This is a genomic window from Streptomyces sp. NPDC046379 (genome assembly GCF_055587785.1).
Map to the genome: position 1 here is coordinate 1 of NZ_JBVJFP010000010.1, position 57,671 is coordinate 57,671.

42 protein-coding genes (1 of these 42 running past the window's edge) are annotated in these 57,671 nt (G+C 72.5%); 9 read left to right on the forward strand and 33 right to left on the reverse strand.

The window, feature by feature from the left end:
- Nucleotides 1-301: 301 nt before the first annotated feature.
- The 3 genes from ACZ6KF_RS18490 to thyX form a co-directional block, all read right to left on the reverse strand.
- Nucleotides 302-1,987 carry a ribonuclease J gene (locus tag ACZ6KF_RS18490; RefSeq protein ID WP_356629880.1) on the reverse strand — a complete coding sequence of 562 codons (1,686 nt, stop codon included), beginning with the start codon at nucleotides 1,985-1,987 and terminating at the stop codon, nucleotides 302-304.
- Nucleotides 1,988-2,138: 151 nt separating this feature from the next.
- Nucleotides 2,139-3,038, reverse strand: coding sequence for a 4-hydroxy-tetrahydrodipicolinate synthase (gene dapA, locus ACZ6KF_RS18495; protein WP_469177249.1), 900 nt, complete (start codon nucleotides 3,036-3,038; stop codon nucleotides 2,139-2,141).
- 180 nt (nucleotides 3,039-3,218) lie between these two features.
- Complete coding sequence (thyX, locus tag ACZ6KF_RS18500; protein WP_356629884.1) at nucleotides 3,219-3,977, reverse strand: FAD-dependent thymidylate synthase; 759 nt, start codon at nucleotides 3,975-3,977, stop codon at nucleotides 3,219-3,221.
- Nucleotides 3,978-4,225: 248 nt separating this feature from the next.
- On the opposite strand from thyX, the gene ACZ6KF_RS18505 reads away from it, so the two are divergent.
- Entirely contained in the window at nucleotides 4,226-4,771 is a 546-nt protein-coding gene (locus tag ACZ6KF_RS18505) for a hypothetical protein (protein ID WP_356629886.1), read from the forward strand.
- A gap of 55 nt (nucleotides 4,772-4,826) precedes the next feature.
- Here ACZ6KF_RS18505 and ACZ6KF_RS18510 read toward each other — a convergent pair whose 3' ends face one another.
- From ACZ6KF_RS18510 to rpsO, 5 genes are all read right to left on the reverse strand, one after another.
- Nucleotides 4,827-5,282 carry a DUF485 domain-containing protein gene (locus tag ACZ6KF_RS18510; protein WP_356629888.1) on the reverse strand — a complete coding sequence of 152 codons (456 nt, stop codon included), beginning with the start codon at nucleotides 5,280-5,282 and terminating at the stop codon, nucleotides 4,827-4,829.
- Between the two features lie 7 nt (nucleotides 5,283-5,289).
- The gene (dapB, locus tag ACZ6KF_RS18515; RefSeq protein ID WP_356629890.1) at nucleotides 5,290-6,042 is read right to left on the reverse strand and encodes a 4-hydroxy-tetrahydrodipicolinate reductase; all 753 of its coding nucleotides are present in this window, start codon (nucleotides 6,040-6,042) and stop codon (nucleotides 5,290-5,292) included.
- Nucleotides 6,043-6,087: 45 nt separating this feature from the next.
- Nucleotides 6,088-7,467: a M16 family metallopeptidase gene (locus ACZ6KF_RS18520; RefSeq protein ID WP_356629892.1), complete on the reverse strand. Its 1,380-nt coding sequence runs from the start codon at nucleotides 7,465-7,467 to the stop codon at nucleotides 6,088-6,090.
- Nucleotides 7,464-9,683, reverse strand: a complete 2,220-nt coding sequence (locus tag ACZ6KF_RS18525) for a polyribonucleotide nucleotidyltransferase (protein WP_356629894.1) — start codon at nucleotides 9,681-9,683, stop codon at nucleotides 7,464-7,466. The genes ACZ6KF_RS18520 and ACZ6KF_RS18525 overlap by 4 nt, the downstream gene beginning before the upstream one ends.
- A gap of 410 nt (nucleotides 9,684-10,093) precedes the next feature.
- Complete coding sequence (rpsO, locus tag ACZ6KF_RS18530; RefSeq protein WP_004924725.1) at nucleotides 10,094-10,381, reverse strand: 30S ribosomal protein S15; 288 nt, start codon at nucleotides 10,379-10,381, stop codon at nucleotides 10,094-10,096.
- A 328-nt stretch (nucleotides 10,382-10,709) separates the two neighbouring features.
- Here rpsO and ACZ6KF_RS18535 point away from each other — a divergent pair, with 328 nt between their 5' ends.
- Nucleotides 10,710-11,003: a DUF397 domain-containing protein gene (locus ACZ6KF_RS18535; RefSeq protein ID WP_356629897.1), complete on the forward strand. Its 294-nt coding sequence runs from the start codon at nucleotides 10,710-10,712 to the stop codon at nucleotides 11,001-11,003.
- A gap of 115 nt (nucleotides 11,004-11,118) precedes the next feature.
- On the opposite strand, the gene ACZ6KF_RS18540 is transcribed toward ACZ6KF_RS18535, so the two are convergent.
- The gene (locus ACZ6KF_RS18540; protein WP_469239236.1) at nucleotides 11,119-12,666 is read right to left on the reverse strand and encodes an outer membrane protein assembly factor BamB family protein; all 1,548 of its coding nucleotides are present in this window, start codon (nucleotides 12,664-12,666) and stop codon (nucleotides 11,119-11,121) included.
- A 690-nt stretch (nucleotides 12,667-13,356) separates the two neighbouring features.
- Here ACZ6KF_RS18540 and ACZ6KF_RS18545 point away from each other — a divergent pair.
- Nucleotides 13,357-16,566: an SCO5717 family growth-regulating ATPase gene (locus ACZ6KF_RS18545; RefSeq protein WP_469239238.1), complete on the forward strand. Its 3,210-nt coding sequence runs from the start codon at nucleotides 13,357-13,359 to the stop codon at nucleotides 16,564-16,566.
- A 140-nt stretch (nucleotides 16,567-16,706) separates the two neighbouring features.
- On the opposite strand, the gene ACZ6KF_RS18550 is transcribed toward ACZ6KF_RS18545, so the two are convergent.
- From ACZ6KF_RS18550 to rimP, 9 genes are all read right to left on the reverse strand, one after another.
- Nucleotides 16,707-17,666: a bifunctional riboflavin kinase/FAD synthetase gene (locus ACZ6KF_RS18550; protein WP_356629903.1), complete on the reverse strand. Its 960-nt coding sequence runs from the start codon at nucleotides 17,664-17,666 to the stop codon at nucleotides 16,707-16,709.
- A 56-nt stretch (nucleotides 17,667-17,722) separates the two neighbouring features.
- Entirely contained in the window at nucleotides 17,723-21,001 is a 3,279-nt protein-coding gene (locus tag ACZ6KF_RS18555) for a trypsin-like peptidase domain-containing protein (protein ID WP_469239240.1), read from the reverse strand.
- A gap of 644 nt (nucleotides 21,002-21,645) precedes the next feature.
- Nucleotides 21,646-22,551, reverse strand: coding sequence for a tRNA pseudouridine(55) synthase TruB (gene truB, locus ACZ6KF_RS18560; RefSeq protein WP_356629907.1), 906 nt, complete (start codon nucleotides 22,549-22,551; stop codon nucleotides 21,646-21,648).
- Nucleotides 22,548-22,994: a 30S ribosome-binding factor RbfA gene (gene rbfA / locus ACZ6KF_RS18565; protein ID WP_356629909.1), complete on the reverse strand. Its 447-nt coding sequence runs from the start codon at nucleotides 22,992-22,994 to the stop codon at nucleotides 22,548-22,550. Before rbfA ends, truB begins: the two co-directional genes overlap by 4 nt.
- Before the next feature lie 35 nt (nucleotides 22,995-23,029).
- Entirely contained in the window at nucleotides 23,030-23,323 is a 294-nt protein-coding gene (locus tag ACZ6KF_RS18570) for a DUF503 domain-containing protein (RefSeq protein WP_356629911.1), read from the reverse strand.
- Between the two features lie 155 nt (nucleotides 23,324-23,478).
- Complete coding sequence (gene infB, locus ACZ6KF_RS18575; RefSeq protein ID WP_356629913.1) at nucleotides 23,479-26,562, reverse strand: translation initiation factor IF-2; 3,084 nt, start codon at nucleotides 26,560-26,562, stop codon at nucleotides 23,479-23,481.
- A gap of 148 nt (nucleotides 26,563-26,710) precedes the next feature.
- Nucleotides 26,711-27,007 (reverse strand): YlxR family protein, encoded by a 297-nt coding sequence (locus ACZ6KF_RS18580; protein ID WP_356629915.1) that lies wholly within the window; start codon nucleotides 27,005-27,007, stop codon nucleotides 26,711-26,713.
- Between the two features lie 182 nt (nucleotides 27,008-27,189).
- Complete coding sequence (nusA, locus tag ACZ6KF_RS18585; protein WP_356629917.1) at nucleotides 27,190-28,188, reverse strand: transcription termination factor NusA; 999 nt, start codon at nucleotides 28,186-28,188, stop codon at nucleotides 27,190-27,192.
- Nucleotides 28,189-28,190: 2 nt separating this feature from the next.
- On the reverse strand, nucleotides 28,191-28,688 hold the full coding sequence (gene rimP / locus ACZ6KF_RS18590) for a ribosome maturation factor RimP (RefSeq protein WP_356629919.1): 498 nt from the start codon (nucleotides 28,686-28,688) through the stop codon (nucleotides 28,191-28,193).
- A gap of 231 nt (nucleotides 28,689-28,919) precedes the next feature.
- Here rimP and ACZ6KF_RS18595 point away from each other — a divergent pair, with 231 nt between their 5' ends.
- The 3 genes from ACZ6KF_RS18595 (at nucleotide 28,920) to ACZ6KF_RS18605 (ending at nucleotide 31,110) form a co-directional block, all read left to right on the forward strand.
- Nucleotides 28,920-29,450 (forward strand): hypothetical protein, encoded by a 531-nt coding sequence (locus tag ACZ6KF_RS18595; RefSeq protein WP_469159054.1) that lies wholly within the window; start codon nucleotides 28,920-28,922, stop codon nucleotides 29,448-29,450.
- A gap of 244 nt (nucleotides 29,451-29,694) precedes the next feature.
- Nucleotides 29,695-30,192, forward strand: a complete 498-nt coding sequence (locus ACZ6KF_RS18600; RefSeq protein WP_469239242.1) for a ferritin-like domain-containing protein — start codon at nucleotides 29,695-29,697, stop codon at nucleotides 30,190-30,192.
- Between the two features lie 18 nt (nucleotides 30,193-30,210).
- Entirely contained in the window at nucleotides 30,211-31,110 is a 900-nt protein-coding gene (locus ACZ6KF_RS18605) for an aminoglycoside phosphotransferase family protein (protein ID WP_469177239.1), read from the forward strand.
- 94 nt (nucleotides 31,111-31,204) lie between these two features.
- Here ACZ6KF_RS18605 and ACZ6KF_RS18610 read toward each other — a convergent pair whose 3' ends face one another.
- From ACZ6KF_RS18610 to ACZ6KF_RS18640, 7 genes are all read right to left on the reverse strand, one after another.
- Nucleotides 31,205-32,905, reverse strand: a complete 1,701-nt coding sequence (locus ACZ6KF_RS18610) for a proline--tRNA ligase (protein ID WP_356629927.1) — start codon at nucleotides 32,903-32,905, stop codon at nucleotides 31,205-31,207.
- Between the two features lie 108 nt (nucleotides 32,906-33,013).
- Entirely contained in the window at nucleotides 33,014-33,544 is a 531-nt protein-coding gene (locus ACZ6KF_RS18615; RefSeq protein WP_356629929.1) for a GNAT family N-acetyltransferase, read from the reverse strand.
- Nucleotides 33,545-33,577: 33 nt separating this feature from the next.
- Nucleotides 33,578-34,426 carry a GNAT family N-acetyltransferase gene (locus ACZ6KF_RS18620; RefSeq protein ID WP_356629931.1) on the reverse strand — a complete coding sequence of 283 codons (849 nt, stop codon included), beginning with the start codon at nucleotides 34,424-34,426 and terminating at the stop codon, nucleotides 33,578-33,580.
- 305 nt (nucleotides 34,427-34,731) lie between these two features.
- Entirely contained in the window at nucleotides 34,732-35,889 is a 1,158-nt protein-coding gene (ispG, locus tag ACZ6KF_RS18625; protein WP_356629933.1) for a flavodoxin-dependent (E)-4-hydroxy-3-methylbut-2-enyl-diphosphate synthase, read from the reverse strand.
- A gap of 169 nt (nucleotides 35,890-36,058) precedes the next feature.
- Nucleotides 36,059-37,351: a M50 family metallopeptidase gene (locus ACZ6KF_RS18630; protein ID WP_469159069.1), complete on the reverse strand. Its 1,293-nt coding sequence runs from the start codon at nucleotides 37,349-37,351 to the stop codon at nucleotides 36,059-36,061.
- A gap of 8 nt (nucleotides 37,352-37,359) precedes the next feature.
- On the reverse strand, nucleotides 37,360-38,622 hold the full coding sequence (dxr, locus tag ACZ6KF_RS18635) for a 1-deoxy-D-xylulose-5-phosphate reductoisomerase (protein WP_469239245.1): 1,263 nt from the start codon (nucleotides 38,620-38,622) through the stop codon (nucleotides 37,360-37,362).
- Between the two features lie 160 nt (nucleotides 38,623-38,782).
- Nucleotides 38,783-40,726: an acyl-CoA dehydrogenase family protein gene (locus ACZ6KF_RS18640; RefSeq protein WP_356629937.1), complete on the reverse strand. Its 1,944-nt coding sequence runs from the start codon at nucleotides 40,724-40,726 to the stop codon at nucleotides 38,783-38,785.
- A gap of 514 nt (nucleotides 40,727-41,240) precedes the next feature.
- Here ACZ6KF_RS18640 and ACZ6KF_RS18645 point away from each other — a divergent pair.
- A complete protein-coding gene (locus ACZ6KF_RS18645) occupies nucleotides 41,241-42,254 on the forward strand; it encodes a LacI family DNA-binding transcriptional regulator (RefSeq protein WP_356629939.1) in 1,014 nt (337 codons plus the stop codon).
- A 67-nt stretch (nucleotides 42,255-42,321) separates the two neighbouring features.
- Entirely contained in the window at nucleotides 42,322-44,508 is a 2,187-nt protein-coding gene (locus ACZ6KF_RS18650) for a glycoside hydrolase family 31 protein (RefSeq protein WP_356629941.1), read from the forward strand.
- A 97-nt stretch (nucleotides 44,509-44,605) separates the two neighbouring features.
- Here the strand turns inward: ACZ6KF_RS18650 and ACZ6KF_RS18655 are convergent, their stop codons facing one another.
- The 8 genes from ACZ6KF_RS18655 to ACZ6KF_RS18690 form a co-directional block, all read right to left on the reverse strand.
- A complete protein-coding gene (locus tag ACZ6KF_RS18655; RefSeq protein ID WP_469177235.1) occupies nucleotides 44,606-45,427 on the reverse strand; it encodes a dioxygenase family protein in 822 nt (273 codons plus the stop codon).
- Between the two features lie 107 nt (nucleotides 45,428-45,534).
- Nucleotides 45,535-46,248 carry a glycoside hydrolase family 12 protein gene (locus ACZ6KF_RS18660; RefSeq protein ID WP_356629946.1) on the reverse strand — a complete coding sequence of 238 codons (714 nt, stop codon included), beginning with the start codon at nucleotides 46,246-46,248 and terminating at the stop codon, nucleotides 45,535-45,537.
- A 47-nt stretch (nucleotides 46,249-46,295) separates the two neighbouring features.
- Nucleotides 46,296-48,566 (reverse strand): glycosyl hydrolase family 95 catalytic domain-containing protein, encoded by a 2,271-nt coding sequence (locus ACZ6KF_RS18665; RefSeq protein WP_469239247.1) that lies wholly within the window; start codon nucleotides 48,564-48,566, stop codon nucleotides 46,296-46,298.
- Nucleotides 48,563-50,539 (reverse strand): beta-galactosidase, encoded by a 1,977-nt coding sequence (locus tag ACZ6KF_RS18670; RefSeq protein ID WP_469239249.1) that lies wholly within the window; start codon nucleotides 50,537-50,539, stop codon nucleotides 48,563-48,565. Before ACZ6KF_RS18670 ends, ACZ6KF_RS18665 begins: the two co-directional genes overlap by 4 nt.
- A complete protein-coding gene (locus tag ACZ6KF_RS18675) occupies nucleotides 50,536-52,722 on the reverse strand; it encodes a 1,4-beta-glucanase (protein ID WP_469239252.1) in 2,187 nt (728 codons plus the stop codon). The genes ACZ6KF_RS18670 and ACZ6KF_RS18675 overlap by 4 nt, the downstream gene beginning before the upstream one ends.
- 76 nt (nucleotides 52,723-52,798) lie before the next feature.
- Nucleotides 52,799-53,728 carry a carbohydrate ABC transporter permease gene (locus ACZ6KF_RS18680; RefSeq protein WP_356629954.1) on the reverse strand — a complete coding sequence of 310 codons (930 nt, stop codon included), beginning with the start codon at nucleotides 53,726-53,728 and terminating at the stop codon, nucleotides 52,799-52,801.
- The gene (locus ACZ6KF_RS18685; protein ID WP_469239254.1) at nucleotides 53,725-54,762 is read right to left on the reverse strand and encodes an ABC transporter permease; all 1,038 of its coding nucleotides are present in this window, start codon (nucleotides 54,760-54,762) and stop codon (nucleotides 53,725-53,727) included. The genes ACZ6KF_RS18680 and ACZ6KF_RS18685 overlap by 4 nt, the downstream gene beginning before the upstream one ends.
- A 26-nt stretch (nucleotides 54,763-54,788) precedes the next feature.
- The gene (locus tag ACZ6KF_RS18690) at nucleotides 54,789-56,477 is read right to left on the reverse strand and encodes an extracellular solute-binding protein (RefSeq protein ID WP_469159047.1); all 1,689 of its coding nucleotides are present in this window, start codon (nucleotides 56,475-56,477) and stop codon (nucleotides 54,789-54,791) included.
- Between the two features lie 358 nt (nucleotides 56,478-56,835).
- Here ACZ6KF_RS18690 and ACZ6KF_RS18695 point away from each other — a divergent pair, with 358 nt between their 5' ends.
- A protein-coding gene (locus ACZ6KF_RS18695) for a glycoside hydrolase family 3 C-terminal domain-containing protein (RefSeq protein WP_469159046.1) crosses the window boundary here: on the forward strand, nucleotides 56,836-57,671 show its 5' end (the start). The gene runs 1,984 nt beyond the window's last position; 836 of the gene's 2,820 nt are visible here — the first part of the coding sequence; its start codon is at nucleotides 56,836-56,838; the stop codon falls past the right edge of the window.

A 57,671-nucleotide genomic window follows, 5' to 3' on the forward strand; every position in this document is an offset into this window, starting at 1 on the left:
AGTTCTCAAGGAACGGCCGCTTCCTTTGTACTCACCCTCTCGGGCTTTCCTCCGGGCGCTTCCCTTCGGTCTTGCGTTTCCGACTCTATCAGATCTTTCCGATCCGATTTCCTCGGCGCTTTCCAGGTTCCCGCTTCCGCGTTTCCCTTTCCGGCGGTTCCGACTTTATCAGAAGTTCTGGGTCGGAATTCCACCCCGCTCGGGCGGGGCACGAGGCACCCGGGTTCCCTGCGAGGCGAGCCGTAAACGTACTGGAGCGGAGCGCCCCGATGCAAATCGAGGGGCCCCGCTCCGTCGGACCTCAGACCTCCACGACCACCGGGAGGATCATGGGCCTGCGACGGTAGGTGTCGGAGACCCACTTGCCCAGGGTGCGGCGGATGAGCTGCTGCAGCTGGTGAGGTTCGACCACGCCGTCCTGGGCCGAGCGTTCCAGGGTCTCCGTGATCTTCGGCAGGACCACGTCGAAGGCGGAGTCCTCGATGCCGGAGCCGCGGGCCTGGACGTGCGGGCCGCCCGTGATCTTGCCGGTGGACGAGTCCACGACGACGAAGACCGAGATGATGCCCTCCTCGCCGAGGATCTTGCGGTCCTTGAGCGCCGGCTCGCCGACGTCACCGACCGAGAGGCCGTCGACGTACACATAGCCCGCCTGGACCTTGCCGGAGATCTTCGCCCTGCCCTCGACGAGGTCGACGGCGACTCCGTCCTCGGCGATCACGATGCGGTCGTGCGGGACGCCGGTGAGGGCTCCCAGCTCGGCGTTGGCCCGCAGGTGGCGCCACTCTCCGTGGACCGGCATCAGGTTGCGCGGCCGGCAGATGTTGTAGAAGTACAGCAGCTCGCCCGCCGAGGCGTGACCGGAGACGTGGACTTTGGCGTTGCCTTTGTGGATGACGTTGGCGCCCCAGCGGGTCAGGCCGTTGATCACGCGGTAGACCGCGTTCTCATTGCCGGGGATCAGGGACGACGCGAGGATCACGGTGTCGCCGGAGACGATACGGATCTGGTGATCCCGGTTGGCCATCCGCGACAGTGCCGCCATGGGCTCGCCCTGGGAGCCCGTGCAGACCAGGACCACCTCGTGGTCGGGCAGGTCGTCGAGGGTTCTGACGTCCACCACCAGGCCGGGCGGGACCCGGAGGTAGCCCAGGTCGCGGGCGATGCCCATGTTGCGGACCATGGAGCGGCCGACGAACGCCACGCGCCGGCCGTACTCGTGCGCCGCGTCCAGAATCTGCTGGATGCGGTGGACATGACTGGCGAAGCTCGCCACGATGATCCGCTTGCGGGCGCTGCCGAAGACCTGGCGCAGGACGTTGGAGATGTCGCGCTCGTGCGGCGTGAAGCCGGGGACCTCGGCGTTCGTGGAGTCGGAGAGGAGAAGGTCGATGCCTTCCTCGCTCAGCCGTGCGAAGGCGTGGAGGTCCGTGAGGCGGTTGTCCAGCGGCAGCTGGTCCATCTTGAAGTCGCCGGTGTGGACGACCATGCCGGCGGGGGTGCGGATGGCGACCGCCAGCGCGTCCGGGATGGAGTGGTTGACGGCGACGAATTCGCAGTCGAAGGGGCCGATGCGCTCGCGGTGGCCCTCGGCGACCTCGAGCGTGTACGGGCGGATGCGGTGCTCCTGGAGCTTCGCCTCGATGAGCGCGAGGGTCAGCTTGGAGCCGATCAGCGGGATGTCCTGTTTCTCCTTGAGGAGGAAGGGGACACCCCCGATGTGGTCCTCGTGGCCGTGGGTGAGGACGATGCCCTCGATGTCGTCGAGGCGGTCCCGGATGGACGTGAAGTCCGGCAGGATCAGGTCGATTCCGGGCTGCTCCTCCTCCGGGAAGAGCACTCCGCAGTCGACGATCAGCAGGCGGCCGCCGTACTCGAAGACCGTCATGTTTCGGCCGATCTCGCCGAGGCCGCCGAGCGGGGTGACCCGCAGGCCGCCTGCGGGGAGCGGCGGGGGCGGGCCGAGTTCAGGATGCGGATGACTCAAAAGACTCTCCTCACCACGCGCGCCACGTACCGGTGGGCACGTGGCGCGCGTGACGTTCGTGCATGAGCAGTTGTCAGTGATGGATGCGGACACCGGTGGCCCGCGTATTCAGTTGTGAAGTGTTCACGCCCGGTCGGGCGAAAGTCCGATGTCAGAGCTGTACCCCGCCCGCAGCAAGATCGATCTTGAGTTGCTCGACCTCCTGGGGCGTCAGTTCGACCATGGGCAGGCGCAGCGGGCCGCCGGGCAGGCCCTGGAGGGCGAGCGCGGCCTTGGTGGTCATGACGCCCTGGGTGCGGAACATGCCGGTGTACACCGGGAGCAGCTTCTGGTGGATCTCGGTGGCCTTCTGGACGTCGCCCGTGGTGTACGCCTCGACCAGCTGGCGCAGCTCGGGGGTGACGACGTGGCCGACGACGGAGACGAAACCGATCGCGCCGACGGAGAGCAGCGGCAGGTTGAGCATGTCGTCGCCGGAGTACCAGGCGAGCCCCGACTGCGCGATGGCCCAGCTCGCGCGGCCCAGGTCGCCCTTGGCGTCCTTGTTGGCGACGATCCGCGGGTGCTCGGCCAGGCGGACCAGCGTCTCGGTGTTGATGGGCACGCCGCTGCGCCCGGGGATGTCGTACAGCATGACCGGCAGGCCGGTGGCGTCGGCGACGGCGGTGAAGTGCCGGTACAGACCCTCCTGCGGGGGCTTGTTGTAGTACGGCGTGACGACGAGCAGGCCGTGCGCGCCGGTGCGTTCGGCGGCGCGGGCGAGTTCGATGCTGTGGTGGGTGTCGTTGGTGCCGACGCCGGCGACGACGTGGGCCCGGTCGCCGACCGCCTCCAGGACCGCTCGTACGAGGTCCGATTTCTCCGCGTCGCTGGTGGTGGGCGACTCGCCGGTGGTTCCGTTGACGATCAGGCCGTCGTTGCCTGCGTCCACCAGGTGGGCGGCGAGCCGCTGCGCGCCGTCGAGGTCGAGTGCGCCGTCCGCCGTGAAGGGCGTGACCATGGCGGTGAGGACCCGCCCGAAGGGGGTCTGCGGAGTGGAGGTCGGAGCCATGGGTTACACGCTACTCGTTGCTCAGGGCCTGGTCTTCCCTCGGGGTGCGGGGAAAGTCCTGACATATGCGGAGCCCGGCACTGCCTGCTCGGGGGTTCAAGCAGTGCCGGGTCCGTTTGATCAGGCTAGATGAACTTCTACAAATGCCGCAATACGGACACTTCGTCGGCCCGGCGTGCGCTACGGCGCCACGCGGCCGTTGGCGTTGAAGGCGGCGTGGGTGAGCGGCATGAGCCCGGCCCACTCGGCCTCCATCCGTTCGCCGACCATCTCGATCTCGCGCTGCGGGAAGGACGGCACCTTGGCCAGCTCGTGCTGGGTGCGCAGACCGAGGAAGTGCATCAGCGAACGGGCGTTGCAGGTGGCGTACATCGACGAGTACAGGCCGACGGGAAGGACCGAGCGGGCGACCTCGCGGGCGACCCCGGCCGTGAGCATCTCCTGGTAGGCCGCGTAGGCCTGGCGGTAGGAGTCCTCCATCGTGCGGGTGACCAGCTCGTGCTGCTCCTCGCTGCCCTCGACGAAGACGTACTTGCCGGGGCGGCCCTGCTGGACGAGCTTGCGGGAGGGGTCCGGCACGTAGAAAACCGGCTGGAGCTCCCGGTAGCGGCCCGACTCCTCGTTGTAGGACCAGCCGACGCGGTGCCGCATGAACTCGCGGAACACGAAGATCGGGGCGCTGATGAGGAAGGTCATCGAGTTGTGCTCGAAAGGGCTGCCGTGCCGGTCCCGCATCAGGTAATTGATCAGGCCCTTGGAACGTTCCGGGTCCTTCTTCAGCTCGTCCAGGGACTGCTCTCCGACGGTGGAGACCCGGGCCGCGAACAGTACGTCGGTGTCGGACGCGGCGTGCTTGACCAGCTCGACGGAGACGTCGCTGCGGAGCTCGATCTTGAACTCGTCGGGGGTGGGGGTCACGGTTCGGAGGGTCCTTCCCATCTCGTCGGTCGGACGTCACTCTACGTCCCCGCCCTCGCGCGACCCGACCACCCCTGCGGTTGGGCGAGCGTGCGACGCAGTCGCCCCCGCCCGGAGCTGACGCGCCCAGCGGCGGGCCCGGCGTACCCAGGCATCCATTGAGCGGTGAGCGGGGCGAACCCGGACGGACCCCCGAGGGTGGTGAGCCGGGGCGGGGCTCGGTAGCCTCACCGGGCACAGCCCATGCGTGGATTGAGTGAGGACCCGCCGTGCCCCTGCCTTTCCTGACGGCCGACCGAGCCTTCGACGCGGCGGACGACGTCGCGCTGCCGTTCGACGACCGTGACCGCTGGCGGCGGCCCTACCGCCCGGGTCCCTGGCGGGTGGGCGCCGCCGCGATCTGCCTGCTGCTCGCCTCCTACGTGCTGTTCGCCGCAGTGATCATCGCGCTGACCGGGACCGTGTCGTCCGCCGGTGTGGTGTTCGGGATCGCGCTCCTGGCCATCGTGTGCGCCCTGCGGCTGCTGCGGATGGGCGTGTGGGTGAGCGCGGCCGGGCTGCGTCAGGTGCGTTTCCTGAGCACGCGCACGGCGCCGTGGCAGCGGGTCGGCTCGGTGCGCACGGTGCAGCAGCCGGTGCGCTGGCTGGGGCTGCCCCGCGCGGTGCAGGGGCAGGCGCTGATCCACGTACGGGGGCAGGACACCACCATGCTGCTGACCACTCATAACGCGGATTTCCTGGCGCGGCCCGGGGCGTTCGACCGGGCGGCGGATTCGGTGGAGGCGTGGGCCGAGGAGTACCGGCGGCAGGGCTGAGCCGGTCGACGGCGACACGAGAGGGGCCGGTCCGTGGACCGGCCCCTCTCGTGCGTCACGCGTCGGCGGGCTCCCTGCCGTCGTGCAGGGCGATCGCCCGCTGCATCGCCTTGCGGGCGCGCGGGGTGTCGCGGGCGTCGTGGTAGGCGACGGCGAGCCGGAACCAGGTGCGCCAGTCGTCCGGGGCCGCCTCCGTCTCGGCCTTGCGGCGGGCGAAGACCTCGTCTGCCGACTCGCGGTCGATCCGGCCGCTGGGCAGGCGCTTCAGCTCGTCGACGGGCAGGCCGCCCTCCGCCTCCAGCTCCGCGGCGAGACGGTTGGCCCTGCGGACGAACTGGGTGTTCTTCCACAGGAACCACAGGCCGATCGCCGGCAGGATCAGCACCGAGACGCCGAGGGCGACCGTCAGCGGGGTGCCGGCCTCGATGAGCAGGATGCCTCGGCTGCCGACCAGGAGGAAATAGAAGACCAGGACGGCGGCCGTGAGGGCGTAGGTGAGCTTGGCGCGCATGACGGTGTCAGCCCAGGTCCAGGAAGTGTTCCAGGCCGAAGGTCAGGCCCGGGGTCGTCACCACGCGGCGCGCGCCCAGCAGGATGCCCGGCATGAAGCTGCTGTGGTGCAGCGAGTCGTGCCGGACGGTCAGGGTCTCGCCCTCGCCGCCCAGCAGGACCTCTTGGTGCGCGAGGAGCCCGCGCAGGCGCACCGCGTGCACCGGGACCCCGTCGACGTTCGCGCCGCGCGCTCCGTCCAGGGCCGTCACCGTGGCGTCCGGCGCCGGCGCCGTGCCGGCCTCGCGGCGGGCGGCGGCGATGAGCTGGGCGGTGCGGGTGGCGGTGCCGCTGGGGGCGTCGACCTTGTTCGGGTGGTGCAGTTCGACGACCTCGACGGACTCGAAGTAGGGCGCGGCGAGCTGCGCGAACCGCATGGTGAGCACGGCCCCGATGGAGAAGTTGGGCGCGATGAGCACGCCCGTCTCCGGGGACTGGGCCAGCCAGCCCTCCAGCTGCGCGAGGCGCTCGTCGGTCCACCCCGTGGTGCCGACGACGGCGTGGATGCCGTGCCGTACGCAGAAGTCGAGGTTGCCCATGACCGAGGCCGGGGTGGTCAGCTCGACGGCGACCTGGGCGCCGTTCTCGGCGAGGGTCTCCAGCTTGTCGCCCCGGCCGAGGGCGGCGACCAGCTCCATGTCGTCGGCGGCCTCGACCGCCCGTACCGCCTCGGAGCCGATGCGGCCCTGGGCGCCGAGGACCGCCACGCGCAGCTTGCTCATGTTCGTTGCTTCCTTACCGGGTGGGTTGGACCGACGGCGTCACGGTCATGCGACGGCGTCGTGCAGCCGGGCGGCCTGCTTGTCCTTGAGGGGGCCGATGACCGACAGGGAGGGCCGGTGTCCCAGGATGTCGCGGGCGACCGCGCGGACGTCGTCCGGGGTGACCGAGGCTATCCGGGCCAGCATGTCGTCGACGGACATCTGCTCGCCCCAGCACAGCTCGCTCTTGCCGATACGGTTCATCAGCGCGCCGGTGTCCTCCAGGCCGAGGACGGTGGAGCCGCGGAGCTGGCCGATGGCGCGGCCGATCTCGTCGTCGGACAGTCCGTGCTCGGCGACGTGGTCGAGTTCGTCGCGGCAGATCCGGAGCACGTCGTGGACCTGCGACGGCCGGCAGCCGGCGTAGACGCCGAACAGCCCGCAGTCGGCGAAGCCGGAGGTGTACGAGTACACGCTGTACGCCAGCCCGCGCTTCTCCCGGACCTCCTGGAAGAGCCGGGAGGACATGCCGCCGCCGAGGGCGGTGTTGAGCACGCCGAGGGCCCAGCGGCGCTCGTCGGTGCGGGCGAGGCCGGGCATGCCGAGGACGACGTGGGCCTGCTCGGTCTTGCGGCCGACCAGTTCCACCCGGCCGGCGGTGCGCAGGGCGCGTCGGCCGCCGCGCGGGGCGACGGGCACGGCGCTCGGGTCGGTGAGGGCGCCGGCCTTCTCGAAGGCTGCGCGGACCTGCCGTACGACCTTGTTGTGGTCGATGTTGCCGGCGCAGGCGACGACCAGGTGGGTGGGGTCGTAGTGCTTCTTGTAGAAGCGGCGGATGCGGTCGGCGGTGAGGGCGTTGACCGTGTCGACGGTGCCGAGGACCGGGCGGCCGAGCGGGTTGTCGCCGAACATGGTGTGCGCGAACAGGTCGTGCACGCAGTCGCCGGGGTCGTCCTCCGTCATGGCGATCTCTTCGAGGATGGCGCCGCGCTCGACGTCGACGTCGTCCTCGCGGATCAGCGAGCCGGTCAGCATGTCGCAGACCACGTCTATGGCGAGCGGCAGGTCGGCGTCGAGCACGCGCGCGTAGTAGCACGTGTACTCCTTGGCCGTGAAGGCGTTCATCTCGCCGCCGACCGCGTCGATGGCGGAGGAGATGTCCAGGGCGGAGCGGCGGTCGGTGCCCTTGAAGAGGAGGTGTTCCAGGTAGTGCGTGGCGCCGTTGAGCGACGGCGTCTCGTCGCGGGAGCCGACGTGCGCCCAGATGCCGAAGGTGGCGGAGCGCACGGAGGGCAGGGTCTCGGTGACGACGCGCAGGCCGCCCGGGAGGGTGGTCTTGCGGACGGTGCCGATGCCGTTCGTCCCCTTGATGAGGGTTTGGGTACGGGCGACGGCCCGCGCCTCCGAGGAGGGGCGGGCCGTCGCCGTGGAGCTGCGGGACGTCACTGGTCGGCGTCGTCCTTCTGGTCGTCGGCGGCGTCTTCGCCCTCGATCACGGGGATGAGGGAGAGCTTGCCGCGGGAGTCGATCTCGGCGATCTCGACCTGGACCTTGGCGCCCACGCCGAGGACGTCCTCGACGTTCTCCACGCGCTTGCCGCCGGCCAGCTTGCGGATCTGCGAGATGTGCAGCAGGCCGTCCTTGCCGGGGAGCAGGGAGACGAACGCGCCGAACGTCGTCGTCTTCACGACCGTACCGAGGTAGCGCTCGCCGACCTCGGGCATCGTCGGGTTGGCGATGCCGTTGATCGTGGCGCGGGCGGCCTCGGCGGAGGGGCCGTCGGCGGCGCCGATGTAGATCGTGCCGTCGTCCTCGATGGTGATCTCGGCGCCGGTGTCCTCCTGGATCTGGTTGATCATCTTGCCCTTGGGGCCGATGACCTCGCCGATCTTGTCGACCGGGATCTTCACGGTGATGATCCGCGGCGCGTTGGGGGACATCTCGTCCGGGGTGTCGATCGCTTCCATCATCACGTCGAGGATGTGGAGGCGGGCGTCGCGGGCCTGCTTGAGGGCCGCGGCCAGGACGGAGGCGGGGATGCCGTCCAGCTTGGTGTCGAGCTGGAGGGCGGTCACGAAGTCCTTGGTGCCGGCGACCTTGAAGTCCATGTCGCCGAAGGCGTCCTCGGCACCGAGGATGTCGGTGAGGGTGACGTAGTGCGTCTCGCCCTCGATCTCCTGGGAGATCAGGCCCATGGCGATGCCGGCGACGGGGGCCTTCAGCGGCACACCGGCGTTCAGCAGCGACATGGTGGAGGCGCAGACCGAGCCCATGGACGTCGAGCCGTTGGAGCTGAGCGCCTCGGACACCTGGCGGATCGCGTAGGGGAACTCCTCGCGCGTCGGCAGGACCGGGATCAGGGCGCGCTCGGCGAGGGCGCCGTGGCCGATCTCGCGGCGCTTCGGGGAGCCGACGCGGCCGGTCTCGCCGGTGGAGTACGGCGGGAAGTTGTAGTTGTGCATGTAGCGCTTGCGGGTCACCGGGGAGAGGGTGTCCAGCTGCTGCTCCATGCGGAGCATGTTGAGGGTGGTGACGCCCAGGATCTGGGTCTCGCCACGCTCGAACACGGCGGATCCGTGAACCCGCGGGATGGCCTCGACCTCGGCGGCCAGGGTGCGGATGTCCGTCAGCCCGCGGCCGTCGATGCGCTTCTTCTCCTTGATCACGCGCTCGCGGACCAGCTGCTTGGTGAGCGAGCGGTACGCGGCGGAGATCTCCTTCTCGCGGCCCTCGAACTCCGGCAGGAGCTTCTCGGCGGCGAGGGTCTTGACGCGGTCCAGCTCGGCCTCGCGCTCCTGCTTGCCGGCGATGGTGAGCGCCTGGGCCAGCTCGGGCTTGACGGCGGCGGTGAGCGCCTCGAGCACGTCGTCCTGGTAGTCCAGGAAGATCGGGAACTCGGCGGTCGGCTTGGCGGCCTTGGCGGCGAGGTCCGACTGGGCCTTGCAGAGGACCTTGATGTAGGGCTTCGCGGCCTCGAGACCGGCGGCGACGACCTCCTCGGTGGGGGCCTCGGCGCCGCCCTCGACGAGCTTGATGGTCTTCTCGGTGGCCTCGGCCTCGACCATCATGATCGCGACGTCGCCGTCCTCCAGGACGCGGCCCGCGACCACCATGTCGAAGACGGCGTCCTCCAGCTCGGTGTGCGTCGGGAACGCCACCCACTGGCCGCGGATCAGCGCGACGCGGACGCCGCCGATCGGGCCGGAGAAGGGCAGGCCGGCCAGCTGAGTGGACGCGGAGGCGGCGTTGATCGCCACGACGTCGTACAGGTGGTCGGGGTTGAGCGCCATGATCGTCGCGACGACCTGGATCTCGTTGCGCAGGCCCTTCTTGAAGGACGGGCGCAGCGGGCGGTCGATGAGGCGGCAGGTGAGGATGGCGTCCTCGGAGGGCCGGCCCTCGCGGCGGAAGAAGCTGCCGGGGATCTTGCCGGCGGCGTACATCCGCTCCTCGACGTCCACCGTCAGGGGGAAAAAGTCGAGCTGGTCCTTGGGGTTCTTGGAGGCGGTGGTGGCCGACAGCACCATGGTGTCGTCGTCCAGGTAGGCCACGGCGGAGCCTGCGGCCTGCTTGGCCAGGCGGCCCGTCTCGAAGCGGATGGTGCGGGTGCCGAACGCGCCGTTGTCGATGACGGCCTCGGCGTAGTGGGTCTCGTTCTCCACTAGTGTTTTCTCCTCGTCTTCGTCCCTCCGTGCCCGTGTGGCCGGGGGACGGTTGCGGAGAAGCGCTCCGTCTGGTGCGGGCCGGTCTTCGATCGAAGCACCCGGGGCTCGCTTCCCCCCGGGGGCCACTACCGAGGACCGGCGGCGGCGAGGTGCGCTTCTCCTCATTCGGTGTACGTGATGTAGGCGTACCCCCGTGGGGCGGGCCTCATCACGTTGTGTCGTGCGTTGTGGTCGTGCGTCGTGCTCTGTACTGGGTCGTGCTCTGTACTGGGTCGTGCTCTGTACTGGGTCGTGCGTCGTGCTGGGTCGTGCGTTGTGCTACCACACTACAAAGGGGCGGTGACAGTGCGCACGTACAGCAAAGGGAGCGGTCCCCGATCGTTGGGAACCGCTCCCTTCGCGGCGTCTTACTTGGCGCCCGCCGCACCGCGGCGGATGCCGAGGCGGTCGACCAGCGCACGGAAGCGCTGGATGTCCTTCTTGGCGAGGTACTGCAGCAGCCGGCGGCGCTGGCCGACCAGGATCAGCAGACCACGACGGGAGTGGTGGTCGTGCTTGTGGGTCTTGAGGTGCTCCGTCAGGTCGGAGATCCGACGGGACAGCAGGGCCACCTGGACCTCGGGGGAGCCGGTGTCGCCCTCCTTGGTACCGAACTCGGAGATGATCTGCTTCTTCACTGCGGCGTCGAGCGACACGCGTACTCCTCATGGTCTGAGACGGGCCACCGAGTGCCCCCGGTCTGCATCGCGGGGGAGCTTCCGTTACTCGGGAGGCGGGGATCCGCTGGGCGCGGCCTCCAGAGCGGCGCTCCGGGGGTGCGTACACAAACGGCCGTCACTCAGGGTACCAGCAGGTGGCGGACGTCCCGACCGCGGCCCGGTAACCGCTCGATGGAGCCGCACGCGGCCACTAGGGTGAGCCCCGTTCATCGCGTCCATGGGAGCGCTCGTGGTGTCCGAGGCTGCTCGAGCCGTTCGTCGTGGGCACGCACGGAGCGCAACGTCGGGAAGGGGTCGCTGCGGCATGGCGGAGACGGAAGCGGAGATGAAGGCGCGCAAGGAGCGGGAGCGGGACGAGCTCTACGCGCTCGACATCTCGGGTGTCGAGTGGCACTGCGCGCCGGGCACGGAGGAGCACGAGGAGCGGGTGGAGATCGCCTACCTGCCCGGCGGCGCCGTGGCCATGCGCTCGTCGCTCGACCCCGGCACCGTGCTGCGGTACACGGAGGCGGAGTGGCGCGCCTTCGTGCTGGGCGCGCGGGACGGCGAGTTCGACCTGGAGCCGGCGCCGCACAACGGAGGGCTGGAGGCCCAGTAGCCGACGGGGGCGGGACCCCCGGTGGTCGGCAGGGGAGCGGGAGCCCCGCGTGGTCGGCGGTTGTTGGCACCCCGGCGGCCGAGGGGCCCCGTCCGGCTGGATGCGGCGCCAGCGGCTACTTCTTCCGCGGGACGTCGCTCTCGATGCCGAGGGCGAGCCAGGTCCACGCCTTGCCGTCCTCCTCGGACGGCCCGTCCGCGGCCTTCGCGCCGAAGAAGATCCGTCCGTTCTGGACGACGGCGTCGGCCAGGGTCACCGAGGTGAGGTTCCACGCCTCGGAGGGCAGGTCGAAGTAGAGGTACGGGGTCTCCGCCCCGGTCTTCGGATCCAGGGCGACCAGGCCCATGGGCGTGATGTGGTCGCTGCTCTCGCGCAGGGCGAGGAGGCGATCGCCGCTCATGCGCAGCGGGCGGAGCAGGGAGTTGCGGCCGGATTCGAACTTCTTGACGGTCCTGCCGGTCGCCAGGTCGAAGCCGACGACCCAGTTGGCGTTGTTGACGAGGTCGCCCTGCTCCTTGCTGGTGAGGAACACCTGGCCGGCGCCGGCGACGATGGTGGGGCAGTCGTCGGCGGCCACGTGGTCGACCTCGTCGGCGCACTCGGCGACGTACGCGCCGTTCTCCAGGCGGACGGTGGCGCGGCGCTTGCCGTCACCGTCCAGGGAGAGGATCTCGGTGATGCCGACGTCGCCGGCGGCGGTGGCGAGGGCGACCGGGTCGGTGGAGACGATCCGGACGTCGCGGACGCCCTTGGCGGGTTCGTACGTCCACCGGGTCGCGCCGGTCTCCGGGTCGAGGGCGCGGATCTTGTACGTCAGCGCCTCGGACGAACCGAGCGGCGCGTCGGGGTCCGGGCAGGAGTACCGCACGAGCAGGGCGGGGCCGCCGCCCGCGCCGTCCGACCCGCACGCGCCCGCGTCCTCGCCCTCCACGCGCCAGCGCCGCTTGCCGGTGTCCATGCTGTACGCGTCCGTGCCGCCGCCCCAGGTCACCGCGACGGTGCCGGAGATCAGCGTGACGCCGGGATCCCGCTGGACGGCGGCGTTGGCGGGAGCGTCGTCGCTCTGGCCGGAGACGGGTATTTCCGCCTGCCACACCTTGGTGCCGTCGTCGAGGTCGACGAAGGCGACGCGGTTGCAGTGCGCGTCCTCGCTCCGGCTCTCGCGGAACAGCACGGCCGTGCGGTTCTCGCCGGTGACGTGCCGGGTCTTGCCGCAGATCGGTCCGTCGAGGGGGAGTTTCCACGCCTCTTCGCCGGGTGCGGCGTCGGTGCCGATCCCGATGCCGACGAGGGTGCGGTTGATGCCCTTGGCGAGGATCTTGTCGGTGGCCCACAGGCCCGGCATCTCGTACCGCTCGCCGGGGCTCATGTCGTCGACGGAGAACCGTACGGCCATGGCGCCCCGGTCGCTCGCCGGCCGCCGCTCGACCGTCTCCCTGACGTCCAGCCTGCCCTGCTTCGCGGTCGGCGTGGCGTCCTCGGCCGCGGTGCGCTCGCCGTCCTCGTCGGGGGCGAGCAGGAGGGCGCCGCCGACGCCGAGCGCCGCGACGAGGGCGACCGCGACGAGGCCGCCGAACAGTCGCTTCGTTCGGCGCTTCTTCTGCCGGGTCTCGGCGGTGAGGGCGGACTGGGTGTAGACGGAGGGGGGCGGGCCGAAGCTCACGCGAAAGGGTCCTTTTCTCCGGGCCGTTGGGGGCGTTGTGGTGCGCCGGCGCATCGGTGCGCTGGTGCGTTGGTGGCGTCGCGGGGGCGGGTGCGTTGGTGGCGTCGCGGGGGGGGGCGGGTGCCGGGGCGGGCGCCGTCGGGCAGGCAAAACGCGCCCCCACTATGCCTGTTGGGCCGGAGGAAGGTGACCGGGGGGTCAGCTCCGGTGGGCGGCGGTCCGGTTGCCGGTCGTGGAGCGCGCCGAGGCGTGGACGTCGAACAAGGCGAGGCCAGGGGAGCGGGGGTCAGCAGGACGAAGCCCTCGGCGTTTCCAGGAAGCGGCCCCGGAAGGGCGGCGGTCAATGAGCGGTGTGCTCGTGTCCGCCGCCTGCCGCCTGCCGTCCGCCGAGTACGAACCCTTGCCCACGCTCGCCGACGGGGTGACCCTGTGGTGCGCGCACGCGATCGGCAGTACGTGCTGACCCGGCCCACGGATGCGGAGGCCGGGCTGCCCGGGGTGGCACGGCGGCCGGCTTGACCGAAGAGGAACGCGCCCGGCGGGTCCCTCGCCTCGTTGATTAGGCTGGGCGGGGGGTTGCGTGTTCCAGGGTGACCCGGGGAACAACCCACTGACTCCCACTGACTCGTACGACGGCAATACGGTCGCCCCAGCACGGCATGAGGGTGCTCGACCACACCAGGAGGAACTGTGAGCAGCGATCGGGACGGGATCCGCGGGGGCTGGGCGACGCCCGGCGACGACCAGCCCGACGCGGAGTCCGCCGTCGAGGCGACGGGCGAGTTCACCATCGACTATGCGCCGCCTGCCTGGTACACGCAGAACGCGGCGGGGAGTTCGGGGGCCGGTGGGTCGTCGGGTTCGTCCGGGGCATCGAGTCCGTCGGGGGCGGGGCCTTCGTCGGGTCCGGCCGACGCGTCGGGTTCGGCGGATGCGCCGGATCCGGCCAATGTGCCGGGTTCTGACGGGGACTACGGCTCTGATGCCGGTTCCGGTGACTCCGGCGGGGCATCCGCCGGCCCGTCCGGTTCCACTGGTTCCTCCGGTTCGTCCGCGGCTTCCCCGCCGCTGGCGCCTCCGGAGTTTCTGCCGGGGCTGACGCCGCCGCCCCATTCGATGCAAGGGGCGGCGGGGACGGCAGGGGCGGCTCCTCGGATCGCGCCCGGCGCTCCCTTCACGCCTCCGCCGCCGGCGCCCGCTCCGGGCGCTCCGTTCACTCCACCTGCCCCCGCGCCGGCGCCGGGGGCCCCTTTCACTCCGCCGGTTCCGGCTGCCGGGGCGCCGTACACGCCGCCGGCGCCGCCCACCGGGGCGCCCATCGCCGTGCCGAAGTTGCCGGTGGGGAGCGGCTTCGAGCCCCAGCGGCAGGAGCCGACGTCCCCTGCGGCTGTGCCGAGCATTCCGGTGCAGGGGTTCGGGGCGCCTCCGGTTGCCGAGGAGACGGCGGAGGAGGAGACCGACGCGGAGCCTTCGAAGGGGGCCGAGACGGAGGTCGAGGCCGACACCGGGAACGGTGATCTGGAGAGCGGCGCCACGATGCGGTTCTCGGCCGTCGCGCTGAAGCGGGAGATCGCCGAGCGGGCGGCTGGCGGCACCGCCGGTGGTGAGGTGCGCGAGGACTCGTACGACGACGCCGAAGAAGAGGACGAGGACGGCGGCGAGGATGCCGTCGTGGCCTCCGAGGACGACGAGCCGTCTTCCGACGCCGACTTGGAGAGCGGGGAGCCGGAGGAGGACGCCGTTCCCACCGACGCCGTTCCCACCGACGCCGAGCCCGCCGCCGGTCAGCCCGCCGCCGGTGAGGCGTCCGAGGACGAGCCCGGGAGCGACGAGCCCGCCGACGCCGTTCCCGCCGACGCCACGCCGCAGGACGATGTGCCCGAGGACAGCGTCCCCGAGGACGCCGAGCCCCAGGACGCGCTTCCCGCGGTCACTCCCCCGCCGGCTCCGCAGGCCGGGGTGCCCCCGCTTCCGCCGTCGTACCAGCCCGCGGCTCCCGCGCCGGCGGCCCAGTGGCCCGTGCAGCCACACGCCCGGCCCGACGCCGGTGCAGCGAACCCGCCGCACCAACAGCAGCCGCAGCAACCGCCCTTCCAACCGCAGCCGCCGCAGCCCGCGCCGACCGCCTGGACCCCGCAGCCCCCGGCGCCCGCCCCGGCTTCTCCTCAGCCCCAGCCCCAGCCCCAGCAGCCCGGTTACGGCTTCCCCCACCCCGGCGCACCGGCCCCCGCCCAGCAGGCGCCGCACGCCACCCCCGACCCCCCTGCGCCCCAGCCCGGTTACGGCTTCCCGCAGCACAGCGCAGCGGCCCCCACCCCGCCGCAGGCGCAGCCCGCCCAGCCGGAAGCCACCACCGCACCGCCGCAGATTCCCGACAACGCCCTCGGCCCCCAGCCCGGTTACGGCTTCCCCAACCAGGGCGCCCCCGCGCAGCCCGGCGCCTACGGCTTCCCGCAGTCCCCCGCCCCCACGACGCAGGCCCAGCCGCAACCCCCGACACAGCCGCAGCCGCAGCCGCAGCCGGACCAGCACCCCCAGCCGCAGCCCCAGGCGCAACCCCCCATCGACCCCCGTCTGGGCACCGCCTGGCCCCAGCCCATGCAGCACGACCAGCGGCAGCCCACCAACCCCGGTGCCGCGCCGCTCGGTTACACCGCCGCCGTCGAGCTGTCTTCCGACCGGCTGCTCAACAACAAGAAGCAGAAGGCGAAGAGCGGTCGCCCCACCGCCTCCTCCTCCCGGTTCAAGATCGGCGGGAAGAAGGAGGAGGCCGAGCGGCAGCGGAAGCTGGAGCTGATCCGCACGCCCGTGCTGTCCTGCTACCGCATCGCCGTCATCAGCCTCAAGGGCGGCGTCGGCAAGACCACGACGACCACCGCCCTCGGTTCCACCCTCGCCAGCGAGCGGCAGGACAAGATCCTCGCGATCGACGCCAACCCGGACGCCGGCACGCTCGGCCGCCGGGTGCGCCGCGAGACCGGGGCCACCATCCGCGACCTGGTCCAGGCGATCCCGTACCTCAACTCGTACATGGACATCCGGCGGTTCACCTCCCAGGCCCCGTCCGGCCTGGAGATCATCGCCAACGACGTCGACCCGGCCGTGTCCACGACGTTCAACGACGAGGACTACCGGCGCGCGATCGACGTGCTGGGCAAGCAGTACCCGATCATCCTCACCGACTCGGGCACCGGCCTGCTCTACAGCGCCATGCGCGGCGTGCTCGATCTCGCCGACCAGCTCATCATCATCTCGACGCCCTCGGTGGACGGCGCCAGCAGCGCCAGCACCACGCTGGACTGGCTCTCCGCGCACGGGTACGCCGACCTGGTCTCCCGCTCCCTCACCGTGATCTCCGGGGTGCGGGAAACCGGCAAGATGATCAAGGTGGAGGACATAGTCGCGCACTTCGAGACGCGCTGCCGGGGCGTGATCGTCGTCCCCTTCGACGAGCATCTCGCCGCCGGCGCCGAGGTCGACCTCGACATGATGCGGCCCAAGGTGCGGGAGGCGTACTTCAACCTCGCGGCCATGGTCGCCGAGGACTTCGTACGGCATCAGCAGATGCACGGGCTGTGGACCAGCGACGGCAACCCGCCGCCGGTCGCCGCGCCGCCGCTCCCGGGCCAGCCGCTCCCCGGCCAGTCCCCGGCCCCCGGCCGGCAGCACTACCCGCCCCAGCAGCAGCCCTACGCCCCCCAGCAGCCCGGCCCCTACCCCCCGCAGCAGCCCGGCCAGCCCTACGCCCAGCCCCAGCCGCCGTACTCGCAGCAGCCCGGCCAGCAGCCCTACTCCCAGGGCGGTTACGCCTACCCGCAGCAGCCCCAACAGACCCAGCCGCCTCAGCAGCCCCCACACCCCCACCAGCCGGGACAGCAGCCCTCGCCCCCGGAGCAGTAACCAGCAGCCATCGCCGAGCCGCCCGCACAGGACGGCACAGCACAGCACGGCGTGCTGCACAGCAACGCCACGGCACGCAGAAGGCGGCCGGCGCCCCCAAGGGGTGCCGGCCGCCTTCCTCGTTCGTACCGCCCACGCGCCTACGGCGACGGCTGCTCCGCCGCCCCGATCAGCTCACGGCACTGCTTCACGTCCTCGGCCATCTGCTCCAGGAGTTCCTCCAGCGACGCGAACTTCGCCTGCCCGCGCACGAACGCGAGGAAGTCGACGGCCACATGGAGCCCGTACAGCTCCAGCCCTTCGCGGTCGATGGCGTACGCCTCCACCGTGCGCTCGGTGCCGTCGAACTGCGGGTTGGTGCCCACGGAGATCGCGGCCGGCATCGCCTCGCCCTGGGCGTGCAGCCAGCCGGCGTAGACGCCGTCGGCCGGGACCGCGGTGTGCGGGAGGGTGTCCACGTTGGCGGTGGGGAAGCCCAGTTCGCGACCGCGCTGGGCGCCGCGGACGACCACGCCCTCGACGCGGTGCGGGCGGCCCAGGATCTCGGCGGCGCCGGCCACGTCGCCCTCGGCCACCAGGCGGCGGGTCAGCGTGGAGGAGAACGGCTCGCCGCCCCCCGCCTCGCCCGACACGTACAGGTCGACGACGTCGACGTCGAAGTCGTAGACCTCGCCCTGCTCGGCCAGGAAGGCGACGTTGCCCGCGGCCTTGTGACCGAAGCGGAAGTTGGGGCCCTCGACGACCGCCTTGGCGTGCAGCTTGTCGACGAGGACCTTGACCACGAAATCGGCCGGCGACAGCTTCGAGAACTCCGCCGTGAACGGCAGGATCAGGACCGCGTCCACGCCCAGCCCGGCCATCAGCTCGCAGCGGCGGTGGTGCGGGGCCAGCAGCGGCGGGTGGCTGCCGGGGCGGACCACTTCGCTGGGGTGCGGGTCGAAGGTCACGACGACCGCGGGTACGCCCAGCTCGCGGGCGCGTTCGACCGCGTGCCGGATGATCAGCTGGTGCCCTCGGTGGACGCCGTCGTAGGAGCCGATGGTGACGACGCTGCGTCCCCAGTCCTCGGGGATGTCCTCCAAGCCACGCCAGCGCTGCACTGTGACCGCTCCTCCGAACCCAAGCCGGTACTTGCCCGTCTGCCTCTTACGCAGGTCTAAGAGTGCCATGCCGGGACGGTGCGGCCCGCATCGGCATGGTCGCTGTGACCCGGTGCACGCGACCCGGCCGTCGTGGGAGGAGTTTCGCCGGGGGCGTCGCGGGCGTCGGGAGCGCCGAAGCGGGGCAGTACGTCGGACAGCGCGGCCCGTAGTGCGGGCGGGCCTGTGTCCTTGAGGGCGGTGACCAGGGCGAATGCCGCCGTGCGGGCCGCAGGGCCCTGCGCCGGGCGGCTGCCGGCCCAGCGGGCGACGCAGGCGGCGGTCTCCGGGCGCTGCGTCACGCACTCCGCGATCAGGGCGGCGACCCTGTGGGCGAGCGGGGGCATGGCGGCGTCGGCGAGGGCGAGCAGCGCGGTCTGCGGGTCGGGGCGGGCCAGCCGGGTGCGGAAGGCGTCGAGGACGGGTTCGGGGTGCGTGGCCAGGGCGGCGGCCGCTGCTTCGGGCGGGAGGCCGGGGTCGCAGGCCACGAGGCGTTCCAGCGCGCGCGGGAGGTGACGGGCGCGGGTGTGGGGATCGTGGAGGAGGATGCCGAGGGCGCCGCCGTGCAGGCCGGTCTCGGCGGGGCGGGCGAGCACGGCGAAGGCGGCGTGCTGGAGCAGGTCGCGGTCGGTCTCGGTGCGGGCGTGCGCCGCGGCGCGCAGGCCGTACGTCACCGCTGCCGCCCGCCGCGCGGGGCGCTCGTCGTGCGCCCACCGGTCCACGGCCCGGCACAGGGCGGCGGGCTCCTCCTGGGCGAGGACGGCGAGCAGTTCGTCGGCGCGCCGGTGCCCGCTGTCGGCGAGGGCCTCGGTGAGGGCGTCGGGGGCCCGGTGCCGGTGGGTGTGCAGCAGTGCCTGCGCGGCCGTCGCCACGGTCGCGTCGGGCGCCGAGGGCAGCGGGCGGTCGTCGTCGAACCAGCGGGTGAGCAGCGGCTGTACGGCGGCGGGGTCGGCGACGAGCAGACGTGCGGCCGCGTCCAGGTACCGGCCCTCGGCATGTCCTCGGTGCCGGACCGCGGGGGCGCGGTATGCCCCGGCGCACGTCGGGGAGTCGGCGAGCCCTCGGTGCGGTGCGTCCGCGGGCATCCGAAGTGGTGCGTCCGCCGGGAGGCGGTGCGGCGGGTCGGCCGGGAGCAGGCGGCGCAGCAGGTCGACGCGCTCGGCGCGGGGCAGGGGCAGGCCGGTCCAGAAGTCGGGGGCGAAGTCCTGTGCATGGGCGACCCGTTGGCGCAGTCTGCCGGCCAGGGCGTCGGCGAGCAGGCGCAGGACTCCGACGTACGGTGTGGCGTCCGGTACCCGGCGCAGGACCTCGGCGAGCAGGCGGGCGGCCCACCAGGAGTCCGGGTCCGCCTCCAGGGCCCCGAGCAACTCCAGAAGGCGGGAGGCGAGTTGGTGGGTGCCGTGCTGCCGGGCGACGAGGAGCAGGGCCTGGACGACGGGGCCGATGCGGTGGTGCGGGACGGGGAGCGGGTGCGGGACGCCGCCGCGGACGAGGGTGCGCAGGGCCTCGTCCAGGTCGAGGTGGGTGCCGTGGAGCCAGTCGGCGAGTTCCTCGTGGGCGAAGCGGTAGCCGCCGCCCGCGGGGACGAGGAGGCCCTCGGCGAGCACGGCGGAGGCCCAGCCGGTGCCGCCGCCGAGGGTCGCGGGTGCGGGGCCCCAGGGGAACAGCGTCTCGAACGTCTCGCGGTCGAGTTCGCCGTGGCCGGGGCCCAGGCTGCGCCGCGCGGCCTGGTGGACCTGTCCGGCGACCTTGGCCGCGAGCCGTCGTACGGCGGTGCCGCGCAGGCCGTTGCCGGCGGCGAGCCGGACGGCGACGCGCAGGCAGAGCAGGTCGAGGTGGGCCGCGAAGACCTCGTGCCGGTCGAGGCGGGCGGCGCCCGCGGGGGCGTCGGGGAGGGCGGCGCGGACCTCGGCGAGGAGGCGGAGGGCGAGGGGGTGGCGGGCGTCTGAGGCGGTGAGGGCGTCCTCCGGGAGGCCGAGGCGGGCGCGCGCCTCTCGGGCCTCGCCGGGGTTCAGGTCGCCGAGGCGGAGGCAGGGCGGCAGTCCGCCGGCCCCGCCGTCGGGGCGGCGTGCGGTGTGCAGCGTCCCCGCCGGGAAGTGCGCGCCCGCGACCTCCCAGTACTCCTCCCGGCACGCCACCACCAGCCGCGCGCCCGTTTCCGTCAGCCAGGCGGCCGTGCCCGCGGTCCACTCCGCGAGCCGGTGGGCGAGGAGCGGGGGCATCTCCTCGGGCGAGTCGAGCAGGAGCAGCAGGGGCCGGCCGGCCTCATGGGCGAGCGTCGCGAGACGTTCGGGGCCGGTGTCGCCGAGGTCGTCGGGGCAGGCGGATGCGGAGGCGGCGACGATGCGGGCCGCGCGGGTGAGCGCCCGGCGGGCGGCGTCGGCGAGCGAGGCGTCGGCGTCCGCGAGGTCGGCGCCGCGCAGCCAGAGCGTGGGGGCGGGCCGGTCGCCGCGGGCGCGGCGGTCGGCGAGGGCCGCGAGTTCGGTCGTACGGCCGCTGCCGGGTGGGCCGACGAGGCCGAGCACGGCGGCCGGGCCGGCCGTGAACGCGGTTAGTTCGCGTGCGACGTCCGCGCGCTCGACGGGCTCCGTTCCCCCGGCGGGCGGGCCGTCCTGCCCGACCGAGGTGGCGGTCAGTTCGAGGACGCCCGCGAGGTTGAGGTCGGCGCCGTAGGCGGGCACCGTCGCGGCGTTGCGGGCGAGCAGTTCGGCGAGGGGGCCGGCGCCCGGGGCGCGGCGCAGCGGCACGGCGAACCCGGTGTCGCGGTCGCCGCAGCGCAGGCCGGTGGCCAGGACGGCGACGACCGCGCCGGTCGCGGCGTCGACGACGGGTCCTCCGGCCGCGCCGCCGCCCCTGCGCAGGGCGTCCCGGCCGGCCGTGCCGATCGCCAGCTCCAGGACGCCGTCGAGGGCATGGCTGCGGCCGCCCGCCGTGTAGGTCGCGCCGGTCGTGCCGAGCACGCGGGCCTCGCGCCAGCCGTCGGCGGCGATGCGCACGTAGGCGCCGGCCGTGATCGCCTGCCGCGCGGTGAGCGCAGCCGGGTCCGCGTCGAGGCCCTCGGTGCGCACGATCGCCAGGTCCAGCTCGGGCAGGAGGGTGACGGCGTCGGCGGCGGCGACCCGGCAGTGCCGTCCGGTGGCGGTGTGCAGGACGATCCGGTCGAGGTCCTCGACGGTCTCGTGGCTGGTCAGGACCGTGCCGTGGTGGTCGGCGACGATGCCGGCGCCGCGTGGGCGGCCGGCCTCGTCGTGGACGCGGACCAGGGCATGGTCGCCGCGCCCTCCGCGTCCCGCCATGATCGAACCTCCCCGCCGTGCCTTACGGGCGTCCCCGTGCCCTGGCTCCGACCGTAGGGCGGGGATGATCGGGCGGAAAGATCACTCGGCCAACGCGCCCCCCTGCGCTCCCCCGGTTCACTCCGAGCGCCCGTCCGGACGGGTGAATGCGGGGCGGCCGTTGGACAGCTCCTAGGGGTGTCTGGCATATGAGCGCGGGAGAAGGAGCGGCTTCTGGTGCGTGCGATCGCAAGGCGCCGGAGCGCCCTCGTAGCGGAGCTACCAGGACGGTTCGGCAACGCGGCTGGGGGTGCCCCCTCTGGGGGAGTGCGTGCCAGGAGCCGCGACGCCGCGGGCATTTGTCAGACACCCCCTAGGGGTGGGGGAACCGAGGGGGACCGTGGAGCGGCGGGAGTGACTCTCCCCGTGACCGCCGCTCCACGGGAGGACGGACCGGTAGCCCTCCCGGGGGCGTCCACCGGAAGAGGCGGCGCCCGCTCTGCGGAGGCGTCCGGACACGGCCCGGCAGGGCGGCGGGCCGCCGCCGACAGCGCCCCCTCCCGGGTCCGGACCCGGCGGCCCGGCCCTCACCGGCAGCCCACCGACGACGGCGACGCGCCCTCGCTGGGCTGCGGGGCTGCGCGGCTCCGGACGTCCCCCGGCGGTCAACCGAATACGGCCACGCTCTTCGCCTTGCCCCGCTGCTCCTCCACCAGCGCGAGGAAGCGGCCCTCGGGGTCGAAGACGGCCACCGGGCCCGCGCCCGCGTACTCCTCGGGAATGTCGAGCCGGACGCCGTTGCCGAGCAGCCGGGCGCGCCGGGCGTCGATGTCCCAGCGCGGGAAGGCGGCGGCCGCCGCGTCGGCGATCGGCATGACGGTCAGCTCCTGCTGGAGCTGGTCCAGGGTGCGGGCCGCGTCGAGCCGGTACGGTCCGACGCGCGTGCGGCGCAACGCCGTGAGGTGTCCGCCGACGCCCAGGTCGGCGCCCAGGTCGCGGGCGAGGGCGCGGATGTAGGTGCCGGAGGAGCAGACCACGGAGACGACCAGGTCGAGCACGGGGATGCCGTCCTCGGCGACGGCGTCCCGGACGTCGTACACCCCGAAGGAGGAGACGGTGACGGGCCGGGCAGGGATGTCGAAGTCCTCGCCGTCGCGGGCGCGCTTGTAGGAGCGCACGCCGTTGATCTTGATGGCGCTGACCTTGGACGGCACCTGCATGATGGTGCCGGTGAGCTTGGCGATGCCCGCGTCGATGGCGTCGCGGGTGACCTTCGAGGCGTCCGCCGACCCGGTGATCTCGCCCTCGGCGTCGTCGGTGACGGTGGTCTGGCCGAGACGGATGGTGCCCAGGTACTCCTTCTCGGTCAGCGCGAGGTGGCCGAGGAGTTTGGTGGCCTTCTCGACGCCGAGGACGAGGACGCCCGTCGCCATCGGGTCGAGGGTGCCCGCGTGGCCGACGCGGCGGGTCCTGGCGATCCCGCGCATCTTGGCGACCACGTCGTGCGAAGTGAAGCCCGACGGCTTGTCGACGATGACAAGGCCGTCGGGCGTGGTGGTGTCGCGGCTCATTCGGCGATGTCGTCCTCGTCGTCGCCCGGCTTCTTGTACGGGTCGGGCTCACCGGCGTACTTGGCCTGGGAGGCCGCCTCGCGCACCTTCTCGTCGGAGGCGCGGGCCTTGTCGAGGAGGTCCTCGATGGTCCGGGCGGTGTCGGGGAGGGCGTCGGCGACGAAGGTGAGCGTCGGCGTGAACTTCACCCCGGCGGCCTTGCCGACCTCGGAGCGCAGGACGCCCTTGGCGCTCTCCAGTCCGGCGGCGGCGGCGGCCCGCTCCTCCTCGTCCCCGTACACGGTGTAGAAGACGGTCGCCTCCCGCAGGTCACCGGTGACCCGGGTGTCCGTGATGGTGACGTGCGAGCCGAGCCGCGGGTCCTTGATCCCGCGCTGCAGCTTCTGGGCCACCACCTCTCGGATGAGGTCCGCCAGCCTCTTGGCACGCGCGTTGTCGGCCACTGGTCCGTCTCCCGTTCTTTCTCTTCGTTCGTGGTTCAGTCGTCGTCGCCGTGGAAGCGCCGTCGCACGGACAGCAGTTCCACTTCGGGGCGCGCGGCGACCAGCCGTTCGCACCGGTCCAGTACGTCGGTGAGATGCCCCGCGTCGGCGGACACCATCGCGAGGCCGATGCCGGCCCTGCGGTGGAGGTCCAGATGGTCCACCTCCGCCGCGCTCACGGAGTACTTCCGCTGCAGCTCGGCGACGATCGGGCGGACGACGGAGCGCTTCTCCTTCAGCGACCGTACGTCGCCGAGGAGGAGGTCGAAGGACAGCGTCCCCACATACATGTGTGCAGCCGGTTCACCCGCCGGTACGGGATCGATGGCCCCGCCATCCGCGTGGCAGGGACATCAGAACCGTACAACGAACGGCCGGGGCCGATCGACGGAAATTACTCTCCGTCGACCGGCCCCGGACCGGACCGCCTCGGAAACCGTGCCCGTTACGAGCGCGGCTTCTCGCGCATCTCGTACGTCGCGATGACGTCGTCGACCTTGATGTCGTTGAAGTTTCCGAGGTTGATACCGCCCTCGAAGCCTTCGCGGATCTCGGTGACGTCGTCCTTGAAGCGACGCAGACCCTCGATGTTGAGGTTCTCCGCGACGACCTTGCCGTCGCGGATGAGGCGCGCCTTGGTGTTGCGTCGCACCTCGCCGGAGCGGATGAGGACACCCGCGATGTTGCCCAGCTTGGAGGAGCGGAAGACCTCGCGGATCTCCGCCGTGCCCAGCTCGACCTCTTCGTACTCCGGCTTGAGCATGCCCTTGAGGGCCGCCTCGATCTCCTCGATCGCCTGGTAGATGACCGAGTAGTAGCGGACGTCCACGCCCTCGCGCTCGGCCATCTGCGCCGCGCGGCCGGCCGCGCGGACGTTGAAGCCGATGACGATGGCGTCGGAGCCCATCGCCAGGTCGATGTCGGACTCCGTGACCGCACCGACGCCGCGGTGCAGGACGCGGATGTCGACCTCTTCGCCGACGTCCAGCTGGAGCAGCGAGGACTCGAGGGCCTCGACGGATCCGGAGGCGTCACCCTTGATGATCAGGTTCAGCTGCTGGACCTCGCCGGCCTTGAGGACCTTGTCCAGGTCCTCGAGCGAGACGCGGCGCGTGCGCTTGGCGAAGGCCGCGTTGCGCTCGCGGGCCGCGCGCTTCTCGGCGATCTGGCGGGCGGTGCGGTCCTCCTCGACGACGAGGAAGTTGTCGCCCGCGCCCGGGACGTTGGTCAGGCCCAGGACCTGGACCGGCGTCGACGGGCCGGCCTCGGCGACGTTGTTGCCGTTGTCGTCGAGCATGGCGCGCACGCGGCCGTAGGCGTCGCCCACCACCATCGTGTCGCCCACCCGCAGGGTGCCGCGCTGCACGAGGACCGTCGCCACGGCGCCGCGGCCGCGGTCGAGACGGGACTCGATGGAGATGCCCTGCGCGTCCTGGTTCGGGTTGGCCCGCAGGTCGAGCGAGGCGTCGGCCGTGAGGATCACGGCCTCCAGCAGCGAGTCGATGTGCAGACCCTGCTTGGCGGAGATGTCGACGAACATGGTGTCGCCGCCGTACTCCTCGGCCACCAGGCCGTACTCGGTCAGCTGACCGCGCACCTTGGTCGGGTCGGCGCCCTCGACGTCGATCTTGTTGACCGCGACGACGATCGGGACGTCGGCCGCCTTGGCGTGGTTGAGCGCCTCGACCGTTTGCGGCATGACGCCGTCGTTGGCCGCGACGACCAGGATCGCGATGTCGGTCGACTTCGCACCGCGGGCACGCATGGCGGTGAACGCCTCGTGACCCGGGGTGTCGATGAAGGTGATCTTGCGCTCTTCGTCGTTGACCTCGGTCGACACCTGGTAGGCGCCGATGTGCTGGGTGATGCCGCCGGCCTCGCCCGCGATGACGTTCGTCTTGCGGATGGCGTCGAGGAGGCGGGTCTTGCCGTGGTCGACGTGACCCATGACGGTGACGACCGGCGGACGGACCACCAGGTCGTCCTCGTCGCCCTCGTCCTCGCCGAACTCGATGTCGAACGACTCGAGCAGCTCGCGGTCCTCCTCCTCGGGGCTGACGATCTGAACCGTGTAGTTCATCTCGCCCGCGAGGAGTTCCAGCGTCTCGTCGGAGACGGACTGGGTGGCCGTGACCATCTCGCCGAGGTTCATCATGACGGCGACGAGCGACGCCGGGTTGGCGTTGATCTTCTCCGCGAAGTCGGTGAGCGAGGCACCGCGCGACAGGCGAATGGTCTCGCCGTTGCCGCGAGGCAGCATCACGCCGCCGACCGACGGGGCCTGCATGGCCTCGTACTCCTGGCGCCTCTGCCGCTTCGACTTGCGGCCACGACGGGCGGGACCGCCGGGACGGCCGAAGGCGCCCTGCGTGCCACCGCGGCCACCGGGACCGCCGGGACGGCCGCCGAAGCCGGGACGGCCACCGCCGCCCGCTCCGGGAGCACCCGGACGGCCGGCGAAGCCGCCGCCACCGCCGCCGCCGGGACCGGCCGGACGGCCGGCGAAGCCGCCACCGCCGCCACCGGGACGGCCGGCGAAGCCGCCGCCGCCGGGACGACCGCCGCCGGCACCGCCGGGACGACCGCCGCCACCGGGTCCGCGGCCGCCGGGGCCGCCGCCGGGACGCGGGCCGGCAGCGGGACGCTGCGGCATCATGCCCGGGTTCGGACGGGGACCGGCGGGACCGCCGCCGGGACGGGGACCGCCCTGCGGACGCGGCATCGAGCCCGGGGTCGGGCGGGGGCCGCCCGGAGCCTGGGGACGAGGACCGCCGCCCTGGGCGCCGGGCGCCTGGGGACGGGGACCGGCGCCGGGAGCGCCGGGGCCGCCGGGACGCGCGCCCTGCGGACGCGGCGCCTGCGGACGGGCCATGCCGGTGGAGCCGCCGGAGGTGAAGGGGTTGTTGCCCGGACGCGGACCGGCCGGACGGGCGCCCGGACGCGGCGCGCCGCCGCCGGGACGCTGACCCTGGCCTGCCGGACGGCCGCCGTCGCGCTGGCCCTGGGAGGGACCGGCGGGACGGGCGCCGGGCTTGGGGGCGCCGGGACCCGGACGGGCGCCCGCGGGGCGCTGGCCCTGGGCGGCCGAGGCCGCGGGCGCCGCCGGAGCGGACGGCGGGGCCGTGAACTCCGGGGTGGTGGGCGCCGCCGGGGCGGGACGCGGGGCGGGCTTCGGACCCGGCGTCGGACGCGGACCGGGAGCGGCCGGCGCGGGCGCCGACGGGGCCGCGGGCTGCTGGGCCGCGGCCGGCTTGGGGGGGGCCGGCGGCTTGGGAGCAGCCGGACGGGCCGCCTGCGCCGGGGACGGCGCGGGGGCGGGCTTGGGGGCGGCCTTGCGCGGGGCGGGCTTCGCGGCGGACTTGCCGCTGCCACCGCCCTGGAAGGCATCTGTCAACTTGCGCACTACGGGCGCCTCGATCGTCGAAGACGCCGATCGGACGAATTCACCGAGTTCCTGGAGCTTGGCCATGACGACCTTGCTCTCCACACCGAACTCCTTGGCGAGTTCGTATACCCGGACCTTAGCCACTTCGCTCCTTTGAGGTCCGGGTTGCGGCCGGACCGTCGCTAGTTCATGGGCGTACTCATCGCGTACTCATCGAGTGCTCATCGCAATCTCGACCTGCTTTCGACTCGCGAGGTACCAGGGCCGCGCGGGGGCTCCCGTGCGGCACGTCTTACGGTGTTGCCTGCTCGGCAACTGTTGTCTGCTCGACGTATCGGCGCAACGCCTTTGTGTCGAGCGCTCCCGGGGCGCGCAGTGCCCTCGTGAACGCCCGACGGCGTACCGCCTGGTCGAGACAGACCAGGGCGGGGTGTACGTACGCACCCCGGCCGGGCAGCGTACCGCGAGGATCGGGGACGCATGCGTCCTCGATCGCCACGGTGCGCAGCAGCTCCGTCTTGGCCGCGCGCTCCCGGCACCCCACACAGGTGCGTTCAGGGCATGATCGGGCGTGCGTCCGGCCAGACACTCTTCAGTCTACCTCCCCGTAGCGACCTCACCCCTTTGGGGCAGGGATCGAACGGTTGTTGTCGTGATCTCAGCGACCTGCGGCTTGGATGCATTCCCGCGGGCGTCCCGGAGGCGCCCCCGGGGAATGCCCCGGGTAACTCCGAGGCGGCTTCGAGGGGACCCCGAGCCGCCGTCGAGCGGCTACTCGGACGGGCGGTCGGACGGCTGCTCGGTGTCCGGGCGGATGTCGATCCGCCAGCCGGTCAGCCGGGCGGCGAGGCGGGCGTTCTGGCCCTCCTTGCCGATCGCCAGCGACAGCTGGTAGTCCGGCACCGTCACGCGCGCGGAGCGGGCCGCCATGTCGACGACCTCGACCTTGGACACCCGCGCGGGCGACAGGGCGTTCGCCACCATCTCCGCCGGGTCGTCCGACCAGTCGACGATGTCGATCTTCTCGCCGCTCAGCTCTCCCATGACATTGCGCACCCGGCCGCCCATGGGCCCGATGCAGGCGCCCTTGGCGTTCAGCCCCGACCGGGTGGACCGGACGGCGATCTTGGTGCGGTGGCCGGCCTCGCGGGCGATGGCGGCGATCTCGACGGAACCGTCGGCGATCTCCGGCACCTCCAGGGCGAACAGCTTCTTCACCAGATTGGGGTGGGTGCGCGACAGGGTGACCGAGGGGCCGCGTACGCCCTTCGCCACCCGGACGACGTACGACCGCAGCCGCATGCCGTGCGGGTAGGTCTCGCCGGGCACCTGCTCCTGCACCGGCAGGATGGCCTCCAGCTTGCCGATGTCCACCAGCACGTTCTTCGGGTCGCGGCCCTGCTGCACCACGCCGGTGACGATGTCGCCCTCGCGGCCGGCGTACTCGCCGAGCGTGGCGTCGTCCTCGGCGTCGCGCAGCCGCTGGAGGATGACCTGCTTGGCGGTGGTCGCGGCGATCCGGCCGAAACCGGACGGGGTGTCGTCGAACTCGCGGGGCTCCTGGCCCTCCTCGAGGTCCTCGGGGTCCTCCTTCGCCCACACGGTCACGTGACCGGTCTGCCGGTCGAGCTCCACGCGCGCGTGCCGGCGGCTTCCCTCGGTGCGGTGGTAGGCGATGAGGAGGGCCGCCTCGATCGCTTCGACCAGCAGGTCGAAGGAGATCTCCTTCTCCCGTACCAGGCCCCGCAGGGCGCTCATGTCGATGTCCACGGCTACGCCTCCTCTTCCTTCTTGTCCTTGCGGCCGAACTCGACCTGGACGCGCGCCTTGGCGATGTCCCCGTGGGCGAGTCTGCGCGCCGTGGGCTTGCGCCCCTTGACCCCGGGTACCTCGACATCGACGCCTTCGTCGTCGACGCCGAGAATTCTGGCCACCAGTTCCTCGCCCTCGGCGAGCTGGAACTTCACCAGCCGGCCGGTGGCGCGCACATAGTGCCGCCGCTCGGTGAGGGGGCGCTCCGCGCCCGGGGTTGTGACCTCGAGGGTGTACTCGCCCTCGCCCATCGCGTCCGTCTCGTCGAGCTTCGCCGAGAGCGCACGGCTCACATCGGCGATCTGGTCCAGGTCCGCCCCGGTGTCCGAGTCGACGACGACGCGCAGCACCCGCTTGCGTCCGACCGAGTCCACCGCGATCTCCTCGAGGTCCAGCCCCTGGGAGGTGACGAGGGGTTCCAGCAGTTCTCGCAGCCTCTCGCGCTGGGTGGTGCTCATCCGGGTGACTCCTCGGCCGCGTGTGCTGTTGTGGGATGGTCGCGTGTCTGGTCAAAGGGTATCCGGTCGCGGAGGGTGTTGCCGTCCACCCGCGTGTCCGCCGGCCGCCGTACGCCCTGCCGTTTGCCGGGTCGGACCGGTGCCGATGAGCGGTTTCGCACGGATGCGCGGGTACCGTGATCACGGGCGTGCCGCCCGGTCCCTTCGTACGAGTCTTCGAGGACGTCAGCCGTGCCGTTTCCCCTGTCGCCGCGCATGCCCTCGGGGCCGCGCAGAAGGAGCCTGCTCGCCTCGGCGGCGGGCGTCGCACTCGTCGCGGGCTGTTCGGGTCCGCCCGGGGAGGCGGGGGACGAGCGCTCCGCTCTGTCGGCCGCCGAGCGGGCACGCGCGCGTGCGGCACGGGACAGCGCGGAGCTGGCCGCGCGGTACGACGCGGTGATCGCCGCCCATCCGGCGCTCGCGGGGCGGCTGGTACCGCTGCGGGACGAGGTCGTGGAGCACGCACGGGCGTTCGGGGGCGGGAGCGGCGGCCGTGCGTCCGCGACTCCCTCGGCCTCGGCGTCGGGTTCCCCCGCCCCCGCCGTCCCCGTTCCGGCGGACGAGAAGGGCGCCCTGGCGGAACTCGCCCGGGCGGAGCGGGAACTCGCGGACCGGCGGGCCGGGACGCTGACGGACCTGCCCGGCGAGTCGGCGCGGCTGCTGGCCTCCGTGGCGGCGTCCGGGGCGGTGCACGCGTACCTGCTGACGGAGGGCGAGGGATGAGGGCGGCCGGGGACCGGGAGCCGGCCATGGGCGGGCGCGGGGCGGCCTGCGGCGGGGAACGGCGCGCGGCGGGGCGGGCGGCGTACGACGCCCACCGCGTACGGCGGGACACGCCGGCGCGCGGGTTCCGGTGCACCGGGGGCGAGCCGGTGGCGGCCGGGTACGCGCCGGCGGGCGGGTGCCGGGGCCCCGCGGGGGAGCCGGTCGCCGCCACGGCCGGGTACGGGTTGACGGAAGGTGAGCGATGAGCAAGGCGAAGGACCGGGAGCTGGCGGCCCTGCAGGCGGCGCTGGCCGCCGAGCACGCGGCCGTGTACGGCTACGGGGTGGTCGGCGGGCGGATCGGCGAGGAACGGCGCACGGAGGCGCGGGCGGCCTACGACGCCCACCGCGCGCGGCGGGACGCGCTGGCGCGCGAGGTCCGGGACCTGGGCGGCGAGCCGGTCGCCGCGGCGGCCGGATACGCGCTGCCGTTCCCGGTGGCGGACGGCCCGGCGGCGGTCCGGCTGGCGGCGGCGGTGGAGGACCGGGTCGCCGGGGTGTACTCCGACCTGGTGCGTGCGGCGGACGGGAAGCGGCGGGCCGCCGCGGCGGCGTCGCTGCGGGAGGCGGCGGTGCGGGCGGTGCGGTGGCGCGGCGAGAGCGTAGCCTTCCCTGGGCTCGCCGAGCGGGGAGCCGGGTCGTCGTCGGACACGGGCGCGGCCGGGGCTTCGCCGAGGGCATCGGCGTCAAGCCGCTCCTAGGAAGGGAACGACTCGCGTATGGCTTTCGAACCGCCGCGGCGTCTGGTGAGGGCGCTCGGTGAGACGGCACCGGACGGTGACGGCTGGTTGGAGAGGCTGCCGGAGGCGGTCGAACAGGCCGTCGTTCTACGCGAGTTGACCGTGGAGCGGGTGCAGGTGCCCGGCGGCCGGAGCAGCCTCGTGCTGCTGGTGCGGCGGGCGGACGGCACGCCCGCGGTGCTGAAGCTGGCGCCGGCCCGGTTCCGGCCGGAGAGCGAACGGGCGGCGCTGGCCCACTGGGGCGGTCTCGGCGCCGTACAGCTGCTCGATCCGGAGGCGTCGGACGGGGCGTTGCTGCTGGAGCGGCTGCATCCGGACGTGTCGGTGCGGTCGTTGCCGGAGGCGAAGGCGCTGCTGGAGGCGGCGGGCACGCTGCGCCGGTTGTGGGTGGAGCCGCCGGGGACGCACGTGTTCGAGACGGTGGCCGAGCGGACGGGCCGGCAGGCGGAGGCGATGCGGGCGAGCGCGGCGGCGGACGACCAGGCCGCGCCGCTGGTCGACGCGGCGCTCGCGGCCCGGGCCGAGCTGCTGGCCGAGGCGCCGGAGCGGCGGCTGCTGCACGGCACGTTCCGGCAGAGCAAGGTGCTCGCCGGGGACCGGACGCCGTGGCTGGCCGTGGGGCCCGACCCGGTGGTCGGCGAGTGCGCCTTCGATCTGGCCCGGCTGGTCCGCGACCGGGTGGAGGACCTGATCGCCTCTCCGTCGGGTCCGGCGACGACCCGTCGCCGGATCAAGCGGCTCGCGGAGTCGCTGGACGTCGACCAGGACCGGCTGCGCGGCTGGACGCTGTTCCGGGCGGTGGAGTCGGGGGTGCGGGCGCGGCGCGTGGGCCGGCCGCGGGACGCGGAGCTGCTGCTGGAGTTCGCGGGCTGGCTCTGAACGGGACGCTGCCGGACAACCGGGACGCCTGCCGGGCGGGGCGACGACGTAAGGGACGCCCGCCCTGGCGGACGCCCCTTACTGACGCTGCCGGTCAGGCGGTGAGTCGGGCGATGGCCTCCTCGACGGGAAGCTCCTCGCGCTCGCCGGTGCGGCGGTCCTTCAGCTCCACGACGCCCTCACCGGCGCGCCGGCCGGCGACGAGGATCTTCGGTACGCCGATCAGCTCCGCGTCGGTGAACTTGACGCCCGGCGAGACGCCGGCCCGGTCGTCCACCAGGACGCGGGCGCCGGCCGCGGCGAGCCTCCCGGCGACGTCGAGGGCGAGCTCTGTCTGGAGGGCCTTGCCGGCGGCGACCACGTGCACGTCGGCCGGGGCGACTTCCGCGGGCCAGCACAGGCCCTTGTCGTCGGCGGTCTGCTCGGCGAGCGCGGCGACGGCGCGGGAGACGCCGATGCCGTAGGAGCCCATGGTGACGCGGACGGGCTTGCCGTTCTGGCCGAGGACGTCGAGCTTGAGGGCGTCGGCGTACTTGCGGCCGAGCTGGAAGATGTGGCCGATCTCGATGGCGCGGTCCAGCTTGAGGCCGGTGCCGCACCTGGGGCAGGGGTCGCCCTCCCGGACGACCACGACGTCCACGTACTCGTCGACCTCGAAGTCACGGCCCGCGACGACGTTCTTCGCGTGCGTGTGCTCCTTGTTGGCGCCGGTGATCCAGGAGGTCCCGGGCGCCACGCGGGGGTCGGCGATGTACTTCACCTTGGCCAGGCCCTGCGGGCCGACGTAGCCGCGGACCAGGTCGGGGCGGACGGCGAAGTCGGCCTCGGTGACCATCTCGACGGTGGCCGGCGCGAAGTGGGCCTCGACCTTGTCCAGGTCGACCTCGCGGTCGCCGGGGACGCCGACGGCGACGATCTCGCCGTCGACCTTGACGAGGAGGTTCTTCAGGGTCGCGGAGGCCGGGACGCCGAGGGAGGCGGCGAGGGTCTCGATGGTGGGGGTGTCCGGCGTGGGGATGTCCTCGGCGGCGGGCACGGCCGAGCCGTCGACGGGCTTCAGCTCGAAGGAGATGGCCTCGGTGTTGGCAGCGAAGTCGCAGTTCGGGCAGTCCGCGAAGGTGTCCTCGCCGGCCTCGGCGGGAGCGAGGAACTCCTCCGACTTGGAGCCGCCCATGGCGCCGGCGGTGGCGGCGCAGATGCGGTAGTCGAGGCCGAGGCGCTCGAAGACCTTCTGGTAGGCCTGGCGGTGCAGCGCGTAGGACTGGGCGAGGCCCTCGTCCTCGGTGTCGAAGGAGTACGAGTCCTTCATCAGGAACTCGCGGCCGCGCAGGATGCCGGCGCGGGGGCGGGCCTCGTCGCGGAACTTGTTCTGGATCTGATAGAGGATCACCGGCAGGTCCTTGTAGGAGGACGCCTGGTCCTTCACGATCAGCGTGAAGATCTCCTCGTGGGTGGGGCCGAGCAGGTAGTCGCCGCCCTTGCGGTCCTTGAGGCGGAACAGCTCGGGGCCGTACTCGTCCCAGCGGCCGGTGGCGTCGTAGGGCTCACGCGGGAGCAGCGCGGGCAGCAGCACCTCCTGGGCGCCGATCGCGTCCATCTCCTCGCGGACGATCCGCTCCACGTTGGCGAGGACCCGCTTGCCGAGCGGCAGCCAGGTCCAGACGCCGGCGGCGGTACGGCGTACGTAGCCGGCGCGGACCAGCAGCTTGTGGCTGAGGACCTCGGCGTCGGCCGGGTCGTCGCGCAGCGTCTTCGCCATCAACTGGGACATGCGCTGGACCGGTGCGTTCGCCATCGTTCTCGTACTCCTGCCGGATGGGGGTCCCCCGCTCGGGCGGGGCCCGGCGCGGGGGAGGGTGATGGCAAGGAGGTTAACCGGGGGGTGCGGGGCGGCGGAAATCGGTTATCGGCGGCGCAGCGGGAGCGGCGCGCCCATGACGGCATACGGCTTGGGGGCGCTGGGGAACAGGACGCGGCGGGCCAGATCCTGGTAGCCGAGGGAGTGGTAGAGGCCGCGGGCCGGGCTGTCGGTGTCGATCGCGGAGAGGATCGAGCGGGGTTCGTCGGCGGTGTCGGTGATGGTGGTGATCAGGGCGCGGCCGACGCCGCGGTTCTGGAAGCGCGGGTGGACGTGCAGCTCGGTGATCACGAAGGAGTCGTCGAGCCAGGCCTCGTGCCCCTGGGCGCGCAGATACGGTTCCACGACGGTGGACCACCAGTGGGCGCGGTCGTTGGGCATCCCGTAGACGAACCCGACGAGGTCGCCGCCGGCACTCGCGCCGAAGGCCCGGGCGCCCGGGTACGTCATGTGGCGCAGCACGATCTGGCGCCGTACGGCCACTTCCTCGGCGCCCAGCCCGAAGGCGACGGCTTGCACCTCGAGGGCCTCGTCCACGTGGGCGGGGAGGTCCAGAGGGCCGATGACGGGGTCCATGCCGGGGAGCCTACAGGGGCGTCGGTCCCGCCCTCAGAAGAGAACGCTCATGAACGCTCCGACCTCCTGGAACCCGACCCTGCGGTAGGTGCGCCGGGCCGCGGTGTTGTAGTCGTTCACGTAGAGGCTGGCGACGGGGGCGAAGTCGGCGAGGGCGTAGCGCAGGACGGCGGCCATGCCGGGGGCGGCGAGGCCGCGGCCGCGGTACTCGGGGGCCACCCAGACGCCCTGGATCTGGCAGGCGCGGTCGGTGGCGGCGCCTATCTCGGCCTTGAAGACGACCTTGCCGTGCTGGTCCAGGCGGGCGAAGGAGCGGCCGGAGCCGACGAGTTCGGCGACGCGGGCCTGGTAGAGCAGGCCGCCGTCGCCGGCGAGGGGGGAGACGCCGACCTCCTCGGTGAACATCGCCACGCAGGCAGGCATGATCGTTTCCATCTCGTCCTTGCGGACGCGGCGGACGTAGGGGTCGGGGGCGACGCCCTCGGGCATCCGGTCGGTGATCATGAGGGGCTGGTGGCCGCGGACGTCGCGGGCGGGGCCCCAGTGCGGTTCCAGCAGGCGCCAGAGGAGGGCGGTGGGCTCGGCGGGGCCGACGATGGAGGAGCAGCGGCGGCCGGCGCGACGGGCGCGGTCGGCGAAGGCGCGCACCGCGCGGGGGGTGGCGCAGAGGGGGACGAGGTTGGCGCCCGCGTAACAGAGGGACGTGAGCGTGCCGTCCTCGTACCATCCCCACATTTCGCCGCCGAGCCGCCACGGGTCGAGGCCGGCGACCCGGACCCGTGAGGTCACGAAGGCGTTGGCGACCGGGTCGCGGTCGAGGACGGCGAGCGCGGCCTCCAGGTCGCTCGGTTCGAGGACCCGGGAGGAGGTCTGGGTCAACACGGGCGGGGCCTCCCGGTGGGAACGTCTGGTCTCCGCACTGTACCTGGCGGTGTGGTGGCGGTCCCCTGGTGCGCGGGCCTGCGGCCGGGCGCGGTGGGGCGCCGCCGTGTTTCGGTGCCCGTCCTTCCGGGGGCTACGCCCCGGACCCGCGACGGCCTGAACGGCCTCGTTCTCGAACGCCGGACGGCCTGGACATGGGCACCCGGCGTTCGCGACGGCGCCGTCCGGCACGCCCGAAGGGGCACCATCCTCGCGGTGCCCCCCCGGGACGGCGCCCCTTCGGCCGGTTTCTCGGCCGCCCCGTGTCAGTCCGCCACCGACACCGACGGCTCGCCCGACGGGACGCCCGCCGCCTCCATCTGCTCGGCCAGCTTCATCGCTTCCTCGATCAGGGTTTCCACGATCTTGGACTCGGGGACCGTCTTGATGACCTCGCCCTTGACGAAGATCTGGCCCTTGCCGTTGCCGGAGGCGACGCCGAGGTCGGCCTCGCGGGCCTCGCCGGGGCCGTTGACGACGCAGCCCATGACGGCGACGCGGAGGGGGACCTCCATGCCGGTCAGGCCCGCGGTGACCTCCTCGGCCAGCTTGTAGACGTCGACCTGGGCGCGGCCGCAGGACGGGCAGGAGACGATCTCCAGGCCGCGCTCCTTGAGGTTCAGGGACTCCAGGATCTGGATGCCGACCTTGACCTCCTCGGCGGGCGGCGCGGAGAGGGAGACGCGGATGGTGTCGCCGATGCCCTGGGAGAGCAGGGCGCCGAAGGCGACGGCGGACTTGATCGTGCCCTGGAAGGCCGGGCCCGCCTCGGTGACGCCGAGGTGGAGGGGGTAGTCGCACTGGGCGGCGAGCTGCCGGTACGCCTCGATCATCACGACCGGGTCGTTGTGCTTGACGGAGATCTTGATGTCCCGGAAGTCGTGCTCCTCGAAGAGGGACGCCTCCCACAGGGCCGACTCGACCAGCGCCTCGGGCGTCGCCTTGCCGTACTTCTGGAGCAGCCGCCGGTCCAGGGAACCCGCGTTGACGCCGATGCGGATCGGCGTGCCGTGGTCCTTGGCGGCCTTGGCGATCTCCTTGACCTTGTCGTCGAACTGCTTGATGTTGCCCGGGTTGACCCGCACCGCCGCGCAGCCGGCCTCGATCGCGGCGAAGACGTACTTCGGCTGGAAGTGGATGTCGGCGATGACCGGGATCTGGGACTTGCGGGCGATGGTCGCGAGGGCGTCGGCGTCGTCCTGCGTCGGGCAGGCGACGCGCACGATCTGGCAGCCGGAGGCGGTCAGCTCGGCGATCTGCTGGAGCGTGGCGCCGATGTCGGACGTGCGCGTGGTCGTCATCGACTGGACCGAAACCGGCGCGTCCCCGCCGACCGCCACGGACCCGACCTGGATCTGCCGGCTCTTGCGGCGCTCGGCGAGCTTGGTCGGAACGGACGGCATGCCGAGAGAAATCGCAGTCATCTGCTGTGCAACCCCAAGTCGTGGATCAAGGTCCGGTCCCGTCAGCGGCGGGCTCCAGGCTTCGAGATTACGGTACGCGCCCGGGCGCGAGGACATGACGTCGGTGAAGCCGCTCGAAGGAAGCGGCCCGGCACATCACCGTGCCGGGCCGCGGGTAACGCCCGTGTGGCTAGGAGATTCTCACCGGGTTGACCACGTCGGCGATCAGCACCAGGACGGTGAAGCAGATGAAGATCCCCGCGACCACGTAGGCCACCGGCATCAGCTTCGCCACGTCGAACGGGCCCGGGTCCGGCCGGCGCAGCACCTTCGCGACGTTGCGCCGCAGCGACTCCCACAGCGCGCCCGCGATGTGCCCGCCGTCCAGCGGCAGCAGCGGGAGCATGTTGAACAGGAACAGGGAGAGGTTGAAGCCGGCGACCAGCATCAGGGCCATGGCCAGCTGCTGGGTGGGCGGTATGTCCAGGGTGAAGATCTCGCCGCCCACGCGGGCCGCGCCGACGACGCCCATCGGGGAGTCCGGTTCGCGCTCGGCGCCGCCGAAGGCCGCGTCCCACAGGGCGGGGATCTTGCCGGGCAGCGCGGCGAGGGAGTCGACGGCGTCGCCGATGCGGTCGCCCATCCAGGTGAGGGAGTCGTCGAAGTCCTGGCGGACGACGCCGGTGGCGGCGCTGAAGCCCAGGAAGCCGGCGGTGACGTACTCGCCCTCGACGACCTGACCGCTGGAGTCCTTCTTGGCGACCTGGTTGGTGGCGATCGTCGCCTCCAGGGGCACCTCACGGCCGTCGCGCTCGACGACGATCGGGACGGTCTCGCCGGGGTGGGCGCGGATCAGGTCGGAGAGCTGGTTCCAGGTCTCGGTGCGGACGCCGTCGAAGGCGACGATCCGGTCGCCGGCCTGGAGTCCGGCCGCGGCGGCCGGGGAGGGCTCGTCGGACTCGCGGCACTTGTCGCGGTTCTCGCTCTGCGCGATGACGCACTGGGAGACCGAGCTGACGGTGGTGGTCTGCTGGGAGATGCCGAAGCCCATGAGCACGATCAGGAACAGCGCCACCGCGAGGACGAGGTTCATGAAGGGGCCCGCGAACATCACCACGACCCGTTTCCAGGGCTTGCGCGTGTAGAACAGGCGGGTCTCGTCGCCGGGGCGCAGTTCCTCGAAGGCCGCCGAGCGGGCGTCCTCGATCATGCCGCGCCAGGGCGAGGTGGAGCGGGCCTCCAGCTTGCCGTCGGGGCCGGGCGGGAACATGCCGATCATGCGGATGTAGCCGCCCATGGGGATGGCCTTGACCCCGTACTCGGTCTCGCCCTTCGTGCGGGACCAGATGGTCGGGCCGAAACCGACCATGTACTGCGGCACGCGGATGCCGAACATCTTGGCCGTGGACAGATGCCCCAGCTCGTGCCAGGCGATCGAGATCAGCAGGCCGACCGCGAACACGACTATGCCGAGGATCATCATCAGGGTCGTCATGCACGCGCCTCCGCGCTCGCCGTCGGGACTGTGAGTTCCCGGGCCCGTGCCCGCGCCCAGGTCTCCGCTTCGAGGACGTCCGGCACGGTGAGCGAAGTTCCCGTCCGCGGGACGCCGTGTTCCTCGACGACCCGGGTGACGGTCTCCATGATCCCGTTGAACGGCAGTGCGCCGGCGCGGAAGGCCTCGACGCACTCCTCGTTGGCCGCATTGAACACCGCCGGGGCGGTGCCCGCGAGCTCGCCGACGTGCCGGGCGAGGTTCACGGAGGGGAAGGCGTCGTTGTCCAGGGGGAAGAACTCCCAGGTCGACGCCGTGCTCCAGTCGAACGCGGGGGCCGCGTCGGGCACCCGTTCGGGCCAGCCGAGACCGATGGCGATCGGCCCGCGCATGTCCGGGGGGGTCGCCTGGGCCAGGGTGGACCCGTCCATGAACTCGACCATCGAATGGACGTACGACTGCGGGTGTACGACCACCTCGATGCGGTCGAAGGGAATGTCGTAGAGCAGGTGCGCCTCGATGACCTCCAGGCCCTTGTTGACCAGGGTCGCGGAGTTGATCGTGATCACCGGTCCCATGGCCCAGGTGGGGTGGGCGAGGGCGTCCTCGACGGTGACGTGGGCCAGCTCCGCCTTCGTACGGCCGCGGAAGGGGCCGCCGGACGCGGTGACGACCAGCTTGCGGACGTCGGCGCGGGTGCCGGCGGCGAGGGCCTGGAAGAGGGCGGCGTGCTCGGAGTCGACCGGGATGATCTGGCCCGGCTTGGCGAGCGCCTTGACCAGCGGGCCGCCGACGATGAGCGACTCCTTGTTGGCGAGCGCGAGGGTACGGCCCGCCCCCAGGGCGGCGAGGGTCGGGGCGAGGCCGATGGAGCCGGTGATGCCGTTGAGGACGGTGTGGCAGTCGGAGGCGGCGACCTCGGTGGCCGCGTCGGGACCGCCGAGGATCTCGGGCAGCGGCTCCCCGGCGCCGTACCGCGCGGCGAGGGCCTCGCGCAGCTGCGGTACGGCGTCCTCGCGGGCGACCGCGACCGTCCGCACCCGCAGCCGGTGCGCCTGCTCGGCGAGAAGGGCGACCTGGCCGCCGCCTGCGGACAGGGCGGTGACCCGGAAGCGGTCGGGGTTGCGCAGCACGAGGTCGATGGCCTGGGTCCCGATCGACCCGGTGGAGCCGAGGATCACCACGTCCTTCGGGCCGTCGCCCGCGACGGGGTCGTACACCAGGTGCGGGTCGGCGAGGGGGGCTGGACTGTCGCTCATGGACCCATTGTGGCCGCACCGCGCGCCCGGGAGGACAGCGGCGTCGTTGTGGCGAAGGGGGATCGCCGCAGCCCGCCGTCGGGCCGGGCCGAATGCGCTCGCGTCGGTCACCGGCCGGCCCACGCGGTGGCCGATGCCGCCCGGCAGTCCGCAGCCCGCGTCACTCGATGCGGCGGTGCACGTTCTCCCGTTCGCTCTCCCCCGGCGTCGCGTCCGCGATCCACGGCCCCTCCCCCGACGGGTCGACGATGCCGTGTTCCAGCCACTCGTACGCGCCCGCCAGGACGTCCTTGACGACCTTGCGGTCCAGGTCGTCCGTGTTGGCCCACAGGCGGGTGAAGAGGGCGTCGACGCGCAGGCGGGACTGGTGGCAGAAGGCGTCGGCCAGTCGGTATGCCTCGCGGCCGTGGTCGCCGCGGGAGCGGAGCAGTTCGGCGCGGACGCAGGCGGCGCTCATCGCGAAGAGTTCCGCTCCGATGTCCACGATCCGGCCGAGGAAGCCCTGCTTGGTCTCCATCCGGCCCTGCCAGCGGGACATGGCGTAGAAGGTGGAGCGGGCGAGTTTGCGGGCGTGCCGTTCGACGAAGCGGAGGTGGCCGGAGAGGTCGACGCCCTGGTGTCGGAACTGCGCGTAGGACGTGGGCAGTTGGCCCGGTCCGGCGATGAGTTTCGGCAGCCACTTGGCGTAGAAGACGCCCGCGCCCGCGCCGGCCCGCGCCTTGTCCTGGAGGGACTTGTCGGGGTCGATCAGGTCGCCCGCCACCGACAGGTGGGCGTCGACCGCCTCGCGGGCGATGAGCAGGTGCATGATCTCGGTCGAGCCCTCGAAGATGCGGTTGATCCGCAGGTCGCGCAGCATCTGCTCGGCGGGCACGGACCGTTCGCCGCGGGCGGCGAGCGACTCGGCGGTCTCGAAGCCCCGGCCGCCGCGGATCTGGACGAGTTCGTCGGCCATCAGCCAGGCCATCTCGGAGCCGTAGAGCTTGGCGAGGGCGGCCTCGATGCGGATGTCGTTGCGGTCCTCGTCGGCCATCTGGGAGGACAGGTCGAGGACCGCCTCCAGGGCGAAGGTGGTGGCGGCGATGAAGCTGATCTTCGAGCCGACCGCCTCGTGCAGGGCGACGGGCTTGCCCCACTGCTCGCGGACGGCCGACCACTCGCGGGCGATCTTCAGGCACCACTTCCCGGCGCCCACGCACATCGCGGGCAGGGAGAGCCGCCCGGTGTTGAGGGTGGTCAGGGCGATCCTGAGACCGGCGCCCTCGGGGCCGATGCGGTTGGCGGCGGGGACGCGCACCCGGTGGAAGCGGGTGACGCCGTTCTCGATGCCGCGCAGGCCCATGAAGGCGTTGCGGTTCTCGACGGTGATGCCCTCGGAGCCGGCCTCGACGACGAAGGCGGTGATGCCGCCCCGGTGCCCCTCGGACTTCGGGACGCGGGCCATGACGACGAGGAGGTCGGCGACGACGCCGTTGGTGGTCCAGAGCTTCACCCCGTCGAGGACGTAGTCGTCGCCGTCGGGGACGGCGGTCGTGGCGAGGCGGGCCGGGTCGGAGCCGACGTCGGGCTCGGTCAGCAGGAAGGCGGAGATGTCGTGGCGGGCGCAGCGGGGCAGGAAGGCGTCCTTCTGCTCCTGCGTGCCGAACATCTTCAGCGGCTGCGGCACGCCGATCGACTGGTGGGCCGACAGCAGCGCGCCGACCGCCGGGCTGGCGGAGCCGACCAGGGCGAGGGCCTTGTTGTAGTAGACCTGCGTCAGGCCCAGGCCGCCGTAGCGGGTGTCGATCTTCATGCCGAGGGCGCCGATCTCCCGGAGTCCGGCGATGACCTCGTCGGGGATGCGGGCTTCGCGTTCGATGCGGGCCGAGTCGATGCTCGTCCCGCAGAAGTCGCGCAGCCGGGCGAGGAACTCCTCGCCGCGCCGGGCGTCCTCGTCGGCCGGGAGCGGGTGGGGGTGGATGAGGTCGAGGCGGAAGCGGCCGAGGAACAGCTCCTTGGCGAAGCTGGGCTTGCGCCAGGTCTGTTCACGGGCCGCCTCCGCCACTTGGCGGGCCTCACGTTCGGTGACGGTGGGACGGGGGGCAGCTGCGGGCTCTGCGGACATGAGGGTCACCTCGCCGCGAATCGGGATCGGGGTCCATGCGGTTGCCGACGGGTGCTACTCGATCGTTCGTACCCGATCCGGGGCAAAGCCACCACCCTTCGCGCGGCCGTTCGGCCGATGCCGGCGGAGTGCGCAGGGCGCCGCCGAGGCCGACGCCGCCGTACAACGGGGTTGACGCTGTCGCACGTCGACCCCCGCCGGGGCGGCGGCAGCGCGTCGACGGTCCGGGCCCGCTTGGACATACGGGGCCTGCGGTGTTGCATGGGGTCCTGCCGGGGACGGGCGGTTCGCGTACGCCCCTTCGGCCGCCGCCGGACGGGGTCGTCGGGAGGGCCGGAAGGCGGACGGCGGACGGTTCCGGCACCGCCCGGCACGAGGTTCCCGGCAGAAAGTGTCGAAGCGCTTCGACGGCCTATGGACACCCACCCCCGCTGGAGCTACTGTCGAACCACCCTCACCCGCCGTTGTTCGCAATGCGCACTGTCGAAGCGCTTCACAAAGCTTGGAGAGCTGGATGGTCACCCTCGCCGAGGTCGCCCAGCACGCCGGAGTGTCGGCGAGCACGGTGAGCTATGTCCTCAGCGGCAAGCGGTCCATCTCCGCGACCACCCGGCAGCGGGTCGAGCAGTCCATCCGGGAGCTGGGCTACCACCCGAACGCCGGCGCCCGGGCCCTGGCGAGCAGCCGGTCGAACATCATCGCGCTGATGATCCCGCTGCGCACGGACATGTACGTGCCGGTGATGATGGAGATCGCCATCGCCGTGGCCACCACCGCCCGCACGCACGGGTACGACGTCCTGCTGCTCACCGGCGAGGAGGGTCCCGACGCGGTGCGCCGGGTCACCGGCAGCGGCCTCGCGGACGCGATGATCCTGATGGACGTCGAGCTGGAGGACGAGCGGCTGCCGCTGCTGCGCGGCACCGACCAGCCCTCCGTGCTGATCGGTCTGCCGACCGACACCAGCGGCTTGACCTGCGTCGACCTGGACTTCGCGGCCACCGGCGCGCTGTGCGTGGAGCATCTGGCGGACCTCGGTCACCGTGACGTCGCCGTCATCGGCGAGGCGCCCGCGGTGTACGAGCGGCACACCGGCTTCGCCGAGCGCACCCTGCACGGCGTCCGCGCCCGCGCCCGCGAGCTGGGTCTGCGGGTGCTGCACCGGCCCTGCGAGGGCGGGTACGACGCGATGGCGGCAACGCTCGCCCGGGTCTTCGACGAACGTCCGGCGACCACGGGTTTCGTCGTGCAGAACGAGTCGGCGGTCGAACCGCTGCTCGCGCTGCTGCGCCAGCAGGGCCGGGCCGTCCCCGAGGACGTGTCGGTCGTCGCGATCTGCCCGGACCAGGTGGCGACCCAGGCCTCGGTGCGGCTGACGTCGGTCGCCATCCCGGCGCAGGAGATGGGCCGGATCGCCGTGGCCCGCCTGATGGCCAAGCTGGACGGCCGGGGCGCGGACGACGTGGTCCTGATCGCCCCCGAGTTGACGGTCCGGGCCAGCACGGGACCGGCGCCCGCCGGGTCCTGACGCCCCGCTCCCCCGTGCCCCACGCCGGGGCACGCCCCTGTCTCCACTCCTCACAGGAGCACCCCACGTGAATCAGCCTGCCGAAACCCAGTCTGCCGGAAGCCAGTCGGCCGAGAACAAGTCGGCCGGGATCCAGTCGGCCGGGGACCAGCCGGTCGCGGACCGCTCGGCCGGGAACGGGTCCGCCGACCGGCCCGCCGGCCTCCCGGCCCACGGCCCCTCCGACGTCCAGCCCAAGGTCAGCCTCGCGCAGTCCTCCCCCACCGTCGGAACGTTCCGTGAGCGGGACGGCGGGCTGGAGTGGAGCGGCCGCCAGGAGACCGTGCGGATCGAGCCGTGGGGTCCGGACGCGGTCCGGGTCCGGGCGCGGCTCGGCGGTCCGGTCCTGGACGCGCTGCCCGGGGCGCTGCTGGACGAGGCCCCGGCGACCGCGAGCACGGTCAAGGTCGGCGACGGGGAGGCGCGGCTGATCGTCGGCGCGCTGACCGTGCACGTCGACGCCGAGGGGATGATCCGGTTCCTGCGCACGGCCGACGGGGAGGAACTGCTCTCCGAGGAGCGCGCCCACTTCTGGTGGCCGGGCCCGCGCCTCTACACCGCCGTGGGCAACGGACACCACCGCCTGGAGCAGCGGTTCGCCGCCTACGAGGGCGAGAAGCTGTACGGGCTGGGCCAGCACCAGCACGGCCGGCTCGACCAGAAGGGCCTGGTGGTGGACCTGGTCCAGCGCAACGCCGAGGTCGGCATCCCGGTGCTCACCTCCAGCCGCGGCTACACGCTGCTGTGGAACAACCCGGCGATCGGCCGGGTGGAGCTGGCCCACAACGGCACCCGCTGGGTCGCCGACTCGGCCCGCCAGATCGACTACTGGATCACCGCGGGCGCCCCGGCCGACGCCCAGCGGCGCTACAGCGCGGTCACCGGCCGCACCCCGATGCTGCCCCAGTGGGCGGCCGGGTTCTGGCAGTGCAAGCTGCGCTACCGCACCCAGGAGGAACTCCTCGCGGTGGCGCGGGAGTACAAGCGGCGGGGCCTGCCCATCGACGCGATCGTGTGCGACTTCTTCCACTGGACGCATCTGGGCGAGTGGAAGTTCGACCCGAAGGAGTGGCCCGACCCGGCCGCGATGGTCCGTGAGCTGGACGAACTCGGCATCAAACTGGTCGTGTCGGTGTGGCCGTCGGTCTCCCCGCTGTCGGAGAACCACTCCCTGATGGAGCAGCGCGGCTACTTCATCGGCACCCAGTACGGCCCGATGGCGCACGCCGACTGGCCGGACAAGGAGGTCGCCTCCACCGTCCAGGTCGCCTTCTACGACGCCACCAACCCGGAGGCCCGCGCCTTCGTGTGGTCGCGCGTCCGGGACAACTACCTGCTCCCGTACGGCATCACCGCGTTCTGGCTGGACGCCTGCGAGCCGGAGCTGAAGCCGGGCTTCGCCGAGAACCTGCGCTACTGGGCGGGCCCCGGCCTGGAGGTCGGCAACCTCTACCCGGCCGAGAACTCCCGCACCTTCCACGAGGGCCTGACCGCCGCCGGCGAGACCGAGGTCATCACCCTCAACCGCTCGGCGTGGGCGGGCAGTCAGCGCTACGGCGCCGCGCTGTGGTCCGGCGACATCGGCACCGACTTCCCGACCCTGCGCCGCCAGATCGCGGCCGGCCTCAACACGGCCCTGTCCGGCATCCCCTGGTGGAACACGGACATCGGCGGCTTCCACGGCGGCGACCCGGACGACCCGGCGTACCGGGAGGTGATGGTGCGCTGGTTCCAGTTCGGCACGTTCTCCCCGCTGATGCGCCTGCACGGCTTCCGCGACCCCGGCATGCCGCTCGGCCCGGACATGACCGGCGGCCCCAACGAGGTGTGGTCGTACGGCGAGGAGGCGGGCGCGATCCTGGAGCGGTACCTGCGGCTGCGCGAGCGCCTGAAGCCGTACGTGCTGCGGGCGATGCGGGAGGCGCACGAGGAAGGGCTGCCGGTGATGCGGCCGCTGTTCCTGGAGTTCCCGGACGACCAGGGGGCCTGGTCGGTCGACGACGCCTACCTCTTCGGCCGGGACCTGCTGGTGGCGCCGGTGCTCACGGCGGGCGCGACGGCCCGCACGGCGTACCTCCCGGCGGGGGCGCGTTGGACGGACGCGTGGACGGGGCGGTCGTACGAGGGGGGTGCGGCGGTGACGGTGGACGCGCCGCTGGACCGGATCCCGCTGTTCCTGCGGGACGGGGCGAGCCTGCCGGTGCGGGAGCCGTAGGCCGCGGGTGAGTCGGGGCCCGCGCACGGCCCTTCGACGAGCATCGCGCGCGGGCCCCGCGGTCCTCGTCGAAGGACCGCGGGGCCCGCGCGGCGGTTCACTCGCGGCGCCAGAGGGCGGGGACGTTGGGCGGCTCCCAGCCCGGCATCGAGGTGTGGGCCTGGAGGCAGCGGTAGCCGACCGCGGCGTACGCGACCCGGTCGCCGGCGGTGTAGGCGCGGCCCGGCGCCCAGCTGCCCGACGGGTCGGGGGGCGGGTCGGTGGGGTCGCCGAGCACGTCCAGCACGAAGTCGAAGACGCCCGCCCGGGCGCCCCCGCCCGCGTCGCGGACGTTCATGAGCAGCTCCGGGTCGAACAGCGCGTCCGTGCTGTTGCGCGGCTCGCCGGGGAAGTAGAGCTGCGTGGTGAGCACGGGCTCGCCGGGCGCCTGCGCCTTGACGTGGATGTGCCGGGTGCGGCCGGGGTACAGGCCGGGGACGATCGTGTGCAGCACGAAAGCGCCGGCGCCGTTGGTGAACTGGTGCCCGCGGAAGGCGTGTCCGGCCATGTCGTAGGCGCCCGCGTTGTCGGCCTGCCAGAAGTCGAGCAGGACTCCGGGCAGCGGGGCGCAGTCGCGGCCGAGGACGTGGCCGGTGACGGTGAGCCGGGCGCCGGGGACGCCCGGCGTGACGAGGCTGGTGCGTAACGGGGAGTTGGGTTTGAAGTAGGGGCCCTCCATCTGGTCGGGCGTGGGGTCGTCGCCGTCGTCGCAGAAGGGCGTCGGTGTGAGGGTGCGCGATCCGGCGTCGCGGGCGAGCGCCGCCGTGCCGGTGGCGAGCAGCGGGACGGCGGCGCCCGCGGCGACGGCCGCACGGAGCAGGTTCTTGCGGCTGATGCCGGACGCTCCGGTCTCGTCGGGCGGGGGCGGGGAGGGGGTCATGGCGGCTCCTCGGTGGGGGTCGCCGGTCACCGTATGCGCGGCGGCCCCCACCGGGGCAGCTGTCGTTCCGCCCCCTTGCCCGGGGTTATGGAACCGTGCGGGAGCGGCTAACTCCCGGAGACCGTCAGGTTGTTGGTGGTGAAGTTCAGTCCGCCCGACGACGAGGTGATCTCGTAGCCGAACTGGACGTCGCCGATGGTCTCGTTGCCCATCCAGCCCTTGGTGTCCTTGATCCACTTCAGGATCGGGAGGATGTCGACGGTGCCGGAGTTGGAGTCGGAGGTCCGCAGGAACGAGAAGACCTCGTTGTGGCCGTTGCTGCCCTTGTAGACGTTCCAGGTGTGGCCGCCGAGGCTGACGGTGCCCTGCGAGCTGCCCAGCGGGCCGACGGCTCCGTGGTGGTTGACCCAGAGCATGATCTCGTAGTCGTAGTCGGTGTCCCAGATGTCGTACGACGTGTTGTACGCGCCGGACGACGGGACGGTGACGTTGTAGCTGCTGGTGAGCGAGCCGATCGAGGTGATCGGCTTGTTGATCACCTTCTTGGAGTTGGGGTACGACTTGATGCCGCCGGTGTTGGGGTGGTTCGCCCACACGCCCCAGTTGGTGCCGGAGTTGGCCCACACGCACTGGCTGCCGGCGCCGGAGCCCCAGATGTTGTTGTAGAGCGTGTAGCCGTTCAGGGTGGTGTTGCCCCACTGGTCGCAGGAGTTCCATACGGCCGCGTGGGCGGGGGCGGAGGCGAGGCCGACGGTCGCGCCGAGCGCGAGCGCCGGGGCCAGCAGGGCCTTGGCGACCCTGCCGAGGGTGGTCGTTGCCATGGTGTCCCTTCCATGGGTGGGGGGAATTGCTGGGGAATTGCGGGGAGTCACCGCGCCCCCAGGGTGAGGACGCGGTCTTCTCCGGCGACGAGGTCGAGCGGCTCGGAACCGGAGGAAGTCCACAGGTCGATGCGGCAGGTGCGGTGCGGTCGCAGCACGGCCCGCACGCCGTCGGGCGACCACGTCAGGTCGATCCGTGCGCCGAACCGGGTCCGCACGCCCCGCAGTTCGCCCGCCGCGAGCGTGGGCGGGAGCGCGGGCAGCAGGACCAGCCGGGCGGGCGTCGACTGGACGAGCGCCTCGATGAGCACGGCGGGCAGGGCGTGCGCGGCGTCGGCGTTGTAGACGTCGCGCTTCGGGTAGTGCGCGCTCATCAGGGAGGCGTGGAAGTAGTCGCCGGTCAGCACCCGGCCGAGCGCGTGCGCGACCCGTTCGCCGTCCCGCAGCCGGGCGGCGACCAGGGCGTGGTGCAGGTGGCCGTGGGCGGAGTCGTTCTCGCAGCCGCGCAGTTCGAGGGCGCGGTGGGCGGCGCGGGCGAGGTCCGGGGTGTCGTAGGGGTTGATCTCGTCGAGCGGCCAGACGCCGTAGAGGTGGCTGAGGTGGCGGTGGTCGTAGGTGTCCTCCAGGTCGGGGCGGGCCCATTCGGCGAGGGCGCCGTCCTCGTTGACCCGGTGGGGCGGGACGCGGTCGGCGAGGGCGCGCCAGCGGTCGGCGTGCGGGGTGCCGGGGTGGTAGTCGGCGGCGGTGCGCAGGGCGTGGCGGGCGGCGGAGAGGTCCATCGCCGCGTCGACGGCGCCCCAGCTCGCGTTGGCGGGCCGGTTCTCCGGCGAGTACGACGGCACGACGACGACCCTGCCGTCGGCGTCGGTGCGGCTGAGGAAGTCCTCGTAGAACAGGGCGGCCTCGGCGAGCGCGGCGGCGGTGCGCGGGTCGCGCTCGCCGCGGATCTCGTCGTGGTCGACGAGGGGCGCCAGCAGCCAGTCGGCGCCGGCGGTCCACAGGTGCAGCGGGTACTCGCGGCTGAAGTGGTAGGTGTGCCCGGACTCGCCGTCGGTGTGCGAGGGCGCGACGACGCCGCGGGCGCCGAAGATCGCGCGGGCGTTGTCCCGCCAGTCGGGCAGCTGGCCGTGGATCAGGGCGGCGTGCGCCTCGGTCACCTCGGGGAGGGCGGCGCAGGCCGCGGAGGCGGTCTGGAGGTTGAGGTTGGCGTTGGTGGTGAACGCGCCCGACCAGGCGGTGTCCCAGTCGCCGGTCCACAGTCCGGGAAGCCGGGGCGGCAGCATCCCGGAGGCGGACAGGAGGTGGTAGCGCCCGGCGGCGAAGAGGCGTTCCAGGAGCGCCGGGCTGTCCGGCCGCCCGAGCAGGTCCGAGCCGGGCAGCGCCCGTTCCGCGGGGTCGGCGGCGAGGTCGAGGGTGACGCGCGCGTAGGCGGTGCGGTGGCGGCCGAGATGCCGGGCGAGCAGGACGTCGTACGGCGTGGCGTCCCGGGGTGCGTCGCCCGGTGTCCCGTCGTCGCCGAGGTCGTCGTACGGCGTCCCGTGGAGCAGGTCGGCCAGGGCGCGGGCCTCGGCGACGACGTCGGCCTCGCCGGTGTGCCGGCGCACCCGGGTGAGCAGCAGCACGGAACGGGCGCCCCGGATGCGGACGCCGGGGGGCGCGAGGGTGGTGGCGCCGCCGGCGACGGCGAGCAGGGTGACGCCGGTGTAGCCGAGGTCGCTGCCGGGGTAGCGGGCGCGCAGGCTCAGTAGGGCGCCCTCGGAGGTCAGGGCGGCTCCGTGGCCGAGGCCCAGGGCGGCGGGGGCGCCGGGGAGGCGGGCGTCCAGGCGGACGTCGAGGGTGAGGTGCCGGGCGGCGACCCGCTGGACGATCACGTCGTCGGCGCGGGAGACGAAGACGCGGCTGCTCCAGTCGCCGCGTTCGGCGACCGCCTCGCCGGTGGTGAAGTCGACGGCGCGGCGGTAGCGGTGGCCGGCGTGGTCCGGGGCGCGGTCCAGGCGGAGCTGGAAGGCCGGGTGGAAGGGCCGTACCCACTGCAGCGGCCGGCCGTCGGTGAAGCCCTCGGCGGCGGCGCGGTCGCCGGCCAGCAGCCGGTCCTGGACGGCGGCGAGTTCGGCGGCGAGCCGGGGCGGGGTGCGGTTCTCGTCCTGGCCCGGACGGACGAGCGTGTGATGCGTGACGACGACCCGGTCGACGTTCGGATCACCGAACACCAGGGCGCCGTGGCGGCCGTTGCCGCTGAGGAAGGCGTCCTCCCAGCGGGCGGCCGGGGCGGGCTCCCAGGTGCCGTGCACGGGTGCGGTCGTCGTCGGGTCCGTCATGGGCGCAGCACCGCCACGCCGTAGCGGTCCAGGCGGACCTCGCCGCTCACCGTCGTGTCCGTGAGCAGGTCCCGGTGGCTGCCCGGGACGGGGACGACGACCGGCTCGCGGCGGTGGTTGAGCAGGAACAGCAGGTCACCTCGGCGGACCGCCTCGACGCCCTCGGGGACGCCGTCGAGGACCGGGCGGACTCCCGCGCCCTCGGCGACGCGGGCGAGCAGGGCGCGCAGGGCGTCCGGCTCGGGCAGGGTCGAGACGTACCAGGCACGGCCCCTGCGCAGTACGGCGGGCATGCCGTCGAGTTCGCCGCCCTTGTAGGGGACGGTCTCGTCGGCGTCGTCGGCGGGCTCGATCTCCTCCGACCACAGGGTGCCGCGGAAGCCGTCGCACTCGACGGTCTCCCCCGCCGCCAGCGGCCAGCGCTCGTGCAGGACGCGGATGCCGAACAGGTCGCGCAGCCGGGCGTCCATGCCGCCGGGGCGGATCCGGTCGTCCTCGTCCGCGGCTCCGGTGAGGAAGCCGCAGACGAGGACGCCCCCGCCGGCGACGTACGCGATAAGGCCGTCGACGGCGGTGTCGGTGAGGAGGTACAGCTGCGGCGCGACCACGAGGCGGTAGCGGCTCAGGTCGTGTGCGGGATGGGCGAAGTCGGTGGCGAGGCCGGCCTCCCACAGGGCGCGGTGCCACGCGGTCAGGATCCGCGGGTGGTCGGCCTCGGCGGAGAGCCGGCCCTCGTGGTCGCCGGCCCACCAGGAGTGCCAGTCGTGCAGGATCGCCACGTCGCCGGGGGTGTGGGCGCCCGAGACGTGCGGGGCGATCCGGGCCAGGTCGGCGCCGATGCGCACGACCTCGCGGAAGGCGCGGCCCTGTTCTCCCGCGTGGCCGAGCATCGCGGAGTGGAACTTCTCCGCGCCCTGCCGGGACTGCCGCCACTGGAAGTAGCAGACGGCGTCCGCGCCCCGGGCGACGGCCTGCAGCGACCACAGGCGGTTGAGCCCGCGCGGCTTGGGCCGGTTCACCGCGCGCCAGTTGACCGACCCGGCGGCCTGCTCCATCAGCATCCACGGGCCCCGCGCCTGCGAGCGGGTCATGTCCTGCACCAGGGCGCCGTGCTGGGCGCCGAGGGGGTCGTCCGGGTCGGGGTAGAGGTCGACGGAGACGACATCCTCCTCCTCGGCCCAGCGCCAGGCGTCCTGGCCCTGCCACAGCGGCATGAAGTTGGTGGTCACCGGGGTGTGCGGGGTGTGCCGGCGGACGATGTCCCGCTCGGCGAGGAAGCACTCCAGCAGCATGTCGGAGGTGAAGCGCCGGAAGTCCAGCACATGGGCGGGGTTCTTCATGTAGTGGGCGCGGCGCGGGGGCAGGATGCCGTCCCAGGTGTCGTACGCCTGGCTCCAGAAGGCGGTGCCCCAGGCGGTGTTGAGGGCGTCGAGGGTGCCGTAGCGGTCCCGGAGCCAGCCGCGGAAGCGTGCGGCGGCCTCGTCGCCGTGGTCGAAGGTGCAGTACTCGTTGTTGATGTGCCACATCGTGAGGGCGGGGTGGCCGCCGTAGCGGGCGGCGAGGTCCTCGGTGACGGCGGCGGCGTGGCGGCGGTAGGTGGCGCTGGAGTGGGAGAAGTGCTGGCGTCCGCCCCACAGTTCGACGCGGCCGTCGGCGTCGCGGGGCAGGGTGTCGGGGTGCAGCCGGCCGAGCCACGGGGGCGGGGATGCGGTGGGGGTGGCGAGGACGACGCCGATGCCGTGGTCGTGCATCAGGTCCATCAGCCGGTCCAGCCAGCCGAAGTCCCGCTCGCCGGGGCGGGGTTCGAGCTTCGCCCAGGAGAAGACGCCGAGGGTGACCGAGTTGACGCCGGCCTCCCGCATCAGACGGACGTCCTCGTGCCAGGTCTCCTCGGGCCACTGCTCGGGGTTGTAGTCGCCGCCGAACAGGAGCCCGCCGCGGGTCGCGTCCCCGAGGCCCGGCCGGGCGGTCATCGGACGGGCTCCCCGTACTGGATGCCGCGCCCGTTGGTGGCGACGTACACCCGGCCGTACACGCGCGGGTCGCCGGTGATGGTCTCGCCGGTCCAGCCCCACTGGTGCGCGTCGTCGTTGATCCGCGTCCAGGTCCTCGCCCCGTCGTCGGAACGGTGGATCGCGGTGATCGTGTCGACGGCGCCGACCTGGTAGAGCGCCGGGTAGTCCGCTCCCTCGGCGGCCTTGCCGAAGCCGAGGGCGTACGACGCCCAGCAGCTGTCGACCTTGGTGAAGGCGGCCCCGCCGTCGGTGGACCGGTACAGCCCGTTCCACTTGGCGCTCAGCCACAGGTCGCCGGAGCGGCCGGGGGCGGCGACCACCTTGAACTGGGTGTCGCCGGAGGGCAGTCCGGTGGCGCGGGCGGTGAAGGTGAGGCCTCCGTCGGTGCTGGCGAACAGGGTGCCCGTGTCGGTGTCGTACGCGTAGAAGAGCTGCGGGTCGGCCGGGTCGGCGACCGGTGTGGCGCCCTTCGGGAAGGAGGGGACCTCGCTCCAGGTGGCCCCGTTGTCGGCGGAGCGGTGCGCCGGGTGCCTGGTGCCGTCCCAGTGCACGAAGGACCACAGCAGCACGCTGCCGTCGGCGTTGGCCGCGATCGGCCCCGGCGCGTCCTTGGCGAGGGACGGCTGGGCGGCGAAGGGGGCCCAGCTGCGCCCGCCGTCGTGCGAGTACGCCCCGTTGCCGTGGTCGCCCCAGCCGGCGCGGACGACGTACGCCGGCCTGGCCGCGGCCTGCGCGAGCCCCGTCGACGTCCCGGTCACGGGGTTGGAGGCCATGCCGCGGGACGGGGAGGCGGTGAGCCGCTCGTGGTACATCACGCCGAGGTCGCCGAGCCCGCTGATCAGGTGCGCCTCACCGGTGGGCGGCGAGATCAGCTGCCGTACGGAGGCCTCCTCCAGGCCGCGGATCTGCGGCGCCCAGTGCTCCAGGTCCCGGGTGCCGTAGACGGTGGCGCCGGTGCCGAACACGATGTGCCGGGAGTCGTACGGGTCGACGGCGAGGGCCTGGATCCACCAGCCGAACTTCGGCTCCGCGCCCCACTTGAGGTAGGGCGTCTCCGACACGTCGAGGACGGCGGCGTCCTTCAGGGACGTCCAGTTGCGTCCGCCGTCCGTGGAGCGGTACAGGGTGTCCACGGCGGCCCAGCGGTTGTTGGTGGAGACCACGACGGTCCCGGGCCGGCGCGCGTCCACGGCGACGCCGCCGTAGCCGAAGGAGTCCCCGGCGCCGTCGGGCTTCGCCGGCGTGACGTCGGTCCAGGTCCCGCTCGCCGTGGCCAGCCGGTGCACGCTGCCGTCGGTCTGGCCGTTGGGGCCGGGTGCGTCGGCGTAGGTGACGTACAGGGCGCGGGTGTGCCGGTCGTAGGCGGCCCTGACCGGCACCTTGGCGAAGCTGCCGGACGGCTGTCCGGGCACGGCCTGCCAGGTGGCGCCGTCCAGCGTGCGGTAGAGGTTGGCGTCGCCGCCGTCGCCCCACCCGGCGTACACGGCCCGCCCGGCGGCCACGAGCAGGGTGATCCCCTGTCCGGTGGCGCTCGGCGTCGCCGGGAATCCGGACACGGGCGCCCAGGTCGCGCCCCGGTCGGTGGACCTGAGCAGCCCGTCGTGCCGGGTGCCGAGCCACAGGGTGTCGCTGTCCCGGGGGTCCACCAGCAGCCGCTCGCCGCAGCCGCGCCCGTCCTCGTTGGCCCCGAGCTTGACCGTGAGGTCGGTGCGCGCCCAGGTCCGGCCCCGGTCCTCGGACCGCAGCACGGCGCCGTTGCCGGCCCAGGGCTGCGCGTAGGTGCCGAGCGCGAGGTAGAGCCGGTCGGGATGCGCCGGGTCGACGGCCATGGCCTCGACGCCGAGGAGGTTCCAGTCGTCCCATCCGAGGTGGTCGGTGAGCGGGATCCAGCGCGCCCGCCGCTCGTCCCACCGGTAGGCCCCGCCGATGTCGGTGCGGGCGTAGGCGAGCCCGCGCACGGAGGGGTGGAAGAGCAGGCCGGTGACGAATCCGGTGCCGCCGATGACGACGTTGCGCCAGCGGTAGGCGGGGGCGTCGACGGCCGCCTCGGCGGCGTGCGCCCGCAGCGGGAGGGCGCTGGCAGCGGCGACGGCGGCGGACCCGGCCAGGACGGCGCGCCTGCTGAGGTTGGACGTGCGCATGACATACCTCGCTCTACGGATGGGGAAAGTGGACGTACCTCTGGGGCGCGGGCCCGTGCCGGCGCCCGCGCGGGCCTCAGCCCTTGACCGCGCCGGTGAGCATCCCCTTCTTGAAGTGCCGCTGCACGAACGGCGACAGCACGGCGACCGGCAGCAACGCCATCACCATGACCGCCATCTGCACCGCCAGCCCCGACAACTGCCCGGTCTTGATGGCCTGTCCCAGTCCGACCGGCGCCTCCTGCTTCTGCACCAGCTGGATCATGACGTTCTGCAGCGGCATCATGTCCTGGTCGTTCAGGTACAGCGACGCGTTGAACCAGGCGCTCCAGTACCCCACCGCGTAGAACAGCGTGATCACCGCGATGACCGCCCGCGACAGCGGCAGGACGATCTGCCACAGGATCCGGAAGTCGCCGGCCCCGTCGATGCGCGCGCTGTCCACCAGTTCCTGCGAGATGCCCATGAAGAACCCGCGCAGGACCAGGATGTTGAACACGCTCACCGCGCTCGGCAGGATCAGCGCCAGGTAGGTGTCCGTGAGGCCGAGCGTCTGCACCAGGAGGTAGGTGGGGATCAGGCCGGCGCTGAAGAACATCGTGGCCAGCAGGAGCATCAGGATCCAGCGGTGCCCGAGCGAGCCGCTGCGCGAGAGCCCGTAGGCGCACAGCACCGACACCGTCATCGAGAACGCCGTGCCGACCAGCGTGACCAGCACGCTGATGATCGCCGCACGGGTGACCTGGCCGCCGCTGAGCAGCTCCTGGTAGGCCACGAAGGTGATGTCCTTCGGCACCATCACCAGGCCGCCGGCCTCGTCGATGGTCTTGCGGGTGGAGAGGCTGGTGACCACGACGATCCACAGCGGGAAGAGGATCGCCAGGCACGCGATCCCGAGCACCAGCCCCTTGGCCGCGAGACCGGCCGGCTTAGGCCGCTCCTCCCACACCGGCCGGGGCGGTGCGGCCCAGCGGCGCCGTACCTGCTTGTCGATGACCGCGGTCACTTCTTGTACACCCCCTGCTCGCCCATCAGATGGGCCACCTTGTTCGCGGCCAGGACCAGTCCGATGCTGATGACGCCCTTGACGAGCCCTGCGGCGGCCGCGTAGCCGAAGTCCTGGTTGCGCACGCCGTTCCACCACACGAAGGTGTCGAGCACCTCCGCCGCGCCCGGTCCCACGGCGTCGCGCTGCAGCAGGATCTGCTCGAAACCGACGGTGAGGGCGTCGCCGACGCGCAGCACGAGCAGCAGGGCGATCACCGGGCGCAGCGCGGGCAGCGTGACGTGCCACATCCTGCGCCAGCGCCCGGCGCCGTCCATCGCGGCGGCCTCGTACAGGTCCGGGCTGACGGAGGAGAGCGCGGCGAGGAAGACGATGATCCCCCAGCCGGCGTCCTTCCACACCGTCTCGGCGGTGACCAGGAACTTGAAGGTGCTCGGGTCGGTCATGACGTCGAGCCCGTCGTAGCCGTGGGCGCGCAGCAGCTGGGACAGCAGCCCCGCGCCGCCCAGCAGCTGCTGGAAGACCGCGATCACCAGCACCCACGAGAAGAAGTGCGGCAGATAGAGAACGGCCTGGGCGAACGCCCGCACCCGGGGCCTGACCACGCTGTTGATGAGCAGCGCGAGCAGGATCGGGATCGGGAAGAACAGCACGAGCTGGAGGAAGAACAGCACCAGCGTGTTCCGGACCGCCTGCCAGAAGGCGGAGTCCTCGAAGATCCGCTGGAAGTTCTCCAGGCCCACCCAGGGGCTGTTCAGGATGGACACGACCCCGTTGTCGCTGATGTAGGGGTCGTAGTCCTGGAAGGCGACCACATTGCCCAGAATCGGCACGTAGTTGAAGATCAGGACCAGGGCGACGGCCGGCAGGGTCATCAGGAGCAGGACGCGGTCGCGCCCGAACCTGTGCCGCAGACTCAGCTGCCCCGGCGTCTTCTTCCTCCGGCGGGCCCCGCCGGCGTCGTCGGACGTCGTCGGGGACTTCGCCGTCGTGTCGGCCTCGGTCCTGCTCCGAGGCACCGTGCTGTGGGACACGGCGTTCTCCTTGCCTCGGTAGTCGGTCAGTTGGCCGCGGAGCCGTTCTCGTCGAGGATCTTCTTGTACCAGTCGCGCAGTTCGTCGCCGCCCTTGCTCTTCCAGTCGGAGACGGCCTGCTGCATGTCGCTGATCTTCTTGCGGCCCCGGACGATGTCGTCCTCCAACTGCTCGAAGTTGTTGGAGAGGTTGGTGTAGCGGCTCGGCTCGGTGATCTGCATGCCGTAGAACGACGACTTCCTGGTGAAGGCGCCCATCCGCTGCTGCCACTCGACCTGGCCCCTGGCGACCTCCGGGAAGTCGGGGTGGGCGATGGTCGGGGCGGGGCTCGCGACCATGACGTAGGCGTTCATCACGTCGATGTTGCCCTGGTCGGTCTTGGTGGGGACGCCGTCCTCGACGGTGTAGTGGGTGCCCTCCACGCCGTAGTTGGTCATCATGTACTCCTTGGTGCCGTACGGCGCCGCGGTGACGTTGGCGACGGCGAGCACGTCGCGGACGACCGCCTCGGAGGCCTTCTTGTTGACGAAGGCGAAGATGCCGGCGGGCTGGTCGGCCCACATCGTCGGGTCGCCGCCGTCGTGTCCCCACACGTCCATGCCCCAGATCTTGAACTCGGGGTTCTGGGTGGCCTGTTCAGCGGTACGGCCCCACCACTGCGAGATGTTGTTCGGGTAGACGAGGAACTCGCCCTTGGCGAACTTGGGGCCCGGGTCGGGGGCGGTCTTGCCCATCTCGGAGTCGGGGTGGACGACGCCCGCCTCGAAGAGCTTGCGGGACCACTCAAGCGCCTCGAGGTACTCCTCGGTCTCGACGCGGTTGACCAGCTTGCCGTCGACCAGGTTCCAGTGGAGCGGCTTCTCGCTGCCGTTGAACACGCCGAACGCCTGGAAGGCCGTCCACTTCATGTCCAGGCAGGCCCAGCGCTTGGCCCTGGCGTTGGTGATGTCCTTGGCCAGCGCCATGAACTCGTCGCACGACTTGGGGACTTCGTAGCCCTCCTTGTCGAAGATGTCCTGGCGGTACAGGGGCACCATGCTGGGGGCCCACGGCGACGGCATCGGCAGGCCGCGCAGCTTGCCGCCGAAGATGGAACGCCGCCAGGCGTCCGTGGGGATCGCGGCGAGGTTCGGGTACTCCTTGACCGCGTCACCGGACAGGTACGGGCCCAGGTCGGCGAACTTGCCGATGATCGCCGAGGGTATCTTGCCGTTCATGTTCCAGCCGGGCACGACGACCACGTCGGGCACGTCGCTGGAGGCCAGGACCGCGCCGAGCTTCTGCTCGTAGGTGTTGCCGTCCTGGTTCTGCCACCGGACGTCGACGCCGATCAGGTCGTTCATGCCCTGGTAGTAGGGGTTGTCCCCCTTCGGCGGGGAGCCCCAGAACGGCGACATGACGGTGACCTTGCCGCCCTTGCCGAGCTTCTCGGGCACGGAGGTCTTCAGGTCCGCGAGGTCGAGCTTGCGGGTGAAGCCGGCCGCCGAGCCGTTCTTGGCGGGGATGTCGGGGGCGACCACGTTGCTGGCCACGTACGCCGGCAGCAGCTTCTTGGCGTCCTTGCCCGAGGTGGTGCCCTCGCGCGAGCCGCTGTCCGAACCGCCGCAGGCGGCGAGCAGCGGCATCCCGCCGGCCACGGCCGCGGTGGCGACCGCCGTGGAGGCGAGGAAGCTTCTCCGGCTGGGCGCGGAGGAGGAGGCGGCGTTCGGCGTCATTGCGTCAACCCTTCGTGGCGCACCAGGACACCCGGCGGTGGAGCCGTCGGCTGCGGTGTCTCGTAGTGGAACTGGCTGAGCTGAAGCGGTTCGCGGATCCACGGGCACGGTGCCGGGACCGGCTAGTCGAAGCGCTTCGATGTTGCTGCGAGGTTAAGTGAACACCGGGGGGTGCACAAGGGTCGCTTCCAAGATTCCTCCGGGCTCCGGAGGTTTCGGCCCTGCTCATCTGCGCCTTGCTATGTCGGCGAACTGCCGCAGTTGTTGCGGTGGGATGCCTTGACACCCGAGGGCGCGTCGATCGAGCATCGAAGCGCTTCGAAAGCGCCGCGCCGCTCCATCGCTAGGGGAACCCCACGTGACCGCACACACGCCGCCCGCACCGCCCTTCCGTGACGCGAACCTGCCGTTCGCGAAGCGCATCGACGACCTGCTGTCCCGGCTGTCCCTCGACGAGAAGGTCGCCTTCCTCCACCAGTTCGCGCCCGCCGTGGAACGGCTCGGCGTCGCCGCGTTCCGCACCGGACAGGAGGCACTGCACGGGGTGGCGTGGATGGGCCCGGCCACGGTCTTCCCGCAGGCGGTGGGGCTGGGCGCCACCTGGAACCCGGAACTGGTCCGCCGCGTCGGGGACGCCGTGTCCAAGGAGGTGCGCGCGATGCGGGCCCGCGACGAGCGGGTGGGCCTCAACGTCTGGTCGCCGACGGTGAACCTGCTGCGCCATCCGCTGTGGGGCCGCAACGAGGAGGGCTACTCGGAGGACCCGAGGCTCACCTCGGCCATCGCCACCGCCTACACCCGCGGACTGCGCGGCGACCACCCCGTGTACTGGCGCACCGCGCCGGTCCTCAAGCACTGGCTCGCCCACAACAACGAGACGGACCGGGCCACTTCGTCGGCGTCGGTGCGTCCGCGGGTGCTGCACGAGTACGACCTGCGCGCCTTCCGGGACACGGTCGAGGCGGGCGCGGTGGCCGGGGTCATGCCGGCGTACAACCTGGTCAACGGCCGCCCCAACCACCTCTCGCCGTACCTGGAGGAGCAGCTGCGGACCTGGACGGACGACGACCTGCTCGTCTGCTCGGACGCGGGCGCGCCGACCAACCTGGTCGACCACGAGCACTACTTCGACACCCACGAGGAGGCCACGGCGGCGGCCCTGACCGCCGGCGTCGACAGCTTCACCGACCACGG

Coding starts and splice junctions, on each gene's coding strand:
- dapA (WP_469177249.1), bottom strand. CDS start 3,038: ATGGCTCCGACCTCCACTCCGCAGACCCCCTTCGGGCGGGTCCTCACC.
- thyX (WP_356629884.1), bottom strand. CDS start 3,977: ATGGGAAGGACCCTCCGAACCGTGACCCCCACCCCCGACGAGTTCAAG.
- ACZ6KF_RS18510 (WP_356629888.1), bottom strand. CDS start 5,282: ATGCGCGCCAAGCTCACCTACGCCCTCACGGCCGCCGTCCTGGTCTTC.
- dapB (WP_356629890.1), bottom strand. CDS start 6,042: ATGAGCAAGCTGCGCGTGGCGGTCCTCGGCGCCCAGGGCCGCATCGGC.
- ACZ6KF_RS18535 (WP_356629897.1), top strand. CDS start 10,710: ATGGCGGAGACGGAAGCGGAGATGAAGGCGCGCAAGGAGCGGGAGCGG.
- ACZ6KF_RS18555 (WP_469239240.1), bottom strand. CDS start 21,001: ATGGCGGGACGCGGAGGGCGCGGCGACCATGCCCTGGTCCGCGTCCAC.
- truB (WP_356629907.1), bottom strand. CDS start 22,551: ATGAGCCGCGACACCACCACGCCCGACGGCCTTGTCATCGTCGACAAG.
- ACZ6KF_RS18570 (WP_356629911.1), bottom strand. CDS start 23,323: ATGTATGTGGGGACGCTGTCCTTCGACCTCCTCCTCGGCGACGTACGG.
- rimP (WP_356629919.1), bottom strand. CDS start 28,688: ATGAGCACCACCCAGCGCGAGAGGCTGCGAGAACTGCTGGAACCCCTC.
- ACZ6KF_RS18600 (WP_469239242.1), top strand. CDS start 29,695: ATGAGCAAGGCGAAGGACCGGGAGCTGGCGGCCCTGCAGGCGGCGCTG.
- ACZ6KF_RS18605 (WP_469177239.1), top strand. CDS start 30,211: ATGGCTTTCGAACCGCCGCGGCGTCTGGTGAGGGCGCTCGGTGAGACG.
- ACZ6KF_RS18610 (WP_356629927.1), bottom strand. CDS start 32,905: ATGGCGAACGCACCGGTCCAGCGCATGTCCCAGTTGATGGCGAAGACG.
- ACZ6KF_RS18615 (WP_356629929.1), bottom strand. CDS start 33,544: ATGGACCCCGTCATCGGCCCTCTGGACCTCCCCGCCCACGTGGACGAG.
- ispG (WP_356629933.1), bottom strand. CDS start 35,889: ATGACTGCGATTTCTCTCGGCATGCCGTCCGTTCCGACCAAGCTCGCC.
- ACZ6KF_RS18630 (WP_469159069.1), bottom strand. CDS start 37,351: ATGATGATCCTCGGCATAGTCGTGTTCGCGGTCGGCCTGCTGATCTCG.
- dxr (WP_469239245.1), bottom strand. CDS start 38,622: ATGAGCGACAGTCCAGCCCCCCTCGCCGACCCGCACCTGGTGTACGAC.
- ACZ6KF_RS18640 (WP_356629937.1), bottom strand. CDS start 40,726: ATGTCCGCAGAGCCCGCAGCTGCCCCCCGTCCCACCGTCACCGAACGT.
- ACZ6KF_RS18645 (WP_356629939.1), top strand. CDS start 41,241: ATGGTCACCCTCGCCGAGGTCGCCCAGCACGCCGGAGTGTCGGCGAGC.
- ACZ6KF_RS18655 (WP_469177235.1), bottom strand. CDS start 45,427: ATGACCCCCTCCCCGCCCCCGCCCGACGAGACCGGAGCGTCCGGCATC.
- ACZ6KF_RS18660 (WP_356629946.1), bottom strand. CDS start 46,248: ATGGCAACGACCACCCTCGGCAGGGTCGCCAAGGCCCTGCTGGCCCCG.
- ACZ6KF_RS18665 (WP_469239247.1), bottom strand. CDS start 48,566: ATGACGGACCCGACGACGACCGCACCCGTGCACGGCACCTGGGAGCCC.
- ACZ6KF_RS18670 (WP_469239249.1), bottom strand. CDS start 50,539: ATGACCGCCCGGCCGGGCCTCGGGGACGCGACCCGCGGCGGGCTCCTG.
- ACZ6KF_RS18675 (WP_469239252.1), bottom strand. CDS start 52,722: ATGCGCACGTCCAACCTCAGCAGGCGCGCCGTCCTGGCCGGGTCCGCC.
- ACZ6KF_RS18690 (WP_469159047.1), bottom strand. CDS start 56,477: ATGACGCCGAACGCCGCCTCCTCCTCCGCGCCCAGCCGGAGAAGCTTC.